This window comes from Streptomyces sp. NPDC006430 (assembly GCF_040612395.1).
Taxonomy (GTDB): Bacteria; Actinomycetota; Actinomycetes; order Streptomycetales; family Streptomycetaceae; genus Streptomyces.
The window spans coordinates 1-54450 of sequence record NZ_JBEXQA010000038.1 but is presented as its reverse complement, the minus strand read 5'-3'; the positions used below and the strand labels follow the sequence as shown (position 1 = coordinate 54450).

57 protein-coding genes are annotated in these 54450 nt (G+C 72.4%); 26 read left to right on the top strand and 31 right to left on the bottom strand.

Features of this window, described 5'->3' with window-relative positions:
• Window positions 1–104: 104 nt before the first annotated feature.
• From ABZZ20_RS32615 to ABZZ20_RS32605, 3 genes are read right to left on the bottom strand one after another with little or no spacing between them, the layout of a single operon-like run.
• On the bottom strand, window positions 105–770 hold the full coding sequence (locus ABZZ20_RS32615; protein WP_356875891.1) for a class I SAM-dependent methyltransferase: 666 nt from the start codon (window positions 768–770) through the stop codon (window positions 105–107).
• Window positions 767–1387, bottom strand: coding sequence for a TIGR04282 family arsenosugar biosynthesis glycosyltransferase (locus ABZZ20_RS32610; protein ID WP_356875889.1), 621 nt, complete (start codon window positions 1385–1387; stop codon window positions 767–769). The genes ABZZ20_RS32615 and ABZZ20_RS32610 overlap by 4 nt, the downstream gene beginning before the upstream one ends.
• Complete coding sequence (locus tag ABZZ20_RS32605; RefSeq protein WP_356875887.1) at window positions 1384–2100, bottom strand: glycosyltransferase family 2 protein; 717 nt, start codon at window positions 2098–2100, stop codon at window positions 1384–1386. The genes ABZZ20_RS32610 and ABZZ20_RS32605 overlap by 4 nt, the downstream gene beginning before the upstream one ends.
• A gap of 204 nt (window positions 2101–2304) precedes the next feature.
• Here ABZZ20_RS32605 and ABZZ20_RS32600 point away from each other — a divergent pair, with 204 nt between their 5' ends.
• Together ABZZ20_RS32600 and ABZZ20_RS32595 are read left to right on the top strand one after the other, a co-directional pair.
• Window positions 2305–3063, top strand: coding sequence for a response regulator transcription factor (locus ABZZ20_RS32600; protein WP_356875903.1), 759 nt, complete (start codon window positions 2305–2307; stop codon window positions 3061–3063).
• Entirely contained in the window at window positions 3056–4165 is a 1110-nt protein-coding gene (locus ABZZ20_RS32595) for a HAMP domain-containing sensor histidine kinase (RefSeq protein WP_356875885.1), read from the top strand. The genes ABZZ20_RS32600 and ABZZ20_RS32595 overlap by 8 nt, the downstream gene beginning before the upstream one ends.
• A 134-nt stretch (window positions 4166–4299) precedes the next feature.
• On the opposite strand, the gene ABZZ20_RS32590 is transcribed toward ABZZ20_RS32595, so the two are convergent.
• Complete coding sequence (locus tag ABZZ20_RS32590) at window positions 4300–5304, bottom strand: NAD-dependent epimerase/dehydratase family protein (RefSeq protein ID WP_356875883.1); 1005 nt, start codon at window positions 5302–5304, stop codon at window positions 4300–4302.
• Between the two features lie 201 nt (window positions 5305–5505).
• Between ABZZ20_RS32590 and ABZZ20_RS32585 the strand changes: the two genes are divergently transcribed.
• Together ABZZ20_RS32585 and ABZZ20_RS32580 are read left to right on the top strand one after the other, a co-directional pair.
• A complete protein-coding gene (locus tag ABZZ20_RS32585; protein ID WP_356875881.1) occupies window positions 5506–6774 on the top strand; it encodes a bifunctional GNAT family N-acetyltransferase/ATP-binding protein in 1269 nt (422 codons plus the stop codon).
• 216 nt (window positions 6775–6990) lie between these two features.
• The gene (locus ABZZ20_RS32580; protein ID WP_356875879.1) at window positions 6991–8226 is read left to right on the top strand and encodes a serine hydrolase domain-containing protein; all 1236 of its coding nucleotides are present in this window, start codon (window positions 6991–6993) and stop codon (window positions 8224–8226) included.
• A gap of 91 nt (window positions 8227–8317) precedes the next feature.
• Here ABZZ20_RS32580 and ABZZ20_RS32575 read toward each other — a convergent pair whose 3' ends face one another.
• From ABZZ20_RS32575 to ABZZ20_RS32545, 7 genes are all read right to left on the bottom strand, one after another.
• Window positions 8318–9451, bottom strand: a complete 1134-nt coding sequence (locus tag ABZZ20_RS32575) for a mechanosensitive ion channel family protein (RefSeq protein WP_356875877.1) — start codon at window positions 9449–9451, stop codon at window positions 8318–8320.
• 227 nt (window positions 9452–9678) lie between these two features.
• Window positions 9679–9837 (bottom strand): hypothetical protein, encoded by a 159-nt coding sequence (locus tag ABZZ20_RS32570; protein WP_356875875.1) that lies wholly within the window; start codon window positions 9835–9837, stop codon window positions 9679–9681.
• A gap of 322 nt (window positions 9838–10159) precedes the next feature.
• Window positions 10160–12970, bottom strand: a complete 2811-nt coding sequence (locus ABZZ20_RS32565) for an exo-beta-D-glucosaminidase (RefSeq protein ID WP_356875873.1) — start codon at window positions 12968–12970, stop codon at window positions 10160–10162.
• A gap of 249 nt (window positions 12971–13219) precedes the next feature.
• Window positions 13220–13750, bottom strand: a complete 531-nt coding sequence (locus ABZZ20_RS32560; protein WP_356875871.1) for a GNAT family N-acetyltransferase — start codon at window positions 13748–13750, stop codon at window positions 13220–13222.
• Window positions 13751–13768: 18 nt separating this feature from the next.
• The gene (locus tag ABZZ20_RS32555) at window positions 13769–14176 is read right to left on the bottom strand and encodes a DUF3224 domain-containing protein (protein ID WP_356875870.1); all 408 of its coding nucleotides are present in this window, start codon (window positions 14174–14176) and stop codon (window positions 13769–13771) included.
• Between the two features lie 77 nt (window positions 14177–14253).
• Window positions 14254–15078, bottom strand: coding sequence for a class I SAM-dependent methyltransferase (locus tag ABZZ20_RS32550; RefSeq protein WP_356875868.1), 825 nt, complete (start codon window positions 15076–15078; stop codon window positions 14254–14256).
• A 149-nt stretch (window positions 15079–15227) separates the two neighbouring features.
• Window positions 15228–16625 carry an NADP-dependent succinic semialdehyde dehydrogenase gene (locus ABZZ20_RS32545; RefSeq protein WP_356875866.1) on the bottom strand — a complete coding sequence of 466 codons (1398 nt, stop codon included), beginning with the start codon at window positions 16623–16625 and terminating at the stop codon, window positions 15228–15230.
• Between the two features lie 233 nt (window positions 16626–16858).
• On the opposite strand from ABZZ20_RS32545, the gene ABZZ20_RS32540 reads away from it, so the two are divergent.
• Window positions 16859–17134, top strand: a complete 276-nt coding sequence (locus tag ABZZ20_RS32540) for an isoamylase early set domain-containing protein (RefSeq protein WP_356875901.1) — start codon at window positions 16859–16861, stop codon at window positions 17132–17134.
• Between the two features lie 65 nt (window positions 17135–17199).
• Here ABZZ20_RS32540 and ABZZ20_RS32535 read toward each other — a convergent pair whose 3' ends face one another.
• Window positions 17200–17373: a CsbD family protein gene (locus tag ABZZ20_RS32535; RefSeq protein WP_356875864.1), complete on the bottom strand. Its 174-nt coding sequence runs from the start codon at window positions 17371–17373 to the stop codon at window positions 17200–17202.
• A 568-nt stretch (window positions 17374–17941) separates the two neighbouring features.
• On the opposite strand from ABZZ20_RS32535, the gene ABZZ20_RS32530 reads away from it, so the two are divergent.
• The 8 genes from ABZZ20_RS32530 to ABZZ20_RS32495 all read left to right on the top strand — a co-directional run bounded on the left by ABZZ20_RS32530 (window position 17942) and on the right by ABZZ20_RS32495 (window position 25246).
• Window positions 17942–18466, top strand: a complete 525-nt coding sequence (locus ABZZ20_RS32530; RefSeq protein WP_356875899.1) for a 2Fe-2S iron-sulfur cluster-binding protein — start codon at window positions 17942–17944, stop codon at window positions 18464–18466.
• Window positions 18463–19470, top strand: coding sequence for a xanthine dehydrogenase family protein subunit M (locus tag ABZZ20_RS32525; RefSeq protein WP_356875862.1), 1008 nt, complete (start codon window positions 18463–18465; stop codon window positions 19468–19470). The genes ABZZ20_RS32530 and ABZZ20_RS32525 overlap by 4 nt, the downstream gene beginning before the upstream one ends.
• 40 nt (window positions 19471–19510) lie before the next feature.
• Window positions 19511–21646, top strand: coding sequence for a xanthine dehydrogenase family protein molybdopterin-binding subunit (locus tag ABZZ20_RS32520; RefSeq protein ID WP_356875860.1), 2136 nt, complete (start codon window positions 19511–19513; stop codon window positions 21644–21646).
• A gap of 586 nt (window positions 21647–22232) precedes the next feature.
• Window positions 22233–22592 carry a hypothetical protein gene (locus ABZZ20_RS32515; protein ID WP_356875858.1) on the top strand — a complete coding sequence of 120 codons (360 nt, stop codon included), beginning with the start codon at window positions 22233–22235 and terminating at the stop codon, window positions 22590–22592.
• A gap of 100 nt (window positions 22593–22692) precedes the next feature.
• Complete coding sequence (locus tag ABZZ20_RS32510) at window positions 22693–23073, top strand: hypothetical protein (protein WP_356875856.1); 381 nt, start codon at window positions 22693–22695, stop codon at window positions 23071–23073.
• Window positions 23074–23128: 55 nt separating this feature from the next.
• Window positions 23129–24001 (top strand): hypothetical protein, encoded by an 873-nt coding sequence (locus ABZZ20_RS32505; protein ID WP_356875854.1) that lies wholly within the window; start codon window positions 23129–23131, stop codon window positions 23999–24001.
• A 507-nt stretch (window positions 24002–24508) separates the two neighbouring features.
• Window positions 24509–24952 carry a flavin reductase family protein gene (locus ABZZ20_RS32500; protein WP_356875897.1) on the top strand — a complete coding sequence of 148 codons (444 nt, stop codon included), beginning with the start codon at window positions 24509–24511 and terminating at the stop codon, window positions 24950–24952.
• A gap of 138 nt (window positions 24953–25090) precedes the next feature.
• On the top strand, window positions 25091–25246 hold the full coding sequence (locus ABZZ20_RS32495; protein ID WP_356875852.1) for a DUF6131 family protein: 156 nt from the start codon (window positions 25091–25093) through the stop codon (window positions 25244–25246).
• Window positions 25247–25490: 244 nt separating this feature from the next.
• On the opposite strand, the gene ABZZ20_RS32490 is transcribed toward ABZZ20_RS32495, so the two are convergent.
• The 5 genes from ABZZ20_RS32490 to ABZZ20_RS32470 form a co-directional block, all read right to left on the bottom strand.
• Window positions 25491–25703: a hypothetical protein gene (locus tag ABZZ20_RS32490; RefSeq protein WP_356875850.1), complete on the bottom strand. Its 213-nt coding sequence runs from the start codon at window positions 25701–25703 to the stop codon at window positions 25491–25493.
• A gap of 318 nt (window positions 25704–26021) precedes the next feature.
• Window positions 26022–27227: an aromatic acid exporter family protein gene (locus tag ABZZ20_RS32485; protein ID WP_356875848.1), complete on the bottom strand. Its 1206-nt coding sequence runs from the start codon at window positions 27225–27227 to the stop codon at window positions 26022–26024.
• Window positions 27228–27309: 82 nt separating this feature from the next.
• Window positions 27310–27624: a hypothetical protein gene (locus tag ABZZ20_RS32480; RefSeq protein WP_356875846.1), complete on the bottom strand. Its 315-nt coding sequence runs from the start codon at window positions 27622–27624 to the stop codon at window positions 27310–27312.
• 115 nt (window positions 27625–27739) lie between these two features.
• On the bottom strand, window positions 27740–28477 hold the full coding sequence (locus tag ABZZ20_RS32475; RefSeq protein ID WP_356875895.1) for a VOC family protein: 738 nt from the start codon (window positions 28475–28477) through the stop codon (window positions 27740–27742).
• Between the two features lie 172 nt (window positions 28478–28649).
• Window positions 28650–28853 carry a hypothetical protein gene (locus tag ABZZ20_RS32470; RefSeq protein WP_356875844.1) on the bottom strand — a complete coding sequence of 68 codons (204 nt, stop codon included), beginning with the start codon at window positions 28851–28853 and terminating at the stop codon, window positions 28650–28652.
• Between the two features lie 177 nt (window positions 28854–29030).
• Between ABZZ20_RS32470 and ABZZ20_RS32465 the strand changes: the two genes are divergently transcribed.
• Complete coding sequence (locus ABZZ20_RS32465) at window positions 29031–29234, top strand: type II toxin-antitoxin system VapB family antitoxin (RefSeq protein ID WP_356875842.1); 204 nt, start codon at window positions 29031–29033, stop codon at window positions 29232–29234.
• 52 nt (window positions 29235–29286) lie between these two features.
• On the opposite strand, the gene ABZZ20_RS32460 is transcribed toward ABZZ20_RS32465, so the two are convergent.
• Window positions 29287–30786, bottom strand: coding sequence for a cellulose binding domain-containing protein (locus ABZZ20_RS32460; protein ID WP_356875840.1), 1500 nt, complete (start codon window positions 30784–30786; stop codon window positions 29287–29289).
• A gap of 273 nt (window positions 30787–31059) precedes the next feature.
• Here ABZZ20_RS32460 and ABZZ20_RS32455 point away from each other — a divergent pair, with 273 nt between their 5' ends.
• Together ABZZ20_RS32455 and ABZZ20_RS32450 are read left to right on the top strand one after the other, a co-directional pair.
• On the top strand, window positions 31060–31626 hold the full coding sequence (locus tag ABZZ20_RS32455) for a DM13 domain-containing protein (protein ID WP_356875838.1): 567 nt from the start codon (window positions 31060–31062) through the stop codon (window positions 31624–31626).
• A 325-nt stretch (window positions 31627–31951) separates the two neighbouring features.
• A complete protein-coding gene (locus ABZZ20_RS32450; protein WP_356875836.1) occupies window positions 31952–32344 on the top strand; it encodes a hypothetical protein in 393 nt (130 codons plus the stop codon).
• Between the two features lie 25 nt (window positions 32345–32369).
• On the opposite strand, the gene ABZZ20_RS32445 is transcribed toward ABZZ20_RS32450, so the two are convergent.
• Window positions 32370–32900, bottom strand: a complete 531-nt coding sequence (locus ABZZ20_RS32445) for a DoxX family protein (protein ID WP_356875834.1) — start codon at window positions 32898–32900, stop codon at window positions 32370–32372.
• 151 nt (window positions 32901–33051) lie between these two features.
• Here ABZZ20_RS32445 and ABZZ20_RS32440 point away from each other — a divergent pair, with 151 nt between their 5' ends.
• Together ABZZ20_RS32440 and ABZZ20_RS32435 are read left to right on the top strand one after the other, a co-directional pair.
• A complete protein-coding gene (locus tag ABZZ20_RS32440; RefSeq protein ID WP_356875832.1) occupies window positions 33052–33498 on the top strand; it encodes a Rieske (2Fe-2S) protein in 447 nt (148 codons plus the stop codon).
• Between the two features lie 213 nt (window positions 33499–33711).
• Window positions 33712–33849 (top strand): hypothetical protein, encoded by a 138-nt coding sequence (locus ABZZ20_RS32435; protein ID WP_356875831.1) that lies wholly within the window; start codon window positions 33712–33714, stop codon window positions 33847–33849.
• A 70-nt stretch (window positions 33850–33919) separates the two neighbouring features.
• Here the strand turns inward: ABZZ20_RS32435 and ABZZ20_RS32430 are convergent, their stop codons facing one another.
• From ABZZ20_RS32430 to ABZZ20_RS32415, 4 genes are all read right to left on the bottom strand, one after another.
• Entirely contained in the window at window positions 33920–35125 is a 1206-nt protein-coding gene (locus tag ABZZ20_RS32430) for an MAB_1171c family putative transporter (RefSeq protein ID WP_356875829.1), read from the bottom strand.
• A 293-nt stretch (window positions 35126–35418) separates the two neighbouring features.
• Window positions 35419–36282, bottom strand: a complete 864-nt coding sequence (locus ABZZ20_RS32425) for a tyrosinase family protein (protein ID WP_356875827.1) — start codon at window positions 36280–36282, stop codon at window positions 35419–35421.
• Window positions 36279–36710, bottom strand: coding sequence for a tyrosinase family oxidase copper chaperone (locus ABZZ20_RS32420; RefSeq protein ID WP_356875825.1), 432 nt, complete (start codon window positions 36708–36710; stop codon window positions 36279–36281). The genes ABZZ20_RS32425 and ABZZ20_RS32420 overlap by 4 nt, the downstream gene beginning before the upstream one ends.
• 67 nt (window positions 36711–36777) lie before the next feature.
• Window positions 36778–37422 carry an ATP-binding protein gene (locus ABZZ20_RS32415; protein ID WP_356875823.1) on the bottom strand — a complete coding sequence of 215 codons (645 nt, stop codon included), beginning with the start codon at window positions 37420–37422 and terminating at the stop codon, window positions 36778–36780.
• Window positions 37423–37532: 110 nt separating this feature from the next.
• Here ABZZ20_RS32415 and ABZZ20_RS32410 point away from each other — a divergent pair, with 110 nt between their 5' ends.
• From ABZZ20_RS32410 to ABZZ20_RS32400, 3 genes are all read left to right on the top strand, one after another.
• Window positions 37533–38156 (top strand): DinB family protein, encoded by a 624-nt coding sequence (locus ABZZ20_RS32410; protein ID WP_356875821.1) that lies wholly within the window; start codon window positions 37533–37535, stop codon window positions 38154–38156.
• Window positions 38157–38259: 103 nt separating this feature from the next.
• Window positions 38260–39096 (top strand): hypothetical protein, encoded by an 837-nt coding sequence (locus ABZZ20_RS32405; protein WP_356875819.1) that lies wholly within the window; start codon window positions 38260–38262, stop codon window positions 39094–39096.
• Between the two features lie 112 nt (window positions 39097–39208).
• A complete protein-coding gene (locus ABZZ20_RS32400) occupies window positions 39209–40015 on the top strand; it encodes a BTAD domain-containing putative transcriptional regulator (protein WP_356875893.1) in 807 nt (268 codons plus the stop codon).
• Here ABZZ20_RS32400 and ABZZ20_RS32395 read toward each other — a convergent pair.
• Window positions 39997–40533 (bottom strand): hypothetical protein, encoded by a 537-nt coding sequence (locus ABZZ20_RS32395; RefSeq protein ID WP_356875817.1) that lies wholly within the window; start codon window positions 40531–40533, stop codon window positions 39997–39999. The genes ABZZ20_RS32400 and ABZZ20_RS32395 overlap by 19 nt on opposite strands.
• A gap of 351 nt (window positions 40534–40884) precedes the next feature.
• Between ABZZ20_RS32395 and ABZZ20_RS32390 the strand changes: the two genes are divergently transcribed.
• Complete coding sequence (locus ABZZ20_RS32390) at window positions 40885–41424, top strand: DUF4232 domain-containing protein (protein WP_356875815.1); 540 nt, start codon at window positions 40885–40887, stop codon at window positions 41422–41424.
• Between the two features lie 419 nt (window positions 41425–41843).
• Here ABZZ20_RS32390 and ABZZ20_RS32385 read toward each other — a convergent pair whose 3' ends face one another.
• The 3 genes from ABZZ20_RS32385 to ABZZ20_RS32375 form a co-directional block, all read right to left on the bottom strand.
• Window positions 41844–42314 (bottom strand): hypothetical protein, encoded by a 471-nt coding sequence (locus ABZZ20_RS32385; protein ID WP_356875813.1) that lies wholly within the window; start codon window positions 42312–42314, stop codon window positions 41844–41846.
• 314 nt (window positions 42315–42628) lie between these two features.
• Complete coding sequence (locus ABZZ20_RS32380) at window positions 42629–43327, bottom strand: sigma-70 family RNA polymerase sigma factor (RefSeq protein WP_356875811.1); 699 nt, start codon at window positions 43325–43327, stop codon at window positions 42629–42631.
• A 139-nt stretch (window positions 43328–43466) separates the two neighbouring features.
• On the bottom strand, window positions 43467–44306 hold the full coding sequence (locus ABZZ20_RS32375; protein WP_356875809.1) for a hypothetical protein: 840 nt from the start codon (window positions 44304–44306) through the stop codon (window positions 43467–43469).
• A 219-nt stretch (window positions 44307–44525) separates the two neighbouring features.
• Here ABZZ20_RS32375 and ABZZ20_RS32370 point away from each other — a divergent pair, with 219 nt between their 5' ends.
• Both ABZZ20_RS32370 and ABZZ20_RS32365 read left to right on the top strand, forming a co-directional pair.
• Window positions 44526–45767 carry an MFS transporter gene (locus ABZZ20_RS32370; RefSeq protein ID WP_356875807.1) on the top strand — a complete coding sequence of 414 codons (1242 nt, stop codon included), beginning with the start codon at window positions 44526–44528 and terminating at the stop codon, window positions 45765–45767.
• Complete coding sequence (locus tag ABZZ20_RS32365; RefSeq protein ID WP_356875805.1) at window positions 45764–46906, top strand: sugar ABC transporter permease; 1143 nt, start codon at window positions 45764–45766, stop codon at window positions 46904–46906. The genes ABZZ20_RS32370 and ABZZ20_RS32365 overlap by 4 nt, the downstream gene beginning before the upstream one ends.
• On the opposite strand, the gene ABZZ20_RS32360 is transcribed toward ABZZ20_RS32365, so the two are convergent.
• Window positions 46845–48053, bottom strand: a complete 1209-nt coding sequence (locus ABZZ20_RS32360; protein ID WP_356875803.1) for an acyl-CoA dehydrogenase family protein — start codon at window positions 48051–48053, stop codon at window positions 46845–46847. The two genes, ABZZ20_RS32365 and ABZZ20_RS32360, sit on opposite strands and share 62 nt — an antisense overlap.
• 143 nt (window positions 48054–48196) lie before the next feature.
• Between ABZZ20_RS32360 and ABZZ20_RS32355 the strand changes: the two genes are divergently transcribed.
• Both ABZZ20_RS32355 and ABZZ20_RS32350 read left to right on the top strand, forming a co-directional pair.
• Complete coding sequence (locus ABZZ20_RS32355) at window positions 48197–49996, top strand: CoA transferase (protein WP_356875801.1); 1800 nt, start codon at window positions 48197–48199, stop codon at window positions 49994–49996.
• Window positions 49993–51741: a class I adenylate-forming enzyme family protein gene (locus ABZZ20_RS32350; RefSeq protein ID WP_356875799.1), complete on the top strand. Its 1749-nt coding sequence runs from the start codon at window positions 49993–49995 to the stop codon at window positions 51739–51741. The genes ABZZ20_RS32355 and ABZZ20_RS32350 overlap by 4 nt, the downstream gene beginning before the upstream one ends.
• A 100-nt stretch (window positions 51742–51841) precedes the next feature.
• Here ABZZ20_RS32350 and ABZZ20_RS32345 read toward each other — a convergent pair whose 3' ends face one another.
• Genes ABZZ20_RS32345 through ABZZ20_RS32335 form a run of 3 tightly spaced genes read right to left on the bottom strand, consistent with a single transcriptional unit; the run spans window position 51842 to window position 54107 of the window.
• Complete coding sequence (locus ABZZ20_RS32345; protein ID WP_356875797.1) at window positions 51842–52654, bottom strand: zinc ABC transporter substrate-binding protein; 813 nt, start codon at window positions 52652–52654, stop codon at window positions 51842–51844.
• Window positions 52612–53475, bottom strand: a complete 864-nt coding sequence (locus tag ABZZ20_RS32340) for a metal ABC transporter permease (protein ID WP_356875795.1) — start codon at window positions 53473–53475, stop codon at window positions 52612–52614. The genes ABZZ20_RS32345 and ABZZ20_RS32340 overlap by 43 nt, the downstream gene beginning before the upstream one ends.
• Window positions 53472–54107, bottom strand: coding sequence for an ABC transporter ATP-binding protein (locus ABZZ20_RS32335; protein ID WP_356875793.1), 636 nt, complete (start codon window positions 54105–54107; stop codon window positions 53472–53474). Before ABZZ20_RS32335 ends, ABZZ20_RS32340 begins: the two co-directional genes overlap by 4 nt.
• Between the last annotated feature and the right edge of the window lie 343 nt (window positions 54108–54450).

The following is a 54450-nucleotide window of genomic DNA, read 5'->3' as shown; positions in this document are numbered from 1 at the left end:
GCCCCCTGCGTCCCGCGTGAGCCACCCCGTGTGTGTTCCCCTCCTGCGCTCCCCGACGCTCGTCCGCGGGGGCGATCCGCGTCAGCCGCTTCGCACGGGGCCGGTCAGCGTCGCAGCTGCACGAAGCTGCGGCCCGTGGCCCGCCATGTCACGGCGCGGGGCCAGCCCGCGCCCGCCGCTTCGGCGCGCAGGGCACGGGCACCGAGGCGCGCCCAAGGGAAGGGCACGCCGCGGCGGCCGTGCCCGTCGTCGACGTGGACCTCGACGCGTTCGTCGACGTCCGCGGCGGCGACCTCGACCAGCAGGGAACCGGCCGGGGCCGCGAGCCGGGCGGCACGGCGGAGCAGGGCGGCGGGGTCGCCGCCGATGCCGATGTTGCCGTCGATGAGCAGGACCGTGCCCCAACGACCTTCGCTCGGAAGCGGGTCGAAGACGGACCGGCACAGGGCACTTCCCCCCGAGCGCACCGTACGGGCCACTGCCTCCGGGGTGACGTCCACGCCCAGTGCTGGATGTCCGCGGGCGGCGAGAGCGGCGACAAGACGGCCCGGTCCGCACCCGATGTCCAGGACCGGGCCGCGGCAGCGGGCCAGGACCGTGGCATCGGCGGCGTCGGGCTCGGCACACCAGCGTTCCACCTCCAAGGGCAGCAGCCACCCGTCGCTGCGCCGCAGGTAGAGAGGGCCCTGGCCGGCGCGCAGTGCGTCGGCGTACGGATCGGCCCGCCAGGCCTGCGCGGGCTCCGCGAGCTGAGCGAGCTGCGCGGTCACCGTACGACCGCGCACAGCTCGGCGTGCAGGGCGGCGAATCGGGTCCTCGGTGCGCCGGCCGCGACCTCCCCCGCATCGGCGGGAGTGTCCACGTCGCGCAGCACGCAAAGGTCTCGTACGGTCCGCCCGGACGCGGTCAGCCGCCGTCGCTGCTCCGCCCCGGTGTGCGGCACGGACATGGGGACGCCGAGCAGCAGCGCCGGGTCGGGTTCGGCGAGCCCCAGAGCCCAGAACCCACCGTCCAGGGCGGGGCCGAACCAGGCGCTCGTACGGGTGAAGTCGAGTCCTCGGGCCAAGAGCTCCGGGGTGACCTGGGGGGTGTCCATGCCGATCAGCAGCGCGGGACCGTCGGACAGGGCGAACGCCGCGGCGAGTCGGGCGTCGAGCCCGCCCCCGCACTGCGGGACGACCTCGATGCCGTCCGGCAGCCAGGGCCCGGGCATCCCGTCGAGGACCAGGACGTGTCGCCGGGCCGGCGTGGCGACAACGGCCGCCAGGGTGTCCTGGAGGGCGGCGCGCGCCAGCTCGGCCGCCTGCTCGGGAGTGAAACGGGGCGTCAGGCGTGTCTTGACCCGGCCGGCGACCGGGGCCTTGGCGATGACGAGGACGGTGCTCACGCGCGGGCCTCCCCGGCCGGGACGGACGGCCTGCCGGGCGGCTCGGCCAGGACCCGGCGCATGTCCCGAACGGCCTGCCAGGTGCCCCGCCAGGTACCGGTGACCTTGGACTTCCCAGAGCGCGGCAGGTACGGGACGTCCGTCTCGGCCACCCGCCAGCCCGCGTCGGCGGCCCGTACGACCATCTGGAGCGGATATCCGCTGCGCCGGTCGGTCAGGTCCAGACCCAATAGCGCCTCGCGGCGCGCGACCCGCATCGGTCCGAGGTCGTGCAGGCGCAGCCCGGTGCGCCGGCGCAGCATTCCCGCCAGAGCCAGGTTGCCGGCGCGGGCGTGCGCGGGCCATGCGCCACGTCCCTGCGGGCGGCGCCGGCCGAGCAGCAGGTCGGCCCCGCCGGCCTCCACGCGTGCGGCCATCGGGGCGAGCAGGCCGGGGTCGAGGGAGGCGTCGCAGTCGCAGAAGCAGACGAGGTCCGCGCGAGCGGCCAGCAGCCCGGCGTGGCATGCCGCGCCGAACCCGCGCCGCGGCTCGTGCACCACGGTCGCACCCAGGCTGCGGGCGAGGTCGGCGGAGCCGTCGGTGGAGCCGTTGTCGACGACGATGGCCCGCCAGCCGAGCGGCACCCGCGACAGTACCCAGGGGAGCGCTTCCACCTCGTCGAGGCACGGCAGTACGAGGTCCGCCGGGGGCGGTGCGCAAGCAGAATCAGTCACGTCCACACCGTAGGAAGCGGGGGCGCACGAGAGGGGTTTTCACTCCTTACGAAACGCGGACGCCGTGCCGGATCATGGGAGGTCGAGTTACCCCTGGGCCCGGCCGGCTGTCAGGCTGGGGCCATGGCAGTCAACGATGTGGAGAGCACGGACGAGGGCCGGTGCGCCGTCGACACCGGCGGGCCGGGCACGCCCGGCGAGGTCATGGGCAACGTCCTGGTCGTGGACGACGACCCGACGGTCTCAGAGGTGGTGGCCGGCTACCTCGACCGCGCCGGCTTCGCCGTGCGCCGTGCCGCGGACGGACCGGCCGCGCTGCGCGCCGCCGAGGCGCACCGCCCCGACCTGGTGGTCCTCGACCTCATGCTGCCGGGCATGGACGGACTGGAGGTCTGCCGGCGACTTCGGGCGCGAGCGGGCGACGCCGCTCAGGGCGACACTCCTCCCGTCCCGGTCATCATGCTCACGGCTCGCGGCGACGAGGACGACCGGATCCTGGGCCTGGAAGTGGGCGCGGACGACTATGTGACCAAGCCCTTCAGCCCGCGGGAGCTCGTCCTGCGCGTCCAGTCGGTCCTGCGCCGGGCGGTCCGGGTGCCACCGGCGGGCGGTACCCGTCTCGTGGCGGCGGGCCTGACCTTGGACCCCGCGGCGCGCCGGGTCAGCAAGGAGGGCCGGGAGCTCGCCCTCACCCTGAGGGAGTTCGACCTCCTCCTCTACTTCCTGCGCCACCCCGGGCAGGTCTGCGACCGGGAGCGGCTGATGCGCGAGGTCTGGGGCTGGGACTTCGGTGACCTGTCCACCGTCACCGTCCACGTCCGCAGGCTCCGGGGAAAGATCGAGGACGATCCGGCGAGCCCGCGGCTGATCCAGACCGTATGGGGCGCCGGCTACCGCTTCGACGTCCGTCCCTCCCCGGCAGCAGCCGCACCGGACCCCGGAACGGCGGACGGACATGCGTGACCTGCTACTGATCGCCTTGTACGCCCTCCTGGGCGCGGCTGCCGCAGGCGCACTGGGAGCCGTGGCCCTGCGGATACTGCGGCGGCGCAGCATGGCCGTCTCCCTCACGGTCGTCGCCGCCGTCGCCGTGTCCGCGATGCTCGCCGGGACGCTCGCGGTGGCCTGGGCGATGTTCCTCTCCTCCCACGACCTGGCCGTGGTGACCACGGTCGTCGCCGTGGCCGCCGCCGTATCGCTGGCCACGGCCCTCCTACTGGGGCGGCAGGTCGTGACGCGCTGCCGAGAACTCGTAGGCGCTGCGCGCGAGTTCGGGGAGGCGGGCACCTTCACGGCGCCCTCGGTGCCCGCACCCGCCGAACTCACGGCGCTCAGCCGCGAACTGGCGCTGACCAGCGAGCGCCTGACCGCCTCCCGGGAGCGCGAACGGGCCCTGGAAACCTCCCGGCGCGAACTCGTGGCCTGGATCTCGCACGATCTGCGCACCCCGCTGGCCGGCCTGCGCGCCATGTCGGAAGCGCTTGAGGACGGCATGGCGGCCGACCCCGCTCGCTACCACCGACAGATGCGCACCGAGGTGGACCGCCTCAACTCCATGGTCGGCGACCTCTTCGAGCTCTCCCGCATCCACGCCGGCGCGCTCAGCCTCAGCCCCACCCGCATGTCCCTCTACGACCTGGTGGGCGACGCCCTGGCCGGAGCCGACGCACTCGCCCGCGAGCACGGTGTGCGGCTGGTCGGGGAGGGGGTCGCAGCGCTCCCCGTCGAGGTGGACGGCAAGGAGATGACCCGGGTGTTGTCGAACCTGCTGGTCAACGCGATCCGTCACACCCCGGCGGACGGCACGGTCGCGATCGCCGCCGAGCACCGCGCGGGCGCGGTGGTGTTGTCCGTCACCGACGCCTGCGGCGGCATTCCCGAGGAGGATCTGCCGCGCGTCTTCGACACCGGGTGGCGCGGCACTCCAGCCCGCACCCCTCCTTCCGGCGCGGGCCTGGGCCTGGCGATCGTGCGGGGCATCGTGGAGGCCCATGCGGGTCACGCGGACGTGCACAACGTCTCCGGCGGCTGCCGCTTCGAGCTGACCCTTCCGGCCCCTGCCTGAAGGGTCGCTCCGCACGACGTAACCGTTCGTCGAACCGTGCAGGACGGGGTTGGTGGGCGGCCGGCGCCGGCCGCCCCAACTCGTCACCCGTCCCGGAAGCCGGTCCACCCCACCCCACCGGGGAAGAACGACGCCTACGGGCCGTCCGCCCCGGACGCCAGCTCGGCCATCCCGGCGTCGAAGGGCACCGCCGCACGCCAGCCCAGCTCCCGGCGCAGCCGCGCCGAGTCCGCCGTGATGTGCCGGACGTCGCCCAGCCGGTACTCGCCGGTGACGACCGGGTCGGGGCCCGCGCACGCAGCGGCCAGGGCCTTGGCCATGTCGCCGACGGTCCGGGGCTCGCCGCTGCCGACGTTGTACGCGGTGAAGTGCGGGGCGGCCTCCGCGGCCGTCAGGGCCTCCAGGGCCACCGCGTTGGCCGTGGCCACGTCCCGCACGTGGACGAAGTCCCTGCGCTGGCCGCCGTCCTCGAAGACGCGCGGGGCCTCGCCCCGCGCGAGCGCCGAACGGAACAGTGCCGCGACCCCCGCGTACGGGGTGTCGCGGGGCATCCCCGGCCCGTAGACGTTGTGGTAGCGCAACGAGATCCCGCGCCCGCCGGTGGCCCGCACCCACGAGGCCGTCAGGTGTTCCTGGGCCAGCTTGGTGGTGGCGTAGACGTTCCGCGGATCCATCGGTGCGTCCTCCGAGACCAGACCGGGCGCCAGGTCGGCTCCGCAGTGCGGGCAGCGCGGCTCGAACCGACCCGCCAACAGATCGGCCTCGGCACGCGGGCCGGGCCGGACCTGGCCGTGGGCGCCGCACTCGTACCGCCCCTCGCCGTACACGACCATCGACCCGGCCAGGAGTAGCCTGCGCACCCCCGTCTCGGCCATCTGAGCCAGCAGCACCGCCGTACCGAGGTCGTTGGCCGACACGTAGCCGGGGGCGTCTGCGAAGTCCTTGCCCAAACCGACCTTGGCCGCCTGGTGGCAGACCGCATCGACCCCGGCCAGGGCCTCCCTCACCTGCGCGGGATCCCGTACGTCCCTCCCGTCCTCCGCCAAGTCGAAGACCACCGGGTCATGCCCGCGGCCGGCCAGTTCGTCGACGATGTGCGAGCCGATGAAGCCCGCTCCTCCAGTCACAAGTACGCGCATGATCCGACGCTAAGCCGCACCCGCCCCGGCGGGGCGCACACGGGGCCGCACGTCACGGATCCGTAAGGACGGCCTGCGACGGCCTGCGACGGCTTTCGACCCCTCGACAGCTTCCGACGGCCGGCGGTGGGATCCGCTGGATTCGTGGCCCCGCGGGAGTGCGCCGATGATGGGAGGAGGACCGAGCATCCGGAGCTGCACATGGCCGACTGGCACGTCAGGGATTATTCGGTGGACGACCTCGAAGCCCTCTTGCGCGTCGAAGCGGAGAGCGGTACGTCCGAGGAGCCCCCCATGTTCCGGCTCTCCGACGCGGTGTCCGCCCTCCAGTCCGGCGCCCCGGCCGTGGTCGCCGTCGTGGACGAGGTGATGGTGGGGGCCGCGGTGAGCCGGGTGGAAGGCGACAGGGCGTGGATCCTACGGATCTGCATGCTGCCGTCCTGGCGGGCGCAAGGGCTGGGAAGCGCCCTGCTCACGGCACTGGAACGGCGACTGTTCGACGACGGTGTCCGTACGGTGTGCGCCGTCCTGCCCGGGGACGAGACCGGCGCCGCCGCTCTGCACAACCGCGGCTTCGAAACCCGGTCCGGCCTGGTCTTCTTCGAGAAGCACGCATCGGTGACGCCGCAGGAGGTCAGTCTGCTGTCGACGATCGGGGCGGAGGTGCCGCCGAGGGGGCTGTGGAGCCGGGTCGCCGGCATGGAGCAGGAGAAACGATTCATCGAGCGCCGTTTGGTGCTCCCCCTCTCCCATCCCCAGCTGGCCGCGCAGCACGGGGTGGAGCTACCCCGCGCGGTCATGCTGTTCGGCCCGCCGGGGACCGGGAAGAGCACCTTCGCGCACGCCGTCGCCGGCCGCCTCGGATGGCCCTTCCTGGAACTGTTCCCGGCCCGCCTCGCCGCGGAGTACGGCCTCGCGACCGGGCTGAGCCGCCGCTTCGACGAGATATCCCGGCTCGATCACATCCTGGTCTTCATCGACGAGGTCGAGGAGGTCGCCGGCGAGCGCAGCGGAGCCGACGCGACCGCTGTCGGCGTCGTCAACGAACTGCTCAAAGCGATCGTCCGGTTCCGTGCGCGCGAAGGCAGACTGCTCGTCTGTGCCACGAACAACGTGACCACACTGGATTCGGCTTTCCTGCGGCACGGGCGCTTCGATTACGTCGTCCCCCTCGGCCCACCCGACGGCGTGGCCAGAGCCGCCCTGTGGGAGAGCTACCTGGCGCGATCGGGGGCCGAGGCCGACGTGGCCGCCCTCGCCTCCGCGAGCGAGGGCTTCACGCCCGCGGACATCGCCCACGCGGCACGGACCGTCTCCCAGGCCATGTTCGAGCGTTCGTACGACACGGGCACCCGGGTGGATCCCACGACGGCCGATTACTTGGAGGCGATCCGCTCCACGCACGCCACGGTCAGCACGGCCATGGCCGAGGAGTTCGAGCAGCAGATCGAGATGTTCGCACGTCTCTAGGCCTGTCGAACGACCCGTCTCCGGACCGGCGAGTTGGCGGGCGCCGGCCCCTGGTGACAGTGAGCCACGTGGTCACGTGGGCGTGTCTCGGACCTGCCGCTGGCGAGCTCGTGCGGAACCGGGAGGTGACCCGGACGGCCCACCTCGCGACCGGGGTGGCGCAGACCTAGGCTTGTTCTGTTGCCGGGGGCCTTCGGACGGCAGGAGAACACGCCCGTGAAGACAACCCACATCCGGCTGTGCCGGGCCTGCGCGGCCGTTGCCGCCGTAGGCGTGCTGATGGTTTCGACGCTCGCGGGACCGGCGTACGGGGCGACTGTTGCGGCGCCGTCCACGCCCGCCTCCACCGTCCCCTCCCCGGACACCGACACGGGCTTCGTTCAGCTCACGCCGACCGTCGCCGCGCAACTGGACGCGGCGGTGCTCCAGGTCATGCGCAAGACGCAGGTGCCGGGCGTGACCGTGGGGCTGTGGGCCCCCGGCAAGGGGAGTTACGCGCGGACCTTCGGGGTGGCGGACAAGGCGACCGGTGCGCCGATGGCGACCGGGCTCCACGTGCGCATCGGCAGCGAGACCAAGACGTTCACGGTCACTGCCCTCCTCCAGCTGGTCGACCAGGGAAAGGCCGCACTGGACGACCCCATCGACAGGTGGGTCACGGGTGTTCCGAACGGAGACCGCATCACCCTGCGCCAACTGGCGGGCATGCGCAGCGGGCTCTTCAACTACAGCTTGGACGAGGACTTCGACAAGAAGTTCCAAGCGGATCCGGAACAGTCCTTCACCCCGCAGCAGTTGCTGGACTACGCCTTCAAGCATCCCGTGCTGTTCCCGCCGGGTGCACAGTTCGACTACAGCAACACCAACTTGATCCTGCTCGGCCTGGTGGTGGAGAAAGTCACCGGCCGGCCCCTCCACGAGGTCATCACGCAGGACGTCCTGGGACCGGCCGGGCTGCGCCGCACCCTCTTCCCCACGGGATCGGACATGCCGGATCCGTACGCGCACGGCTACACCAACCAGACGGCCTCGGGCAAGATCGAGGACGCGACCGACTGGAACCCCTCCTGGGCCTGGGCCGCCGGAGCGATGATCTCCGACATGCAGGACCTGCGTAGTTGGGCCCGCACCCTCGCCACCGGCGGGCTGTTGACCTCCGCGACCCAGGCCGAGCGACTGAAGACCACCCCGATGGACATTCCGGGTGCCGGCTACGGGCTCGGCATCTTCGACGTCCAGGGCTGGATCGGCCACAACGGCTCGATCCCCGGGTACGAGGTCCTGCCCGTGTACCTGCCGCAGGCGCAGGCCACCATGGTCATCGTCCTCAACACCGACGTCCGGTACGAGGGCCAGGAACCCAGTACGCTCTTCGGCCAGGCAGTGACCAGCATCGTGAGCCCCGATCACGTGTACCCCGGCCACGAGCCGCTCGTGCCCAGCACCGGCTGACGGCCGCAAGGGCGGACGCCGTCGTCAAGTCGATGCCGCTGACCGGGTGACCGTGTCAGCGGCATCGCGGTGAACGTGCCCGGCCGGCAGGTCAGCCCGTGCTCGCGGGCGATCGCTGCTCTGTAGCGGCCACGGGCGAACCTTCGCGCTGGTGCGGGACCGCGGGGGACGGGGACGGGGGCGGGAACGTCTGGAGCTCGTCCCGGTGGAGGGCCACCGTCCGGGTCGGGGCGGGGATCGAGATGCCCTCGGCCCGGAACCGCTGGTGCAGGCGCTTGATGAACTCGTGCTTGATCCGGTACTGGTCGCTGAACTCGCCGACCCCCAGGATCACCGTGAAGTTGATCCGGGAGTCCGCGAACGTGTGGAAGCGTACGGCTCCTTCGTGGTCGGGGACGGCGCCGTTGATGTCGGCCATCACGCTGTCGACCACGTCGAGCGTCACCCGCTCGACGTGTTCCAGGTCGCTTTCGTAGCCCACGCCCACCTGCACGAGGATCGACAACTGCTGCTCGGGCTGCGTGTAGTTGGTCATGTTCGTCCGCGCGAGACGCCCGTTGGGGATGATCACCAGATTGTTCGACAGGTTGCGGACCACGGTGTTGCGCCAGTTGATGTCGACGACGTACCCCTCCTCGTTGCTGCTGAGGCGGATGTAGTCACCGGGCTGCACCGTCTTGGAGGCGAGGATGTGCACGCCCGCGAAGAGGTTGGCGAGGGTGTCCTGCAGCGCCAGCGCCACGGCCAGACCGCCGACCCCGAGGGCGGTGACCAGCGGAGCGATGGACACGCCCACGGTTTCGAGCGCGACGAGAACACCCATCGCGAGCACCACGATCCGCGTGATGTTGACGAAGATGGTCGCTGACCCGGCCACGCCGGTCCGTGACCCCGCGACCGACTGGACGAGACCCGCGATCACCCGGGCCGCGCTGAAGGTGGCGATGAGGATCAACAGGGCCGTCAGGGATTGGTTCACGAATCCCGAGACCCGCGCCGTCAGGGGCAGGGCCGAGGCGGCCACCGCGACGCCGGCGATGACGGCCGCCCCCGGTGCGAGGGTGCGCAGTGCGTCGACGATGATGTCGTCCCCGCTCCACCGCGTCCGCTCGGCGTGTCGCCCCAGCCACCGCAGTAGGGCGCGTACGAGCAGCCCGGCCAGGGCGCCGGCGGCCAGGGCGATGCCGGCCACCAACCAGTCGTGCAGGACGAGGTCCCGGTTCAACGGACGCCCCCCGTTCCGCGCCGGACCGGGGGAGCGGCGACGGGCGCAGCGGGCCGTCGTATGAGGTGTGTCGTCACCTTGTCACCTGTCAGTTTGTCGTGCATCGAGCCTCGTTCGGGCGCGTGTGCGCATTCCGGAACGGGCTGCCATCCTGCCCCATGGGGCAGGAGTGCGCCGCAGGCGGGGGCACGGTTCGGCGCACGGTGCTCACCCCCTGCCCACCGGAGCTACCAGCCCGTCCGCGCCCCCGGAGGTACGGGGAGGGACTGCGTGTTGATCACGTCGCCCGACTGCAGGGCTCCCGTTCCTGACAGGTCCACGTGGACGCAGAGTCCGTAGGAGCGGTCGGGGTCGAGATCGGACACGTCCACGCTCACCATGCGCATGTCGACGTCTGCCCGTGACCGTTCACCTCGATGCAGGGGGTGGGGTGCTGCCGGGTGGGGCACTGTCCCGAAGACGTCGTGCGGCCCGGATCCCCCGGTCGACCGGACGCCGGCTTTGCGGGGGGAGTGGCGCCGGCCGACCGGACGCGGACACGCCGGCGCCCGTATCCGCTGCGTCGGCCGCGAGGCCGCGCACCAAACAAGTCGAGCGTGACCAGTGTCCGGTGGCGGACTCCGGCTCGGGACGGGGAGCGCAGCGTCTGGGCCGTCCAGCGGAACGGGTTCACTGGTCTGACCGCACCGCCCTGGGCCAACGGGCTCATCAGCGTCCGGCGGCCGAGACGGTGGTCGTCGGCGTGTTCCAGCCGGAGATCCTGATCCGGGGTGCGGCCCCGTGCAGATCGGCGGTGCGGTAGGTCGCGGTCACGGTCGCCGACTCGCCGGGCCAGAGGCTGAGTTGGTTGTCGGACCACTGGACGGGCAGCACCGGGGTGTCCCGGGCGTCGACCAGGTGGAGGTCGGTGAGGAGCGCAGGCGTGTTCCCGGTTCCCGTGTTCCGTACGGTGACGGTGGTCGTGCTGGTCGTGCCGGTCGTGCTGGTCGAGCCCGACGGGGTGCTGCCGCTCGCGGCCGTCGACGCGGTGGCGGACACGGAGGCCGCTGCCATGGACCGTAGGCCGGTGAGGTCCGCGTAGGCGGTGGTGGGGGTGTGGTACCAGTCGGTGGACCCGTAGTCGAGGACGTCGCGCCGGGTGGAGAGCCAGTACACGTTCCGGCTCACCTCGCGGCCGGTGGCGTCGGTCAGGACCAGTCGCGCGAGATGCGTGGCCGACAGCCCGTCCACCGAGGACGGGAGGGTCAACACGGTGGCCTTCGCGCCGTCCCCGCCGACGCCGATCCCGCTCACGGTCCGCTCGTACTTCTGCGTCCCGTCCGTGTTGAAGAGGGACACCCGTGCCGTCAGCCCGGACACCGCCGCGGGGCGGCGGTTGACGACCACCACCGTGCGGTCGTCGTAGGAGTACTGGACGTGCAGCGGCTCGTTCGCCTTCTTCGCACCGAAGTAGGCTCCCCCCTGGTCCAGGTGACGGTCCACCAGCTGCCAGTGAAGCGAGGTCCAGCCGCTGTTGAACATCCAATAGACGACTCCCGTCGACGGCTTGGAGACATCAGTGGCGTTGCGCGCGTACGCCTCGAACTGCGCCCGGACGTTCTCGTACTGGGCGAGCTGCGCCTTGGCGACGTAGTCCTCCAGGCTGCGCGCGGCCCCGTACCGGGCGGTCAGCGCATCGTCGTACAGCTTGAGCGTGGCATAGGTGCGGGAGGGCGAGCGGTGGTACTGGGGTGCGCTCGGGTCCTTCCAGAGGGCGGTCAGCTCGGCCGGGGACATCATGCGCCGCAACGTGTCGAGGGTGGGGACGTCAGGGCCCGCGCTGGTCTCGGAGTTGAAGCCGGTGGCTCCTCCCTCCCGTTTGTCGTACCAGTAGCCGGGCGGGACCCAGTCGTAGGGGCCGGTCATCCGCATCCCCGAACGGCCGGTGAGGGGTGCCGAGGCGGCGGAGGCGGCGGGGACCACCGGGGTGGGCCAGTCAGCGGCCTTCAGCGCCTCGACGTAGCCCCGCTCGATCTCCGCGTTCGGTGCGAAATCGCTGCCGATGAGGAAGGAGATGACACTGGGGTGATTCCGCAGCCGGGCTGCCTCGGCGGCCATGGAGGCCTTCGCGACGGGGTAGTCCGCCGCGGTCCAGGTCTCTCCCGCCTCGCTGCCGTTGACCTGCCCCTCCCACTTGCCGCAGCACTGCCAGCCCGGCAGGGTGAGGATCCCGTACCGGTCGGCGAGGTCGAAGAACTCGTCCGGCTCCAGATGCCCTTCCAGGCGCAGGGTGTTGAGGCCGAGGTCACGCGCGTACTTCAGCCGGTCCTCGGTGTAGGTCAGGTCCCAGCGCAGCAGCTGGTCGGGGGACCAGCCGGCGCCTCGGATCAGCAGCGGCCGGCCGTTGACCGCGTAGCGGCGGGCGCCGTCGGCGTTGAGGGGGGCCTCCACGGTGCGGATGCCGAAAGCGTGGCGGGAACGGTCGGACACGGCGCCGGACACCGCCACCGTCAGGTCGAGTTCGTACCGGTCCTGCGCGCCCATCCCGGCAGGCCACCACACGTGCGGCGCGTCGAGGTGCAGCTGAGGGGCGTCGGCCGGGGTGAAGGCCACCGTCTTCGTCTCGTGGGCGCGCAGGGTGACGTCCTGACGGAAGGCGGCCGTGCCGTGTGGGCCGTCGGCGGCGGGAGCGGCGGGAGCGCCCACGGCGCCGAGGGCGTCGATGGTGCCGGCCACGGTGGCGGTGACGTCTTCGGCCGACTCGTTGCGCACCTTCGCCTTGACGGTCAGGTCGGCAGAGGTCAGGGACGGCAGCGACAGCCCGGTCAACACGTGCGCGTCGCGCAGGGCCACCGCGCCGCCACGGCGCACGAGCACGTCGCGCACGATGCCCATGTTTTCGTCCGGGGGCGGCTGGAGCCAGTCGAGCCATCCCGCGGTGAGGTTCTTGCGGGGGTTGTTGGGCTGGATCCGGAAGGCGACGGCATTGGCGCCGGGGCGCACCAGGTCCGTGACGTCGAGCTCGTGGTGGGTGTAAGCGCCCGCCACGGCGGATGCGGCGGCGATCTGCTTGCCGTTGACGAACACGTCCGCTGCGGAGACCACCCCGCTGAAGTCCAGGTACGTGCGCGAGGAGGTGTCGTCCACGGTGAACTCGGAGCGGTACCACCACGGAACCGCGAAGGCGGCGGCCGGGATGCGCTGCTGGTTGGTGGAGTAGAAGGGGTCGGGGTGTTCGCCGTTCGCGACCAGCGCCGCGAGCACGGTGGAGCGGGCACCGGCCGGGTGCCAGCCCGTCGTGGCGTAGCCGGGGGAGGAGACGAGCGCCACGGAGTCGGCGACCTCGGCCGTCGACCGGATGGCGTATCCGGACAGGGCGGTGGTACTTCCCGGCGCCGCCGGCACGGCCACCGCCGCCCGTACGTGTGTTGCACGAGGGGAGGGAGTCGCGGCAGGGGCGCCCACGACGAGCGCGCCCAGCAGGCCGAACACGGCCAGGGCCGCTGTTTCCCACCGGACACGCACAGGAAAGGGGAACACGGTGGTCTCCGGGGAGGCTGGCCGGGAATCCGCGTGACACGCGCTGGAGGAGCGTCCCTCAACCTATCCGAAGAGACGGGCCGGATCGGTGAGCGCGTGACACGAGTCCTGCCCGGCCCGACGCGCCCCGAAGGCCTCTCCCGGGCCCGCGGGGCGATCCCGCCCCGCGGGGGCAGCGCCGTGCGGCGCCAGGCCGGCCCGGCTCGCGGGGCAGACGTGGCAGCGGGGGTACGCGGTGGCCGGCGACCGTCACTGCGGATCGCTCTGCGCCCTGCGCCTTCCCGACGGCTCGGTCCACCGCACGGCGTAGTACTTCACTCGGTGGTCCTCCTCCACCAATGTCATCCCGGCCGCTTCCATCACCCGCTGCGAGGCGACGTTGCCGCGGTCCGCGTCCCCCCGCACCTCGATGACCCCCTGTGAACGGGCGAAGCCGAGCAGGGCGCGCAGCGCCTCCGAGGCGTATCCGTGGCCCTGCGCGGCCGGCACGAGCCCGTATCCGATGGTGACCGCCCCGTCCGGGTCCGGCGGCCCGTGGAAACCCAGGCCTCCGATGGTCACACCGTCCTCCCGGCGGCGGATCTCGTACGCCCCGAAGGGCTGCGGGTCACCTTGTACCGCGCACGTGTCGAGATGGCGCTGCGCGCCGGCGATGTCGGCCCCCGTCGGGTAACCGCGGGCCCAGCGGGAGTCTTCCCCCGGCTCACCCCGTGCCAGGGAGGCCGCCTCCTGGACGCTGAGAGGATGCAGGACGAGCCGCGCGGTGACGAGATCGTGCATGACCCGCTCTTCCACCCCCTACGCGCCGAGTTCGTAGTCGAACCAGATCCGGTGGGTGCCGTCGGCGTCGACCGCGACACCACCGGTCCCGGTGATCCCGGCCAGCGCACCCGTTCCGCTGGTGGGGACGATCACGAAGAACTCGCTCTCCCGGTCCTCGCCCAGGGTCGTCGCGGAGTGCGCGAAGTTGAAGGTGCCCGCCCGGCCCCGGAGCTCCCCTTCGAAGGACTCCATGGCGACGTACGTGCCCGTACCCCTGGATTGGTCGAACGCGGCGGTGAACAGCGTGGTGGAACGCCCCGTCACCTCGCCCGCGTACTGCTTCTCCATCGTGGCGACCCCGACGGACACCGCGGTCTCGATCCCGGGGCCGGACACCGGAGCCGGGGTGAAGCCGGCCACTTCGAATGTTCCTGATGCGCGCATGTTCGGATCGTACGTGCCGCCACTGACACGGCCGCCCGCACGAGGGTTCCCGTGGTCGCCGCTTCGGGGAGGCGCCGTCAGGGTGACGGATGTGCCAGGGCGGACGTGATCACGAGCGGCGGCTCGGCGCGCTCCGCGGCCCACGCGTACCGCTGCACGAGTGCCGGGTCGGCGCGGACGAGGGCCTCGTCCACGGTCGGCCGGTGCTGTACGACGTCACGGAAGCCGGTGCGCTCCAACAGGGACGGCAACAGGTCCACGGGCCAGGCGTAGTTGTGCACTTCCTGCCAGGAACCGTCGATGCGCCGCAGCCGCAGTGGCATCTCCTCGCCCGGCCCGTACACGGCACCGGCGGTGCCCACTCGCGAGGAGGCGTACTCGATGCCCGTACAGGCGGGGTCGGTGGTCAGCAGCACCAGTGGGCCCCCGGGGCGCAGCAGGCGGTGGATCTCGGCCAACACGGCGAGGACGGCCTCCTCGGTCGGCAGCGAGGCCAGGACGTGATTGCACATCACGGCGTCCGCGCACCCGTCCGGCAGTCCGGTCACCCGGCCGTCCATGACCAGGTGGAACTCCGCCACCTCCGTAGCCGTGCTGCGGGCGAGCGCCAGCATCTCCGCCGACGCGTCCACCCCCAGCACCCGGACACCCAGCGTGCGGGCCGCCTGGTCGGCCACCTGGCCGGGCCCGCAGCCGTAGTCGACGAGGACCCCGCCCTCACCGACCCGGCGGGACAGGGCCTCGAACACGAACGGATAGCCGAGCAGCCAGTCGGTCGCCGCCTCCACTGCCGCGAAGGCCTGCGCCCCGGCCGCCCCGGACCAGGCGCCGCCCCCTCCTTCCCCGGCGCGTCCCGACGATCCGGCCTGCTCTTGCGTGCGTCCCTCTGACCCGTTGTCCACAGCTCCCCACTATCGGCCCGTCGGCCCGGCCGGATGCAGCGGCGCGCCCGTCAGCGGCAGTGACAGCGGCACCCGCACCGTGACGGACGTGTGGCCGGGTACTCCGGACGTCCTGCACCGGACCGGCCGCAAGCGGCGCGAAGGTCCTGTCAGCTGTCGGCCGCCCGCCAGACGGTGGTGACGTTGCAGAACTCCCGAATGCCGTGCCCGGACAGTTCCCGGCCGTAGCCCGAGCGCTTGACGCCGCCGAAGGGCAGGGCCGGGTGCGAGGCCGTCATGCCGTTGACGTAGATCCCGCCGGCCTGCACGTCGCGGACGAACCGTTCGACGTCCTCGTCTCTGCGGGTCCACACGTTCGAACTGAGGCCGAAGGGCGTGTGGTTGGCGCGCTCCACGGCTTCGTCGAGGTCCGCGACCCGGTAGAGCGTTGCCACGGGCCCGAAGGTCTCTTCCTGGTCGATGCGCATCTGCGCCGTGATGCCGGCGAGCACGGTGGGCTCGTAGTACCAGCCGCGCTCCTGCCCCGGGGGGCGTCGCCCGCCGCACAGGACGCCCGCCCCGCGGTGCACGGCGTCGTCGACCAGCTCTTCCAGGTCGGCCCGTCCCCTTTCGGTGGCCAGCGGCCCGACGTCGGTCGACTCCTGCATCGGGTCGCCCACGCGGAGCGACGCCATACCGGTGGTGAAGCGTTCCGCGAACTCCTCGTACACGTCGGTGTGCACGATGAACCGCTTGGCGGCGATGCAGGACTGGCCGTTGTTCTGCACCCGCGCGGTGACGGCGGTCTTGGCCGCGGCCGCGATGTCGGCCGAGGGCATCACGACGTACGGGTCACTGCCCCCCAGCTCCAGGACCGTCTTCTTGACCTCGTCCCCCGTGGCCGAGGCGACCGCCCGTCCGGCGGGCTCGCTGCCCGTCAGGGTGGCCGCCGCCACCCGGGCATCGCGCAGGACGGCCTCGACCGCACCGGACTCGATGAGGAGGGTTTGGAAGCAGCCGGCCGGAAAGCCGGCCCGTCGGAACAGTCCGCCCAGGTAGAGGGCGGTTTGCGGGACGTTCGAGGCGTGTTTGAGCAGGCCGACGTTGCCGGCCATCAGCGCGGGCGCGGCGAAACGTACGACCTGCCAGAGGGGAAAGTTCCACGGCATCACGGCGAGGACCGCACCGAGCGGTCGGTAGTGGACGCGGACGGTGCCGGCCCCGCTGTCGCGGACGTCGGCGTCCGCGGGGTGCTCGTCGGTGAGCAACGCCTCGGCGTGGGCGGCGTACCAGCGCATGGCCTTCACGCATTTGGCCGCCTCGGCCCGGGCCGCCGCCAACGGCTTGCCCATCTCCTGCGTCATGGTCCGGGCGATGTCCTCCGTCTCCGCTTCCAGGAGCGCCGCGGCGCTCGTCAGGAGGGCGGCCCGTTCGGCGAAGCCCGTCGTGCGGTACGAGGCGAAGGTGCGCGCAGCGTCGGTGAGGCTCCGCTCGATCTCGTCGGGGGTCATCGGGTCGAAGGTGCGTACCGTTTCACCCGTCGCGGGGTTCACCGTGGCAATCGGCATCGTCGGTTCCTCCTGGTCGCGGTCGCCGCCTCCTCGACCCTGCCCCGGTGAACACGGCCCCGCAAACGCGGCACCGTCGGCCGCGGCGTCCCGCGCGGTCCCGGCGCATCCGGGTCTGAAGGCTGAACGAGTGGTGTGGCGGCCGGGTTGACGGGCGCGCAACTCCGGAAGGGACACGATGGACCGGCCCGATGCCCGTCGTGCTCGTCCATGTCTTCGTGGGAGGACTGTTCATGCTGGAACGCAAGCTGCGCAAGGACCGTACCGAGGTGACGTTCGTCCTGCCCGGTGACCAGCCGCCCGGCCCGGTCAGCGTCGTCGGTGACTTCAACGACTGGAAGCCCGGTACGCACACGCTGACTCCGCGCGCCGACGGATCGCGCGCCGTCACCGTCAAGCTGCCGACCAAGCAGGTGCACTCCTTCCGCTACCTGGCGGCCGGCGACTACTGGTTCGACGAAGCGGCAGCCGACGACCACGACGGAACCAACAGCCGCCTGCACACCTAGGTCGAACAGGAGCGCCTCCCGGCACCGCGAGGTGCTCGGGAGGCGGGACGTCACGACCCGGGTGGTCAGTCCTTGAAGGTGTCCTTGATCTTCTCCTTGGCCTGACGGGCGTCGCCCTTGGCCTGCTCGGCGCGGCCCTCGGCGGTCAGCCGTTCGTTGCCGACGGCCCTGCCGGTCGTCTCCTTGAGCTTGCCCTTGACCTGCTCGCCCTTGGCCTTGGCCTTCTGTTCGCCAGACATCGCGATCTCCGTAGGGAGGGAACTGCGGACGTCCAGGCGTCTGTCCCGTCAGGGCCGCCGTAAACGTACCGATCCCGCACACCGCTTCGACTCCCGCCGCCGAGGAGGCCCGCCCGCGCGTCCGCTGCACCGCCCGAGCCGTACCGGAACCCGTCCCCGTCCCACGTGCCCTGCGGTGCGTGACTGCCGCGGCCCTGACCCTGGCCAACCGGAACGCCAGTCCAGGGGCTCCCGCTCCGCCGGCGGCGATCAGCCGGTCGGCCGGCCGTCCGCCCGCGGACCTGCGGGCGGAAGGAGCCTGCCGGTCGCCCGTGCGGATGCCGGAGCGCTCGGGATGAAGCAGGCTGGACATCCGGCGGGGCCTGCCGTCCCGCACCGGATGCGGAGGGAGCCAGCCGTGGCACGCGGAACCGACCCGTGGGGCGACGCCGATGCCGGAGCCGACGGTGGAGCTGGAGCTGGAGCTGGAGCTGGAGCTGGAGCTGGAGCTGGAAGCGGTGCCGGAGCCGGACCGGAAGCCGACTTCGAGGTCGGCCCCCCGGCCGCGCCCGTCGCCTCCCGCGTCACGCTGCGCGTCAACGGCACGGAGCACGTCCTGAGCCTGGACCACCGTGTCACCCTCCTCGACGCCCTACGCGAACACCTGGAGCTGACGGGGTCGAAGAAGGGCTGCGACCACGGCCAGTGCGGCGCCTGCACCGTGCTCGTCGACGGGCGGCGGGCCAACAGCTGCCTGCTCCTCGCCGTCGCCCAGGACGGTGCGGACATCACTACCGTGGAGGGGCTCGCCGACACCGCGGGCAGTGGACTGCACCCGCTCCAAGAGGCCTTCCTCGCGCAGGACGCGTACCAGTGCGGGTTCTGCACCCCCGGTCAGCTCTGCTCCGCCATCGGGGCCGTCCAGGAGGCGGCTGCCGGGCATCCCTCCCATGCCACCGCCGCGCACGCACTGGCCTGCGACGGTCCCGTCCCGCTGACGGCCGAGGAAGTGCGGGAACGGCTCAGCGGCAACCTGTGTCGCTGCGGTGCCTACCCCGCGATCGTCGCGGCCGTCCTCGCGACCGCGACCGCCCACGAGGACGTGACCGAGTGAAACCCTTCGCCTACGTACGGGCCGCAGGCCTCCACGAGGCGGTGACCGCCCACGCGGGCCGCCCGGGCTCCCGCTACCTGGGAGGCGGCACGAACCTCGTGGACCTCATGAAACTCGGCGTCGAAAGTCCGACGACGCTCGTGGACCTCTCCCGCCTGCCGTTGGACGAGGTCGAAGAGCTGCCCGGAGGAGGGCTGCGCATCGGAGCCACCGTCCGGGGCAGCGACGTGGCCGCGCACCCCCTCGTACGGGCCCGCTACCCGGTGCTCTCCCAGGCGCTGCTCGCCGGCGCGTCTGGGCAGCTCCGCAACGTCGCCACCACCGGCGGCAACCTCGTGCAGCGCACCCGCTGCCCCGCCTTCCAGGACGTGTCCAAGCCCTGCAACAAGCGCGCACCCGGCACGGGCTGCGGCGCCCGCGACGGCGTGCACCGGGACCACGCGGTACTCGGTTACTCCGCGCACTGCATCGCCACCCACCCCTCGGACATGGCCGTCGCACTGGCGGCGCTCGACGCCGACGTCGAGCTGTACGGGTTCCAGGGCGCCCGGACGGTGGCGGTCACCGAGTTCCACCGACTGCCCGGGGACCATCCCGAGCGGGACACCGTCATCCGCCCCGAGGAGATCGTCACCGCGGTCCTGCTGCCCCCGGTCGATCCCGGGGCCGCCTCCCTCTACCGCAAAGCCCGCGACCGGGCCTCGTACGCCTTCGCGCTGGCCTCGGTGGCCGCGGTCCTCGCCCTCGAAGACGGGGTCGTACGGCACGTCTCCCTCGCCTTCGGCGGCCTCGCCCACCGGCCGTGGCGGGCCACGCGGGCCGAGGAGCGGCTCACGGGCGCCCGCCCCACCCCGGATGCCGTACGGCAGGCCGTCGAGGCGGAGCTGAGCCGGGCCCGGCCACTGCGCGACAACGCCTTCAAGGTCCCCCTCGCCCACAACCTCGCCTGCGACGTGCTGGGCACGCTCGCCCGCGGTGCAGAAGGAGGCACACGTACCCCCTGACCGCCAGCAGACGAGCACCGACCCGAATGAGGAAGCGCGCATGGGCCCCCACACCGCACTCGGCACCCCCTCCGTCCGTACCGAGGGCAGGGAGAAGGTCACCGGTGCCGCCCGCTACGCCACCGACCGCACCCCGCCCGGCTGCGCCTACGCCTGGCCGGTGCCCGCCACGGTGGCCCGCGGACGCGTCACCGGCGTGGAGGCGGGCGTCGCCCTGTCCCGGCCCGGTGTGTACGCGGTCCTGACCCCCTACAACGCGCCACGCCTCGGCCCGGCGGACGACCCCACCCTGCGGCTGCTGCAAGACCTGCACGTCCCCCATCGCGGCTGGTACGTGGCACTGGCCCTCGCCGACACGCTGGAAGGCGCGCGGCTCGCCGCCCGCGAGGTGCGGGTCTCGTACGCGGCCGAGCCGCACGACGTCGTCGTCGCCACCGACCATCCCGGGCTCTACCAGCCCGAGCTGGCCAACGGCGGACACCCCGCCCACCGTGAACAGGGTGACGCGGACGAGGCGTTCGCCGCCGCGGCGGTACGGGTCGACTGCCGCTACACCGTGCCGCCGCTGCACAACCACCCCATGGAACCGCATGCGGCCACCGCCGTATGGGACGCCGAGCGCGGCCATTTGACGGTGCACGACTCCAGCCAGGGCGCGGGACCGGTCCGGACCGCGCTGGCCTCGCTGTTCGAACTGTCGGAGGAGCAGATCACCGTCGTCTCCGAACACGTGGGCGGCGGCTTCGGCTGCAAGGGCACGCCCCGCCCCCACGTGGTACTGGCCGCCATGGCGGCGCGCCACACGGGACGTCCCGTCAAACTCGCCCTGCCGCGAAGGCACCTGCCCACGACCGTCGGTCACCGGGCGCCCACCCTGCACCGGGTGCGGCTGGGGGCCCGCCCCGACGGCACCCTCACCTCGCTGTCGCACGAGGTCACCACCCACACCTCCCGGGTGCTGGAGTTCGTCGAGCAGGCAGCCGTCCCCGGTCGCGTCATGTACGCCGCCCCGGCCAGCCGCACCACCCACCGGGTCGTTCCGCTGGACGTGCCGACACCGTCCTGGATGCGCGCCCCGGGAGAGGCCCCCGGCATGTACGCCCTGGAATCCGCCATGGACGAACTGGCCGACGCCCTCGGCATGGACCCCGTCGAACTGCGCATCCGCAACGAGCCCGCGGCCGAACCCGACAGCGGCCGACCCTTCAGTAGCCGGCACCTCGTGGAATGCCTGCGGGACGGCGCCGCCCGGTTCGGCTGGGCCGAGCGCCGTACGCCGCGCCGGGACGGGCCGCTCCTCGGCGGAACCGGCGTGGCCGCCGCCACCTATCCCGTGTTCGTCGCCCCCTCCACGGCCCGGGCCCACGCCCGCCCCGACGGCAGCCACCTCGTCGAGATCAACGCCACCGACATCGGGACCGGCGCACGCACCGTCCTGGGGCAGGTGGCCGCCGACGCCCTCGGGGTCCCGCCCGCCGCCGTGGAGGTGGTCATCGGCCACACCGACCTGCCCCGCGCCTCCCTCGCCGGCGGCTCCTGCGGCACGGCCTCGTGGGGCTGGGCGGTCCACGACGCCTGCACCGCCCTGGCCACCCTCCTGTCACGCCACCACGGCCCGCTGCCGCCCGAGGGGCTGTCCGCCTCCGCGGACACCACCCCGTCGGCGAAGCAGAAGTCCCCGTACGCGCGCCACGCGTTCGGTGCGCACTTCGCCGACGTCGAGGTCGACACGGTCACCGGCGAGGTACGGGTGCGCCGTCTCCTCGGCGTCTTCGCGGCCGGCCGCATCCTGAACCCGCTGACCGCACGGTCCCAGTTCACCGGGGCCATGGTGATGGGCCTCGGCATGGCATTGACCGAGTACAGCACCGTGGATCCGGCCTTCGGTGACTTCGCCGAAACCGACCTGGCCGGTTACCACGTGCCCGTACAGGCCGACGTGCCCGCCATCGAGGCGTACTGGATCGACGAACACGACAAGCACCTCAACCCGATGGGAAGCAAGGGCATCGGTGAGATCGGCATCGTCGGGACGGCGGCGGCGATCGGCAACGCGTTCTGCCATGCGACCGGACGGCGCCTGCGCGACCTCCCGCTCACACCGGACCGGGTGCTGCGCGTGCTCAGCGAGCCCGCCGCACCGGCCGGGGCACCTCGCGACGCGGGGCACCGGTAAGGGCGGGAACGCCGGGACGGGCGGGAGGGACGGTGCGGGAAGGCAGTGGGAATACGACGGTGCCGGTGACGGCTGTCGACGGGTGCGGACCGCGCCCCGCCCCCTCAAGCGCGAGGAGCCGGTCGTGGTCCAACTCTCCCCGCCCGGTGCGAAACCGCCCCGGGGCGTCGGGCGTCGGGCGTCGTGCACTGCTGCTGGGCACGGCCCTCTGGTGCGCCGCCGGTGCGGCGGGCTGCGGGCGCACGACGCCGCAGCCCACATTCAGCCCGCCCGCTTCCGAGCCGCGCGAGCCTTCGGGCCCCGCCTCCGCCGCGCCCGCCACGCGTCCCGTACGCAGCCCTGGGCTCCCTCCCGCGCCCGCATGGCAGCCGGGACCGGGCGAGATCCAGCCGGCGGCCAAACGGGCCGCCGTACGCGTGGTCGAGGCGCTCGGGACCTGGCCGGCGGGCCGGGGCGGCTCGCGCAACGCCGCCCGGCGCGTCGCGGCCCTGGGCATCGCAGAGCCCCGCGCCAGCAGGATTGCCGCCGAAGCGGGGCCGCTGACCCCCTCGGCGGACCAAGCGGTCCTCCGGGTGATCGACGCCCAGTGGACGTCCGCAGCGGCGCCGTGCACGAGAGCGTGTTGCGCGCCATGCTCCGGCTCGCAGACACCTACCGCATGTCGGTCAGCGTCGTCCGGTCGGGACACCCCCTGAACGTGTTCGGCACCGGCCGACGGAGCGACCACCCCGCCGGCAGGGCCTTCGACATCTGGCGGATCGACGGTCATCCCGTCGTCGACCCGGCCACCCCGCGCAGCCTGATCACCGCGTTCATGCGATCGGCCGCAGCTGCGGGCTCGTACAACATCGGAGGCCCGGTCCACCTATCGGGCGGCGCCACGGCGAACCGGTTCTTCTCCGACGACACGCATCACGACCACGTGCACATCGGCTTCTCCACCTGACGCTGCGCCACGGCCCGCCGCGGCCCCCGGCAGAGAGGTCGGGACCGGCACGGGCCGTACCGGCTCCGCGCCCGGGCGGATGCTTGTAGCATCCTTGCCCATGTCGAAGCCTGACGACCTGCTCGTTGCCATCGCTGCCGCGGTGGAGTCGCAGCAGACCAACCAGATGTCGCTGACCGTCCTGGTCCAGGGCGCGGTGATCACCGGCCGCCTCGCTCCCGAAAGCGCATGGCGCCGACGGGTGGCCGAGGTCCTGGCGGATTCGGACCGGCTCGGTCCGTTCGCGAGCCTCTTCATGGACGCCGAACAAACGGGGGCCTCACCCCGCAGCGCCCCGCAGACCCCTTCCTACCTGCACTTCCACGTAGCCAGGATCCTCCAGGGCACCGTGGGCATCCCCGAGACCGGCGGGATGTACCGAATCGCGATCAAGGACGTCAGCGCCTGGACGATGGGCGACTTCAGCTACTCCGAGCCCTGACGGGCGGGACCCGGGCGGGGTCGCCCCGGCCGCCACGGCAGCTCATGGTGGAGTGGTGGACATCGACGAGGTGACCCGGGAGCTGTACGGGCTGCGGCCGGACGAGTTCACCGCAGCCCGTGACGAGCGCGCAGCCCTGGCCCGCGCATCGGTCGACCCGGCCGCCGCGAAGGCGATCAAGGCACTGCGCAGACCGGCCCTGGCGGCCTGGTGCTCGAACCTACTGGTCCGGCACAGACCGACCGAGACCGCGGAACTTCTGCGTCTGGGCCGGGCCCTGCGCGACGCTCAGCGCACCCTTGTGGCGGACCGGCTGCGGGAGCTGTCCCACCATCAGCACGTCGTGATCTCGGCCATGGCCAGGGATGCCCGCGGGCTGGCCGGTGAGTCCGGGCATCCCGTCTCGGAAGCCGTCCAGCACGAGGTCGAACAGATCCTGCACGCCGTGCTGGCCGATCCCGCGACGGCCGAGGAATGGGCCGGAGGGCGGATGGTGAAGGTTCCGGTGGTCCCTGCCGGGTTCGGAGTCGAGCCGGCCCCCGGCAGCAGGCCCCTGTCGGCCCGACCGGCCCGCGCCGCACCCGCGAAGACGCCCCGCTCCGCGGCGGGGCACCGCGGAGAGCTCGACCGCGCCCGTGCCACGGCCGACGCGGCCCGGGAGGAGGCACGCAGGAGTCAGGGCGTACTGCGCCGGGCCGCGGCGGAGCTCCAGCACGAGCAGGACCGCCTTCGGCGGGCCGAGGCGCGCGTCACCGACCTCAGGAATCACCTCGACCGGGCGGAAGCCGACCTGCGGCGGGCGCGCTCGGCGTGGGAAACGGCCTTCGACCGGAAGGGAGAGTCCGACGTGGCTGCACGAGGAGCACAGGAGGCCGCCGATGCGGCGGAGGCGGCGCTCGACTTCCTGGAGAGCCACGCCCCCGGATGAGTGGGGCGGCCTGGCCGGGGTAGTCCCACCGTGGGTGGAACCTCCGACGAAATTCGAACATGCGTACGCGTGGGTGGATCGAGGTGCGCGATGCAGCAGGACAGGAAGATCGGCCGCGGTGCCGCCGTTGAGAACCAGATGCATCGTGGTGGCATCGCCGACGAGCACGGCCGCGAGCCGGGAGCCCCCTCCCGCGTCGGCACGGGTTCGCCCGGGCCGCAGGCCCCACATCTGCGGGACGTCGAGGCGGAGGCATCCGACGACGGCCGGACCGCTGAGGGTCGGCCCTCCCCTGGGGGAGCAGGCGGTTGACCGGCGGGCCGATCAGCGCGAGCGCGCCGCGCTCCGTGACCGGAGGAGGGTATTGGTGAACCGATCCTCAAGCACGGCCGTGGCGGGTGCGCCCCGTCGAGGCGGGACGCGCGCCGCCGCTCCGCCGGAAGACCGGGAGGTGCGCTCGTGACGAAGACGCGATTGGATCCGTTCACCGACGTACTCGACGGCCCGATGTACGTCGTCACCGTGGAGGCCGCGGGCGAGCGGGCGGGCTGCTTGGTGGGATTCGCCTCGCAGTGCTCGATCCGTCCGCCGCGCTTCATGGTGTGGCTGTCCAAGCTCAACCACACGTTCGACGTCGCCCGCAGTGCCTCGCACCTCGCCGTGCACGTGCTCGGCCGCGACCAGCGGGCGCTGGCGGAGCTGTTCGGCGGTGAGACGGGTGAACGCGTGGATAAGTTCGCACAGGTCGCCTGGCGGCACAGCAGCGACGGCAGTCCCGTGCTCACCGGTGCGTGCGCCTGGTTCGTGGGCGGCATCGAGGGTCAGGTCCAGGGCGGCGATCACGTGGGCTTCCTCCTGGCGCCGACCGAACAGTCCCCGCCGCTCGACTGCAGGCCCGCTCTGCTGCGCTACAGCGACGTCAAGGACCTCGAACCCGGTCACCCGGCCTGATGCGGAGGCGGACGCAAGCGCGCACGCGTTCGCGGCGGTCCCTCCATTTGGTAGCTCCGAGCAGGCATGAAATGCGACACGGATGGTAGACGCAGGACGTCCTGGTGCACGAGAGCGCCGGGGCACTTGGAGGTATTCGTGATTATCCTCGGAGTGATCCTGCTGATCATCGGATTCGTCTTCGGAATATCCATTCTGTGGACGATAGGTCTGATCCTCGTCATCGTGGGCCTGATCCTTTGGGTGCTCGGTGCCCTCGGGCACGCGGTGGGAGGCCGTAGGCATTACTGGTGACGGTGCTCGGTGTGCCAGCAGGCCCGCCGCCCGTCGACCGAACTGCTCCCCGTCGGTTTCGTCCTCGTTCCCCGTACAGGTGCCCCTCCTTCGGCCGGCTCTGCCGGCCGAAGGAGGGGCACGCGGGCGACGTCCGCCTTGTGCGGCCCGCCCGGCCCGCCCGACCCCATCGCGTGTCGAGCCGTCAGAGGCAGTGCCCGCGGCCCGTTCGCACTGCCCGGCGTCCGGGGCCGATCCGCTCGACTCAGGTCCGGGTGCGGGTCTCGTCGACCACGGGCAAGGCCGCAGCCCGGCGCCGCTTGAGGACGCTGGCGTACACGGCGAGCCCCAAGAGGCCCGTCATCATCATGATCACCCCGACCACGTCGAGATTCACCGACTCCATCTCCCAGTCGCTCGCGAAGGTGAGGATGGCCCCCACCACGATCAGCGCGATGCAACCACCTATGCCTGCCATGGGAGTCGCCTCCAAATCCGGGTTGTATGAACGCGCGGGTACCCGCGGTGCCGCGCACCAAACAGGCCGCGCCGCTGGGCCATTGGGATGAGCGGCGGCATGCCGCCGGCACCGGACGGCGTTTTCCGAGGCACTGTCGATCACGGGCCGCGCCGAGATCGGCCGGCCGTGGTACGTGCCACGCGACGGGAGAAGCGGGTGCGGCATCGGAACGCGCAGACGGTGATGGTCGCAGCCGCCCCGGGGGATCGGGCTGTTGCTGCAGGCGACCCTTGTGGCGGCGGCGGAACCGGCGGCGCAGCCGGGCCGGGACCCGCCCTACCGGTCGTCGGACGAGCGGATGCGCCACAGCCGCTGGAGTTTCGGGTACCGGATGTGCTGGAGGCGCGCATGGCGGTCCAGTTCCTCCACGAGCCGCTCCGAGCGCTTCTCCACCCCCAGTTCGTCCAGGACCCGGTCGGCCTCCGCGAGCAGCGCTCCGTAGAGCTGCCACGATCCGGGCCGTGAGCGCGCCTCCTCCTGCAGAAGGAGTGCGGCCCGCTCGCGGCTGACCCACGCTGCGGCCAGCTCCTGCGTCAGCCGTTCCTCCGCCTCCTCCGCGCTCGCCGAGATCTGGGCGGTGATCAGTACGGCGAAACTCTCGACCGCGATCGCCATGTGACCGAACAGCTCCCGCAGCGCCGTTGCGACGTCGTCCGGAAAGAGCGAGCCGTCCGTCCGGGTCCTGGCCAGGTCGGTCAGCGTGCGGCAGCAGACCCGCAGGACCACGGCGCAGATCTCCAGCGTGTCCAGCCCGGTACGCAGGACCAGCCGGAAGAGGAGTCCTTCCTTCACTCGGGGGTTGAGACGCAGGCTGTCCTCGGCCTGTCGCAGGGCCGAGTCCACCTGAGCGATGTCGTTGTCCAGACGCCGGGCCTCGTGCAGCCGCGCCGCCGCCTTCTCCACGGGGGTGTGCTCCGCCAGCTCCTGGCCGAGGTGATCCATCAGGTCGCGCATGCGACCGGCCAACGAGGTGATCGCCTCGCTCGCGGGCGCCACCCACACGGGAGGTGCGAGGAAGACGTTGAACAGGAGGCCCACGACCGCGCCGATCAACGTTTCCAGTACGCGGTCCCAGGCCGTCGCCGCCACCTGGGTCACCCCGAGCACGAGCATCGCGCTGATCGCCACCTCGGGCACGAACTCGTCGACCCGCACGAGGTGGCCGACGACGAGCGAGGTGAGAATGACCAGGCCCAGGCTCCACCACGTGAGGCCGACGAGCGCACTGAAACCGATCGCGACCAGGACGCCCGCGACGACCGAATTGACGCGGCGGATCGCGGTGGTGAGCGTGGTGTAGAGGGTCACCTGCACGACGAGCAGCGCCGTGAGGGGCGCCGTCAGGGGTGCCGGTTCACTGCTCAACCAGAGGGCGACGACGTAGGACACCACCGCGGCTGCCGTCGATCGGAACATCTGTACGGCGACGGGCTCCCGACGGCGGCGGACGAGGGATCGTACGGTAACGATGACTTCCGGCATACGTGCCAGCCTTCCCCGGCTCAGCTGCACCACGCGTCACATGGGTGGATGCGCCACCTCAGGCCGTCACCACCGAGCCCTACTAGTCGGACTCGCTGGCGAGTTCCAGGGCGAGGGCCTGCAGGATCTCCTCGGTCGACGTCTCCGGCTCCGTCGCGTCATGGGCGTCCGCAACGGCCTCGAAGGCCAGCACGAAGCCGGTGATCAGGGCGCTCCAGGGGCCGGACAGCTGGTCCAGCAGCGCACGCCCGATCTCGGCCGGTTCGGCCCCCGCGGGCACGAGGAACTCCGACGGCGTCACCTCGCCGAGCAGCGCGGACACGTAGTCCGCGTCCACTCCGCTCCGCAGGCCCGTCAGCACCGCGATGGCCTTGAGCTTGATCTCGTTCTCGGTCACCCGGCGAGACTAGGGGAGACAGGCGCCGGGGACGGCGGGCATGCCGTGCAACGGGCCGTGCGTCGCACGAGGAGACCACTGTCGGCGGGCCGCGGCGCACGCCCAGGAGGGCCCGTCAACGGAGCGTGGTCCGGCTCGTGACGATGGTGAAGAGGGCGCCGTCGGGGTCGCTCAGACTGATCGAGCGGTCCGTGGTGGAGGTGCGGACGGGTGAGGTGGTCCAGCCGCCGAGGCGGGTGGCGGTCTCCACGGCGGCTTCCAGGTCGGGCACGCCGAAGTGGACGTGCCAGCGTGGTCGGACCTGCGGGTCCGGGGCCTCCTCCACGGCTCCGCCGCTGATCCGGGCGACGGTTTTGTGTCCGCGGCGGATGACGACGTGGCCGTGCTCGTAGGAGACGTCGCAGCACTTGGGGCGCTCGCAGGCCCAGTCGAGGACCTCTCCGTAGAACACCGCAGCGGCGAACGCGTCACGGGTATGCAATTCGAGCCACACGGCGGCGCCGCCGGGCCGGGCCGTCCAATCGGGAATCACCTCGCCCTGCCAGAACCCGAAGACCGCCCCGTCGGGGTCGGCCGCGAGCGCGGCGCGCCCGGTCCCGAAGGCCAGCGGGCCCACTGCCATCGTGGCGCCGCGCTCGCGCACCCGGGAGGCGGTGACATCCGCGTCGTCCACGGCGAAGTACGGCGTCCACGCCACCGGGATGCCCAGGCGCTGGGCCAACGCACCGATGCCGGCGACCGGGATTCCCTCGCGCATCGCGACGGAGAATCCCTCCCCGAGGCGGGTCGGGCGGAACGTCCAGCCCAGCACCGCACCGTAGAAGGCCTGCGCAGAGTCGAGATCGCGGGCCATCAGGCTGACCCAGCAGGGCGCGCCGAACACTTCGTGGCTTGACGTCGACACTGTCACCGATCTCCCTCGTCTCATACCCGGTGAGCTTCCGACCGGAGCGCCTCGCCGGCGCCGGCGAGGCGCCGGAGCGGTGTCGGTCTCCGGCCGGACCGCCGTGTGCGTGGCCGGGCTCTTACGCGCGCAGGGTGCCGTCCGGGACGTTCTCCTGTATGAGGCGCTGGAATTCGGTGATGCAGGGCAGGCAGTGCTGTTCGGTGTCCGTGGTGTGAGACGGCTGGAGGGGCAGCCCGCAGAGCGTCTCGGGACGGTCGTGGGCGACGACGTGCCACACGAGGCCCGTTCCGGTAGCGGCAGTACCGACGTGCATTTCGTACATGGCGTTCTCCGTACGGATGGGTGGACAGCATGTGTGTCAACGCAATCAGCACGGGCGGGCCGGTGCTCGTCGGGCGGGGCCGTCCGGGTGACGGGCACGCGGGGTTCCGATGGCTCGAACGCCGTGTGTGCCGAGGCCCGGACGGCTAGAGTCGGGGCCCGACGAGGGGGTGTGTTCGTGGCCAAGGTCAACATCGGTCTTGATGCCGAACTGGTGGTGGAAGTGATGGTTCTGGCCGGGATCGGATCCCCCCAGGACGCCGTCGAGGCGGTGGTGCGCGACTACATCGCGCGCGGCCACCGCACCGAGGCGCGCACCGAGCTCAAGGACCAGATGCTCCGCGAGGTGAACGCCAGACCTCAGGATCCTCAAGGGGCCTAGCTGTATTGCCCCGGAAGGGTTCACCGGCCCGCAAACCCTTCCGGCCACAGCACTAGCCGCGGGCGGCGAAGGCCTTCGTGAAGGCCAGCGGTTCCTGGACGATGGACGAGCACGTCGCGTCGGCGACGTTCTTCGCGCCTCCCGGGCACTGCCGGTCACGGGCGCCGGACCACATCGCGAGCCAGCCGAGTCCCTTGGAGCGGGCGAAGTCGACGAGCTGCGTGGCGTCGTCCACCTTGAAGACCTCGCTGGCCACGTCGTTGACACCGATCATCGGCGTCACGGCCACGGTCTTCCACGCAGCCGCGTCGGTCAGACCCAGGACGCCCTTGATCTGTGCCTGCGTCGCGGTGGCCGCCTGGATCGCGTAGCCACCCATGTCGCCGCTGTACGCGGGACCGTAGTCCATCGCCATGATGTTGACGGCGGAGACGGCCACTCCGTTCTGCCGGGCGTTGGCGATCAGATCGACGCCGGGCTGGGTGAGCCCCTCGGGCATCACCGGGAGGGTGAACGAGACGTCGAGCCCGGGATGGGACTTCTGCAGTTGTGCGATGGCCTGCGCGCGACGGGTGTTCGCCGCGGCGTCGGGCAGGGCGGCGCCCTCGATGTCGAAGTCCACCTTGGTCAGCCCGTACGTGTCCACGACCTTGCCGTACGCGGCGGCGAGGGATGTGGGGGAGGTGCACACCAGGCCCAGCTCGGAGCCGGCCGCCCCACCGAACGACACCCGGACGTCGCCGCCCTTGGCCCGCAGGGCGGTGATCTGCGAGGCGACCCGGTCCGATTCGAGGGTCGTGACACCGCCCCAGAGCGGAGAGCAGCCGCCGCCGGAGGTGATGAAGGCGAGGTTGAACTCCTTCACCCCGGTCTTGGCCGCGGTGTCCAGGAGGTCGAAGGTCGGGTAGAGCGAGGTGTCCACGTACGGGGCGAACCCGGCGGGCGCGGTGGTGCCACCGCCCGGGGGACGGGTGGGCGTCGGCTGCGCGGTGGCCGTGGCGGTGGGCGCGGTCGTCGGCTTGGCGGTGGGTGAGGCGGAAGCCGTCGGCGCAGAGGTGGGCGGGGTGGTGGGCGGTGTGCTGGGCCGGCCGCTGGGCTGGGGCGTGGAACCCGTGGCTGGGGAGCACTTCGCCTTGTTGATGAGACAGCCGGTCGGGCTTCCTGCGGTCCCGCTCGTGGTGGTGACGAATCCGACGGTGACCGAGGCGCCGGCTGAGAGTCCGGCCGTGTCCCACCGAGGCGGCTTTACCGTCACGTGCTGCCCGTTGACGGTGTGTTCACCGTTCCAGAGGGAAGAGACGGTCGTACCGGCGGGCAGGTCGAACTCCAGGGTCCAGTCCTTGAGCGTCCCGCCGCTGTGGTTGGTGATGACGTACTGACCGGTGTAGCCGGTGCTCCAGCTGCTCGCCTTGGTGAAGGCCGCGCCGACGGAGGCCGCCTGGGCCGTACCCGTGAGGGCGAGGGCGGTGCCCCCGACGGCGGCGGCGACGGCCAGCGCCGCAGCCGCCTTCACCTTGACGCTCGTCGTACGACGGTGGGAAGTGCCAGCCATGAGGACCTGCCTCTGTGCGGGGATGAGGATCGAGCAGCACGCTAGCGACCGGAAAACGGACAAACGTGCGCTTCGGGCGTCATCCGCGAGATCTTGAGGCTGGCTTAAGGAACGGATCGGGGAGGGTTAATGGCCAATGGTGCGGCCGAGGGTGAGCTCGCGCGCATGACGGGCCGGCCGTCGACGTAAGACTTTCGTCATCCGAGCGCTCTGGTGTGCGGTCGCCCCGTCCGCATTGAATGCAGGAGAACGAACCGACGAAGAGGGGCTGCCATGACGAGGACGGGAATGCGTCGGCGTGGCCGGCGGCTGCTGACCGGAGTACTGATCTCGGCGACGTTGGTGCTGGGCGCAGGGCTGTACTGGTTCCAGCCGTGGAAGCTCTGGCAGGACGACACCGTCAACGAGGCACTGCCGACCGTCTCCACCGCCCCGGTGCCCCGTCCCTCAGCGACGGCACCCGCCGCGCCCGCCTCCCCGTCAGGGCCGCAGGTCCTGGCCCAAGGAGCGCTGATCAGCCACGAACACAGCACCACGGGCACGGTAAAGCTCATCCGGCTGCCCGACGGCTCCCGTACGCTCCGGCTGGAGGACCTGGACACCAGCAGCGGCCCCGACCTGCGCCTGTGGTTGACCGATGCGCCGGTCAAGGAAGGCAAGGACGGCTGGTTCGTCTTCGACGACGGCGCGCACGTCAGCCTGGGCAAGTTGAAGGGGAACAAGGGCGACCAGAACTACGAGGTCCCGGCGGACGTGAACCTCTCCGACTACACGAGCGTCACCATCTGGTGCGACCGCTTCAACGTGTCCTTCGGTGCGGCGGCCCTGCGCACCACCTGATCGCCGTCCGACTGCCGAATCCGCCAACTCCGCCGACTTCGCCCATTTCAACGAGGGTTGCGGGGTTCCGGGTGCCCCGCCCCCGCCCGGTGAAGGCCGAGGAAGTCCTCCCCCGGCCCCTACGGGTGCCCCGGGAGCCGCAGCGTCCCGGCGCGGTCGGCCGCCGGCGACCGGCACAGGAGGAAGGGCCTTTCGGAGAGCCCGCTCGTGCGCGTAGCGTGGCTGCATGACTACGACGCCGGCTGAAGCGGGCGGGCCGAAGGCACCGCCGTCCCACTGGCCGAGGACGCCCTCGCCGCACACTCCGGACCGTGCACGGCCGCGCATGCAGATCCGTAACCGGCAGACCGCGGGCCTGACGTTCCGCGCGGACCAGTGGGCCGCCAAGAAGGCAGCCGCCCAGGCGACGGCCACGGTCCGGCTCTGGGGGTACGCGCACCTCGACGAACCGGACCTCGATGCGGCCGTACGGCGACTCGTCGAGGCCGCGGTCGCCGATGGCGGCAGGAGGATCAGCGTCCACCTTGCCGACCAGGACCACCGCGTCCTCGTCGTCGTCCTCAGTCACGTCACCGGTCCCGCACCCGACGACGCCGTCCTCACCGAACTCGCCGCCCTGCGCACCGTCGTCAGCTGCGGTAGCGACGCAGCAACGGACGGGCGCCGGGTATGGGCCCTGCTCGACGCCGAGCCCCGCCGCACCCCACCTCCGCAGTGAACGCCGCCTCGAGGCAATCAGACTCCTAGGACCGGACGGCGGTGGCCGGAATCCGGTGGGCTCTCGCCCGCACCGGCGCGGATCCGCGCCGCCGGCGGTGCAGCAGCGCGTCGAGGGACAGGACGGGGGCGCCGGCGAGGATGAGCGGGGTCCAGGCCATCAGGTAGGCAAGGTCGTTGCCGTAGTAGTACGGAGCGGTCGGCCAGCTGACGGTCAGCCACAGGCTGAGCGAGATCAGGGCGCCGCCGAGGGCCGCGACCCGGGTCAGCAGGCCCGCCATGGCGCCGAGCCCGACGGCCAGCTCGCCGAGGGCCATCGCGGTGCCGAAGGCCACCGGGTCGTGCGAGGAGAGTTCGATCAGCCCGGGCAGTGCGGCGGAGTCCCGTACGGCCTCCATCTGTTGCCCGATCGAACCGTCTCCGGTGGCGGATAGGAACGCCGCGTCGGTCAGCTTGTCCAGCCCGGCGTAGAGGAAGGTGATGCCGAGGAAGAGGCGCAGCGGCAGGAGGGCGTATTCGGCCGCTCGGGTCCGCAGGTTTGAGGATGTCGTGGTCACGTCTTGCACACGGCGGAACCCCGGCGGCGGTTCGGCCGAAAAATCGCGGATGCAGGTGGTGAACCGACCGGAGGCGCCCGTCGTGTGTGTGCTGAGACCGGAGAGACAAGGGATGCTCCGGTCCACTACCGGGACCAGAAGGAGATACGGCATGGGCGACACCACGCGCCGGCGCACGGTTCTCGCGGCGGGCGCCGCCACGCTGGCGGGCACCGTCCTGAGCGGCTGCGGCAGCGATGGCTATGACGACGCGGCGGCTGGCAAGGAGCAGAACACGACCCCGGCCGCGGGCGATGGCGGTGGCGGTGGCGGGCAGGCGCTCGCCCAGACCTCGGAGATCCCGGTCGGCGGCGGCAAGGTGTTCAAGGACCAGAAGGTGGTGGTCACGCAGCCGGCAGCAGGCGAGTTCAAGGCCTTCTCGGCGACCTGCACGCACCAGGGCTGCTCGGTCGCGACGGTGACGGGCGGGAACATCGTCTGCCCCTGTCACCAGAGCCTGTTCAAGATCGCTGACGGCTCGGTCGCCGGAGGCCCTGCCCCCCGTCCGCTGGCGGCGGCGAAGATTGCGGTGGAGGGCGGCAAGATCTCCCTCGCCTGAACCGATCCGCCGCGAGGGAACGCGGGCTGCTGCCGCCCCGCCGTCGTCCTGGCCCGGTCGGGCCGGATGGCGCGGCGCCGGGGCGGCGGGGCTCCCGCGTCCGCCCTGCCGGGCCCGTAGCGTGTTCCCCCCAACGGCACGCGCGGCAGTCGGCCGGGGCCGGCACCGGGTCCCCGTCCCGTCGCGTTCCCATCGGACGCCGTCGTCGAATCGGTGGACGAAGGCGTCGTGGCGCTCCGGCTGGCCTCGGACGTCCTCCTCGTCGACTGGGGCGGCGCCGAGGTTCCGGTGCCCGGAGAACGGATCCGGTTCGCCGTACGGCTGGCCGAGTTGTACCCGTACGCGCTCTAGCCGTCGGGGAACCGAAGGCCGTGGCCGGCTACACGACGGGGCGAGGGGACGAGGGCGGAAGGGTGCGCCGTCACGGTGCGCTGCTCTCCGGTTCGGCGGTCTGCCGGAAGGAGCGGACCGTAGCCGACTTGGCCAGCGCCCGGGACATCCGGACCAGACCCAGCGGGCTGTTCGGTGAGGTCAGGACGGGGCCCGTGTCCCGTGGGACGGTCGGTTGCGCGGTACTTCGAGCGCGGCGGCCCCACAGGACGACCGCGCTCGCCAGGGCAGCTGCGTCGGCCACGGCTGCGGCCTCGGCGGCCGGACGCCCCGCTGCCAGTTCCTCCCGCAGGGCCCTTTCCCGCAGATCGGCCCGCACGTAGGGGCTGACCGTGAGGATTCCGTCGTGGATGTCCGACTCACGCTGGGTCAACCGGATCTCGATGGACGTCCAGGGCCCGCCGGCCAGGTCGATGCTGTGCTGCATCGCCTCCTGCAGTTCCTGGAACAGGGGGCGCAGCCGGTGGTACCGGCGCCACATCCGCCACTGGTTCGTGATGTGCTGGGAGACGAGCGGCAGGATGAATCCGGTCGCGATCAGGACCGCGGACACGGAGGCGAGGACCGGCGCGACCTCGGTGCTCAGCACGTCCCGGTCGCGGCCCGCCCAGCGGGACCCGATCGCGGTGAACTTGGCGATGTCGTAGCAGAGGTTGAGCACGTATCCGAAGGCGATGAGCCCCAGCCCGGAGCGGAGGGCGCCGTCGACCTCGCGGGCCCATCTCCAGCACAGGAGCGTCATGGTGACGGCTGCCGTGGTGTGGGCCGTGAGGTAGAGGAGGATCATCTCCCTGATGTACGGCGTGGACACGTAGTAGGTGTCCAGGTCGCGCAGGCGCTCGACGGGGGCGTCGCCGAGAGCGAAGAGCACGTTGATGGCCGCGATCACGGCGCAGGTGACCACGGTGCACAGGCGGGACCACCGGCGCGAGCGCCCGGCGTCCGCAGGGCCGCTGCTCCAGCGGACGATGAGCACGATGTTGGCCCCGGAGAAGGCCGTAAGTAGCGAGAAGACGACCGCTGCGGCGGCGTTCGGGACTCCCGTGAGCCTGTTGATCGTGATGACGGTGGGGATCGCGGTGGCGCCGAACACCGCGGTCGCCAGCACGAGGAGGACGCAGACGGACCGCAGGAGTTCGTCGCGCGGATTGCGCCAGAGGGCGGGGAGCTTGAGGCCCGCAGCCACGAGCAGCAGGGCTCCGGGCAGGTAGAAACCCCATCCGTTCGAGTCGTTCACGCGTAGCCCTGCTGCCGGGCGGAGGGGATGGGCGCGGGTGCGTCTACGGGGCGTTCTGACGTCCGAACCCGTCGGTCGGCTCGGGGGTTGCTCATGTGTCGGTGTACCTCGGGAAGGGTGGGGGAGAGGGGGAGTTGGCGGGGGCGGGGGCGGGGGCGGGGGCGAGGCGTGACGGGAGCCCTGTCGTCGAAGGGCTCCGCGCGCCGGCCCCGGGCCGGGTCGGCGCGCTGCTTAGGGCGGCAGCCCGGGGGTGACGGCCCCCGCTACGGCCCGTTCGGTCGCCCCGAACTGCGCTACCGCGGGCTGGCGGTGACCGGAGCGGGTACGGCCGGTTCGGTGTCGAAGGTGTAGAACTTCCGGTGGTCCAGCATGTCGGCCGGGGTCACGTTGTTCCACGGCCGCATCGTGTCGTGCAGGTCCACGACGTCCGGAGTACCCGCGCCGGGAAGGTAGGGGGACTGCGGGTGGCGGGCCTGCCACTCGGCCCACAGCTTGTCCACGAAGGCGTGGTGCATCCAGAACACCGGGTCGTTGGGGGAGGCTGCGGTGGCCATGTGGCCGCCGATCCACACGTGCACCCGGTTGTGGAGGTTGGCGCCGCGCCAGCCCTCCAGGTTGTTGCGGAAGCCGTTCGAGGAACTGTTCCAGGGAGCCGTGTCGTACACCGGCATGGCGAGCACGGCGTCCACCTCGGCCTTGGTCGGCAGCTCGGCCGCACTGCCCGCACCGAGGGCGCGCCGCAAGTACGGGCGCCGGTCCACCCCCACGGTGATGGCCCACTTGCCTGTCGCGTAGGCGAACGGGCCGTCGAGGACCTGCCCGTCGCGGGCCCGGCCGGTGCCGCCGAGGAAGTCGGCGGCCCAGAGGGAGGAGCGGGAGGTGCGGTCCGTCGTCCAGTCCCAGTAGGGGAGCGAGACCTTCGGATCCACCTTCTGCAGCGCGGCTTCGAAGTCCAGGAGGAAGCGGCGGTGCCAGGGCAGGAACGAGGGCGCCCGGTGTCCCACCCGGTCACCGAAGTCCGAGTCGCCCATGAGGAAGGCGTTGTGGGCGTTGACGTACCGGTCGTAGGTGCCGTTGCGCTTCAGTTCGAGCAGGGCGTTGGTGAACGCCCGCTTCTCCTCGGGCGTCAGCGCGGCCTGGTTCTTGCGGACGGTCATGCCGTGCCTCCCTTGGGGTCGAGCGGAGCGAGGACGGCGCCCTGGAGGTCGCGGACGGCGGCGCGAGCAGCCGAGATGGGGTCAGGAAACGTCTCGTAGTGGTTGACGACGCTGAGCCAGCTGTTGTCGGCGTTGCGCATCAGGTGGAGCTCGGTGCCGTCTATTCGCACGGTGGGCAGTCCGGGTAGGTGATGGCCGCCGTGCTCGCCCGGGGCGCCGAGCGTGATTTGGATGCGGCGGCCCTGGTACACCTCGTCAACGGTGCCGATGGGTCTGGAGGCTTCCGGCGAAGACGCGTTGGGCGCGTGTGGGTCGTTGCCGGCCGGCGCGGAGGTGGTGGAGGCGTGGATGACTGCGGCGGTCAGTCCGACGGCGGTGAGTGCGCCGGCAGCGGTACCCAGGGCTTGCCGGCGAGTGATCTTCTTCATGGCTTGAAGAGTTATCAGAAGGGCGCGAACGCTCGCTCAGCGCCCTGGACTTCAACGACCTGCGGGATCAGCGGATCCGGTGGTCGTCGGCCTCGGCCTCGTCCACGACTTCGACGGAGAGGTGGGGCCACGCCGTGACGAACGGGGCCAGTTCGGCGGACGTCCATGCGGCTCCCGCGCGCAGGGGCTCGGCGGGGCGGAAACGGACGACGGTTCCGGTGGTGCCCTCGTCGGCGATCGGGGTCAGATCCGTGACGGGAACGCCGTGCTCGTACCGCTGGACCCAGGCCCCGCCCGCGCGCCGGTTGGTGTGGACGAGCCATTCGCTGAGCGCCGCCACGACGGACATGCCCCGGCGCGGGAGACCGTCGGGCAGCCGTTGCACGTCGGGGTGGTCGAAGAACCGGAGGTCCTTCGACGCCATGACCGGCTTCTTCACGGTCCGGCCGTGCGCGTCGATGCGGGTGTCGGTGCCCCGTCCTTCGTCTGCGACGGACACCGACCCATCGGCGTGGAGGGTAACGGTGCAGTGCCCGGCGTCGGTGGACTCCGCCTCGTCGGCCGCATAGGCGATGACTTCGAGGATCAGGTGGCGTACACCACCGGGAGCGAACGTCGCCGGGTCGTTCCGGATGTGCGCGAGGTGGTCGACGTCCACGGTGTTCGACCAGTCGTGCGTCGTGTTGCGCCAAGGAGTCGTTGATCTGTCCATGGCAGAAGTATGCCGATCGAGCAGGCGCTCGGGACGTTGACCGTGGCAGGCTGGCAGGCTGGCAGCTCCACCTACCCGACGCATCGGCCCGTTCACACAGGAGAGTTTCCGTGACCCCACCTCGACTGGTCCCCTTGCTGCAGCAGTTCGACTTCGCCCGTGAGCGTCTCACCGGCCGCATGACGGGGCCCGTCATGGACAGCGGCGACGGAACGGACACCGCGGTCGGTCCCATGACCGACGAGGAGTACGCCTGGGAACCGGTGGCCGACTGCTGGTCCGTCCGTCGGCGTGCGGACGGACCGGGCCCGCGGGCGACGCTCCTGGCCGGCAGCGCCACCGGCGCGTGGGGCCGCGATGCGGCTTCCTACCCGCACCCCTGGCCGCCGCCGTTCACCACGATCGCGTGGCGCCTGAGCCACCTCAGCGAGATGCTGACCCTGCGTGCCGACCACACGGCCGGCAGCCGTGCTCTGACCCGGGACGACTATCCCGTCGAGGGGGACGTCGCCGGCGCGGTCGCGGCCTTCGACGCCGGCGCCGCTGCCTGGCGGAAGGCGCTGTTGAGCGTTGACGACACCGCTCTGGACGCCGTGGGGTACTGCACCTACCCTCACGGCAGCGATCCGGAGGAGCCCTTCATCGACATCGTGTGGTGGGTCAACCAGGAGTTGCTGCACCACGGGGCCGAGATCGCCCTGATCCGCGACCTGTACCGCGCACGTCGGCTCTGACGTCCCGTGCCCCCGCGGGTGTTGCGGACCCGACCGTCATGCCCACGCGTGCGCGTCCGGTCCGCTCCGAAGGGCCCCGACCGTATGGGATAGTTTTCCTGACATGAGCACACCCCCGCCGTACGGATCGGTCCACCCCTTCGGCGGACAGCAGAGCCCGCCACCCCAGACGTACGGGCCGCCCGCCCCGTCGGCGGGCCCGCAGCAGGGATGGGGCGGCACCCAGCAGGGATGGGGCGCACCGCCGTCCGCGCCCGGACCGTACGGGTATGGCCATCCGGTCCCGCCCCGGCGGGACCGCAGCGGCCTGGTCGCAGGCATCGTCATCGGGTCGCTGGTCGTCCTGGGCGGGCTCGGCTTCTCCCTCAAAGCGGTGCTGGGAGGTGCCTCCGGGAGCTCGTTCCCCCCGGCCGAGCACATGCTGACGGTCCCGCCGAAGCTGCTGGACGGTCAGTACACGCTGACGGCCGACGGCTCGCAGGACATGAAGGAGGAGATGGCCAGCGAGCCCATCAGGCGGGACCCGAGCATCCGGAACCCCCGGTTCGCGGTCGGCCAGTACGCGGGCCCGGCCAGCAAGGGCGGCGGGCTGTCCCTCTCGGGAATGTACGGGCAGTTCAAGGACCCCGAGTCGGTCCGGGATTCGATCCTGCGAGGTGCCCGTACGTCGGAGGGAGCCACCGAGGCAGGGCCGCCCAAGGTCATCAAGCCGGCCGGTTCCGATGTCGCCGTCAGCTGCCAGGTTCTGGTTCTGGTTCTGACCGAGGAGGGCGCCAAGTCCACCATCCCCGTGTGCGCTTGGGGTGACGGGAACACGGCCGCCTTCGTCGGGTGGGTCGCGCCGGACGGAGCCGATCAGGAGCCCGGCTCGGTCGACCTGGACAAGATCGCCCGACTCACGCTCGACGTACGGAAGGAAACCCGCCGTCCGCTGGGCTGACGCCGGTCGCCAGCAGGACGGGCCCCGGGGTTCCCCGTAGCCTGGAACCGACGACCCCGGCGGCTCGGCCCGCCACCGGGCCCACTGCGCCGCCGACCACCCTGAGGGTGTGATGGACCGTAGCCGTTCGTTCCAGGGGGACGTCGACGCCGCGCGCGCCGCGGATGCCGCACCCGTCGGCGCGCGCGAGCCCTCGCGGTCCGCCGTGCGCCTGGCGCTCCTCGGAGGCTTCTCGCTGGCGGGCCACGACGGACCACTGACCGTTCCGCCCGCATCGGAGCGGGTGCTGGCCTTCGTGGCGCTCTCCTGCCGCGGCGCCGTCCCGCGCACTCTGGTCGCCGGAACCCTCTGGCCCGACGCACCCCAGCGCTGCGCCAACGCGAACCTCCGGTCCGCGCTGTCCCGCCTGCGGAACACCGGCCGGGAGGCGCTGGACGTGAACATGTCCACCCTCAGCCTGGCGCACCACGTCACCGTCGACTTCGACCGTGCCCGGTCGCTGGCCCACCTCATCCTCGGTCCGGGCCCTTCGGCTCCGGACCGAGGATTCGGGGTCACGACCGTCCTGGAGCTCTCCGCGGACCTCCTGCCCGGCTGGTACGAGGACTGGGCACTGCTGGAGGCCGAGGGCTGGCGCCAATTGCGCTCCTCCGCCCTGGAACGGCTGTCGGCGGACTTCGTCGCAGCGCGGCGCTTCGCGGAAGCGGTCACCGCCGCGCATGCCGCCGTACGTGCCGACCCGCTGCGGGAGAGCAGCCAGGCATCACTGATCCGCGCCCATCTCGCCGAGGGCAACGCCGTCGAAGCGCTGCTCGATTTCCAACGCTACGAGCAGCGGCTTCACAGGGCGACGGGACTGCTCCCCACTCCCGCGCTGCACCAGCTCCTGACCGGTCTCGATCACCGGGAGTTCAGGTAGATCTGTGGCGACCAGTCCGAGCACACGGAGCGCTCGCCGCCACCCTCGCGGGGTGCGTTGAAGCAAGCCTTGACCTTGAAGTTCCAGTCGCCGTGGGAGGCGTTGGTGAACGTCCAGACCCGATGCTGGCCGATCGTGAGCTGTGTCGTCTTCCAGCCGAGTTCGCCGGGCGTCGTGTACTTCATGACGTAGTGCGTGTAGTGCAGGAAGCCGGTCCCGGAGTAGCCGCCGTAGAACACCCTGACCTTGCTCGGGCAACTGTCGTAGCGGGCGCCCAGGTAAGGACTGTTGCCCCACTGGTACCGCGGAGGGATGCCTCCGGTGTTGTTTCCTCCGCCGGGCGGGAATCCGTCGCGAGGGGGGCGCGAGACGCACAGTGATGCCGGAGTCGCCTCCGGTTGCGTCGCGAGGTCACTCGGTACGGCCGCGCGCGCTGCGGGGGCCCACAACAGGCCTGCTCCGATCAGGACGACCGTACACGTCGTCGCCAACGGGCGTCGTCGGCTGATGGCGGACATCGTGCTCTCCCTTCTCGCGGGAGCGAGGAATTGCCGGGCGCGTCAAGTCTGACGGCCCGGGCATCACCACGGCGTGACGCCACTGCGACGTCGCAGCAGACATAGCGCGCCGACGGTGCGGGTCGGTGGGACGCTGGGAAGAGGTGAGCCCGAGGAGAGGCCCGCCGTCCGCCCGCCCGGCACCTTCGGGTCCGGCGCCTGCGTGCCACCCGAGGACGGTGGGGGCCGGCTGTTTCCCGGTGTTCCGCTGAGGACCGGTGGGCGGCAGGTCGTCCCGCGGTCGTACCGGCCGCGGAGCGTGTGACGGCCACGGGCTCCGGGCCCTGTCGTAGAACCCGTGGAGGACGACCCATGACATGTGCAACGAGACGTGGCGCGATCAAGGCCTGGTCCGTGGCCCTCGTGGCCGGAGGCCTCCTGGTAGGCATCAGTTCCGGGGCGGCGGCGGAGGACGTGGCACGGCGGGCTCCGGTTGCCCCGTGCACGAGCACCCAAATCGTTGCGAACGGCGCACAGCGACAGGGGGCACAGGTCCTGATCACTGTGACCAACCGGGGCCCGAAGCCCTGCGTACTCAAGGGATTCCCCACCGTGGCCATCGCGGGTCTGGGCTCGCCGGACAGGAACAAGCCGCTGCGTGCCGTGGGCCAGGGACAGGCGCGGTCGGTGCCGTTGGCAGTCGGCGGCCGGGCGGTGGCGCAGCTCACGTTCACGCCGGTTCTCGGCGAGGCGGACGGTTACTGCGCTTCGGGCGCCGAGCCATCCGTCGCGCCGTCGATCGTGGTGGGCGTGGCGGGCGGCAGGCACCAGCTGGCGCCGGACGACGGCGGAGACTTCGCACTCTGCGGCAACGGCGTCCGTGTCACCGCCTTCCGGGCCACCGGTTCCTGACGGGGCAGGAGGCGTCCGGCCGCCCGCGACCGTCCCGCTGGGCCGGGGACGACGGCGCGCGGTCGGCCGGACGGGTCCTACCGCGCGCTGCCCACGGTCTGCGCGGGCGCAGGCGGTGTCAGCGGTCTTCGTCGAGGGCGTTGAGGACCACACCGATCAGGACGTTGACCAGGACGAAACGCGGCACGGTGGAATCCGAGACGCCCGCCGCCCAGAGATCGCCCGATCGAGGAAATCTCCCGGGAACCCCGTGCCGGGCGCCGTCAGCGGGAGAGGCAGATGCGTGGACACGCAGACGCGCGGAGGAGCGAACGTCACCGACGTCGTGGGACGGCCTGGCCCGCAGACCGCATGCCACAGGCCCGGTGCTGCATGCCGGTCGGCCCGCGAGTGGCGGGGGCTCCGTGGCAGGGGTGGGCTCAGTAGCGCAGGGCGGTCCCGGTCTGGGCCGTGACGTCCCCGGAAAGGGCGCGGTTGCTGCGGGCGGTTCCCTGGCCCGTCGCGCCGGGGGCGACGTCGGAGACGGTCACGACGACCGTGTCGAGGAGGTTGCCGCCGGTGTCACGGAAGTTGACCTGCACGGCGAAGGACTTCTTGTCCTGGGCGGTATTGGAGACGGTCATCGGCACGATGCCGTGTCCGTCGCCGTCCTTGGACGGCGTTCCGAGCCGGACGTCGCTCTTCACGTCCACCCCGCCCTTCACACCATCGAGCTTCTTCTTGGCCTCGGCGACCGCAGCGTTCAGGTCGGTGCCGATCGACTGCACGGCAGAGGCCGCCTTCGACGCGACGTCGGACGGCGTGCTGTTGTCGGAGCACCCGGTGGCGCCTGCGGCGAGCGCTGCCAGCAGCGCGAACACGGACACGGGGCGCGTCCACTCACGGGTCATGCGGGCCTCCACGGGGCTCCGATGGCCGGCGCACGGCACGGGATGCGTACGCGCGCCGGCGGACAGGCAGGCTGTCGACGGATGGTCAGCATCCACATGATGCAGCCCGGAGCCCGAGCCGGCCGGCCGCCGCCCCGACGATGCGGCGCACCCATCCGATCGCAGCAGCGCAGGTGCCACCCCCTCCCGGTCGCGGAGGCGGCGCCCGCCGGACGGGCCCCTCCCGCGGAGCCGCTCCCCGTGCCCCGGGGGCCGGTCCGGGAGGGGCGGAAGCCGGACGTGCGTCGCCCCTCCCGAGCGGCACGGTCGAAGGATCAGGCGGGCGACGCCAGCGGTGCCGTCCCCCGCCTCCCCCGACTACCTCTCCGGTGTCCCTTCGGGGCCGCCTGCTCCGTATCGGCCGGGGCCCGTTCGGGGTCCGTGAGGAGCGCGACGAGGGCGCTGCGGGCGCGGGCGACGCGGGAGCGGACGGTGCCCACGGGACAGCCGATGGCAGAGGCGGCATCGGCGTACGGCAGGCCCAGCAGCTGGGTGAGGACGAAGGCGTCCCGTCGCTCGGCCGGTACGGCGGCCAGGAGTTCCGCCAGGGCTATGCCGTCCTCGAAGCCGGGGACTCCGTACGGCTGCGCCTGCTCGGCGGCGGTCTGCCAGTCACAGCGGTCCGACAGGCGGGGGCGGGCGGCGGCGTGGCGCAGGCTGTCCACCACGGTGCGGCGTGCGATGGACAGGAGCCAGGTGCGGGCGGAGGACCGGCCCTCGAATCGGGGGAGGGCGGCGAGGGCGCGCAGGAACACGTCCTGGGTGAGGTCGTCCGCCGCCTGGGGGTCAGCGCTGAGGTAGGCCACGTAGCGCCAGACGTCCCGGTGCAGGGCGCGTACGAAGCGGTCGGTGACGGCCGGGTCGCCGTCGCGTGCATCGAGGGCCAATCGGGTCACGGACGCGTCGGAGTCCGGAGTGTGCCTGGCGGGCCGTCCACCGGAAGGACGGTGTCGGGTGGGCAGGGCAGGAGTCATCGCCACAAGGTCCTTAAGGGCAGTGTCCGGCGCCGCGCACGGCGGAGCCGGTGAAAGGGGTACGGCCTTGCCGGGTGGCACGACCGATGCCCGAGGCGCGCGGCGTGGAGCCGTCAGCGCGGACTCGGGGAACCAGCTGTCACAGGTGGACAGCGGTTCCCGCGGGCGGACCCCGTGAGGTGATGGCGTGGACGAGCAGGAGCTGACGCAGCACGTGGCCCCGGCGCGCGCGGCACATCGGCGCGGGCGGCCGGTGCGGTGTCGCGGTCGGACCGAAGAGCAGGCGCAGCGGAGCACGGAGCCATCCGGCGAGGGCGCGCAGGACGCGGAACGCGGCCCGTTCCCCGTACGCGAGCCACAGGCCGCACAACACGGCGGCCAGCAGGTGGGCCGCCAGCATTCCGGCCGGTGACATGCCGCCCATGTCGTGACCGTCGACCGCCGCGGCCGTGCCGGTCACCCCGGATGCGGTACCGGCCGCGCCGTGCAACGCGTGCATGGCGTGTCCGGCATGGTGGACGTACGAGCCCGCCTCCGGCACCGCGTCCACCGCGGTGCCCGACACCGGAACGGACCCGAGCCCGCCCGGAGCGGCTTCGTCGACGACGCGCACGGCTCGCAGGGCCCCGTGGCCCGAGCGGGCGGCCGAACCGCCAGCCGCGCACGTCAGGTACTCGGCCCACTGGCGGGCGAACGGGGTTCCGGCCGGTAGGGACGGATGCAGAACCGACTGGGCCAGGGAGAATCCCGCGTGGAGCACCGCCTGGACGGCGACGGTGGCCACAGTGACGGCGAGCAGCCCGCGTTCGCGTCCTGCGAGGGCCCAGCCCACGGTGGCCGTGCCCGCCAAAGCGGCCGACAGGGCCCACCACGGCGCGGACACCTCCGACATGAGGAGGTGGCCGGTGGCCGAGAGCAGCACGCAGACGGCTGCGAACATCGCAGCCCGTGCGGCTCGGGGGAAGGGGCCTGGTGTCATGGCGGGTTCATCCTCGCACCGGCCTTCCCGGCTGTGCAGAGGGGTGCGCACTCCCTGACAAGTTCTCGGGTCCGGCCGCGGCGCGCTGGTGTGCCCGGTGCGTCCGCTCCTCCGATGTGGTGCAGCGCACAGAGGGGAGCGGGAACCGCCCCGCCGCGTCGCCCGACTGTCTGCCGAGTCGATCGGTGTGCAACACCCCGGAACAGAACGGAGACTTCTGTGGCAGCAGAGGGCAGGGCGCCGGTGACGGCGGTAGCGGCCGTGGCGGCGTCAGCGTCACCCGCGCACGACCGGGCCGCGGGCCGACGGCTGACCGCACTGCTCACCTGCGCCATGGCGTTCTCGATGCTGCAGTTGTTCCTCCTCGGCGCACTGGGACCGCGCCTCGTGGTGGAACTGGACGTCTCACCCGCGGTCTTGGGGCTGACGACCACGATCGGGTTCGGTACGGCCGCCGTGCTGTCACCAGTGGGCGGTCGGATCGTGGACCGGATCGGCCCCCGGCGCTCGTTGGCGGCCCTGCTCCTGCTCTCCGCCGTTGCGCTCGCCCTGATCGGCGCCGCGCCCGGCACCGGTCCGCTGCTGGCCGCGGTCGCGCTGGGAGGCGTACCCCAGGCATTGGCCAACCCCGCCACCAACAAGTCCGTTCTGGTGGCCGTCCCGACGGACCGACGAGCGGCCGTGACCGGGTTCAAACAGTCCGGGGTGCAGTGGGGCGCCTTCGCAGCCGGGCTCCCGCTCGCCGTCCTGGCGGGCGGCCTCGGTTGGCGCGGTGCGGTCTGGACGGCCTCCGCAGCGGCCCTGCTCGCCGCACTGTGGGCACTGCGCGCCCTGCCGGCCGACCCGGCCCCGCCCTCGCCGCCCGCCCGGACGTCGTTCCTCCCCCATGGGATGGTGGCCTGGCTCGCGCTCTTCTCGCTCTTCCTGGGGGCCGGCATCGCCTGTGTGAACACCTACCTGGCCCTGTACGGGGTGCAGCGCCTGGGCATGGGGCCGACCCCGGCCGGCGCGCTCGTCGCCGTCCTCGGGATCGCGGGGATCGCCGGGCGGGTGGGATGGTCGAAAGCGGCCCGCCCCGGGCGAGCCGAATGGATGCCGGGGGCGCTCGCCTGCGGAGCCCTCGGAGCGGCGGCCCTGCTGGTCGCCGCGCTGCGGGCGGCTCCGCTGGTGTGGGCCGGCGCCGTGGCGATCGGGGTGTTCGCGGTGGCCGGCAACGCCGTCTCGATGGTGCTCGTCGTGCAGCGGGCCGCGCCCGGCCGGGCCGGGCAGGACTCGGCGCTCGTCGCGGCGGGATTCTTCACCGGATTCGCCCTCGGCCCACCCCTGTTCGGGCCGTTCGCGCAAAGCGGCCGTTACGGGTCCGGCTGGACGCTGGTGGCGGCGGAGTTCGCGGCTGCCGCCGCCGTCGCCCTGTTGTGGGCCGTACGGGACCGCCGTACACGCCCGAGGCGGACGGCGTGAACCCCACGGACTGGGTCGATCACGCGCTGGCCGCGGTCATGGACCGGGTGACGACGACCGAGGCGGCGGTCGGCGACCGCTTCCCCCTGTACGCCGAACCCGGCGACGGGCGCTGGACGACGACCGGCCGCGGATCATGGACCGGAGGGTTCTGGACCGGGCTGCTGTGGCTGCGGGCCCGCTACACCGGGGACGATGGCCACCGGCGGGCCGCAGCCGCCTGGACGGCCCGCCTCGCCCCCTGGGCGGTGGCCGACACCGCCACCCGCGGGCTGATCTTCTGGTACGGTACCGCGCCGGCCGGGGACGACCCCGCAGCTGCCGCCTTGCGGGCGACGGCGGCCGAGGCCTGCCTCGCGGCGTACGACCCGGCGCTCGGGATCGTCCCCTGGGGAGCGGCGTTGGGCGGGCCGCGCCTGCTGGCGCGTGCGGACGCCGTACCGGGCATGACCCCCCTGCTGGCCTGCGCCGGAACGGAGGGGGCTGCCGCGGCGGCGGCCCATCTGCACCGCCACCTCGACCTCTGCCTCGGTGGGGAGGGCCGAGCGCGGCGCCGACGGCCGGTGCCCGCCTGGCACTTCGACGCGGAAGCGGGCTGGCAGCCCCGTGCCGAACCCGCCGCGGGCTGGAGCCGCGGGGAGGCGTGGCTGCTCCTGGCGGTCGCCGAGGCACTGCTCCGACCGTACGACGCCACGCACCGGCCGGACCGGCTGCGGACGGCGGCCCAACAGCTGTTGTCCGACGGGGGACTCCTGAACGGGCCGCTGGTGCCGGCCGCCCAGCGGTCCGGGCGGCTGACGCCCCTGGACACCTCGGCCGCCGCGATCACCGCCGTCGCCCTACTGAAACTCTCCTGTGTGCCCGGGCCCTTGGCGCCGGCGTGCTCGTACCGGGCGGTGGCGGTCCTGCGCCGGCTGGCCGACGCCCATCTGACCGGCGCGGGCTCCGGCCGTCCGGCCGGAATGCTGCTGGACGGCTGTTACGACGCCGACCGGGGCCCGGCGGTTCGGCACGAACTCATCTGGGGGGACTACTTCCTGGCCCTCGGGCTGGCCGCTCTGGACGGGCTCGTCGACATCACCCGCGTGGAGCCGGCCCGGGGCCGTAGCGGCGCAGGACGCGCCGGGCCACGGCGGTGACGTGCAGTTCGTCGGGTCCGTCGAGGATGCGGGCGGCGCGCCCGGTGCGGAACAGCGCGGGTAGCGGAGTGTCCGGGCCCAACCCGGCCGCGCCGTGGACCTGGATGGCCGAGTCGGTGACCTGCTGGAGCATCCGGGCGGCCGCGACCTTGGCGAGCCCCACTTCGGTCCGGGCGTCCTGCCCCGCGGCGATCAGGTCCACGGCCTCGTGGACCAGGGGACGGGTGGTGCGGAGCGCGAGCAGAGCGTCGAAGACGTGCTGCTGCACCAGCTGGTGGTCCGCCAACGGCCCACCGGAGCCCCTTCGGGTGGCGGCGCGTTCGCACATGAGGTCGAAGGCCCGCTGCGCCTGGCCGAGCCAGCGAAGACACCGGAGGGTACGTCCGAGGGCCAGCCGTTCGGCCGCGATCGCGAGGGCGCCCCCGGGCTCGCCCAGCAGATGGTCGGCAGGTACCCGGACGCGGTCGAGCTCCATCTCGAACTGTCCCGGCGCACCGAGTACCGGGAGCTCGCGCACGATGCGGAAGCCGGGGGAGCCGGTGGGCACGAGCAGCAGGGAGAGCCCCGCGCGGTCCCCGACCTCCCCTCCGGTGCGGGCCATGACGGTCACGAGATCGGCGACGGCGGCGCCGGAGGTGAACCACTTGCGGCCGGTGATCCGCCAACCGCCGTCCGCCGTCCGCTCGGCCCGGGTGGAGGTCAGGAACGGATCGGTGCCGGGAACATCAGGTTCGGTCATGGCATAGCAGGTACGGACTTCCCCTGCGACCAATGGTTCGAGGTACTCCTCGCGCACCCGCGAACCGCCGTGGCGGGCCAGCATGGTGACGTCGAGCAGCGGGGCCGAGCCCAGGGCGGCGGGGCCGTGGTCGCTGGCGCCCTCGACCTCCGCCAGGCGCGCGTAGTCACCGAAGGACAGGCCACCACCACCCAGTTCCGCGGGGAGCGGCAACGCCCAGAGTCCTTCGTCGCGGGCCGCCGCGCGCAATTCGCTCAGGACGGCCGCCGCCGTCGGGCCGCCCGCGTCGAGCACCGGCTCGTACCCGATCACCCGGCCGCGGACGAACCGATCGACCCGCCGAGTCAACTCGGCCACCGGCGAACCGGGTTGTCCCCACCGCTCGTGCGTGCTGCCCGCATCGGTCACTGCATTCCTCCTCTTCCCCGGGAACCCCCGGGAACGGCTGTCCGACTGTCTGTCCGTGGAACTGGTCGGGTGCGGACGCTCCCGGGTTCCCGCGCACGTACGACCTGGGCGACGGCCACCGCCGCCGCCGGGAGAGGAGAGGCATGGCGTCACCAGCAACCACGCAGACGGTCCGGCCGCTCGACACAATGCGCTTCGACACCGCGGGGCCCCCGCAGATCACGAGCGTCATCGCCGACCACCTGCGGATGCTCGGAGCACGGACGGACCGTCCCGAGCAGGACGGTCCGGCTGGTCCGGCTGGTCCGTCCCGACCGGCGGGCCACATCACGCTCGCGGGCGGGGGCTTCGATCCCGCTCACGCCACCACCGGCTGGGGTGCTGCCCGGACCGGCTTCGTCGACGAGGCCACGGTGCAGGCCGCCACCGGCATCATGGCCGTCCACGGCCGCCGCAACGGCAACCCGAGCGGCCTGGCCGCCGACTACGCCGCCACCGCCACCGCCGTGCTCACCGTCCAAGGGCTGCTCGCGAACCTGGTCGGCCAGGCCCGCGGGGGTACCGCTTCCCCCGTCGCCACCAGCGCGGACCGGGCCGGACTGTTGGCGGTGTCCCAGTACCTGGCGGCAGCAGGAGCCGACGAGGACGAGGCCGCAGAACTCGCCCCCGGCGGACCTCCCTTCACCTCCGCCGAAGGGACCCTCTTCGAACTGGAGACCTTGGACCCCGGTTCCTGGGCACGGTTCTGGCGCGCCCTGGACGCCCCCGCCGACGCCACCCGGGCCGGCTGGCGGCCCTTCCAGTTCCGGTACGCCACCGCCTGCGCGCCCCTCCCCGAAGTCCTCCACACGGTGACTCGGGCCCACCCCATGGAGCGGATCCGGCAGGCCGCCGCCCTCTCCGGGGCCCAGGTGTGCGCACTGCACACCCTGGCCGCCCGGGCGGCCGAACACGACGGCGCCGCCCCTTGGTCCCTGACTCCGCTCGGCTCGGCACCGCCGACCGGTGGGTCGGCCTCCGCCCCCGGGCGGCCCCTGGCCGGGCTGACGGTGCTGGAGGCCGGACGTCGCATCCAGGCCCCGCTCGCCGCCCACCTGCTCGGACTGCTGGGCGCCGAGATCATCCGGATCGAGCCGCCGGGCGGGGACCCGTTGCGCGGGATGCCGCCCGCCTGTTCGGGGATCTCCGCCCGCTGGCTCGCGCTCAACCGGGGCAAGCGGTCCGTCGAGATCGACATCAAGGCGGAGGCCGGCCGGCGCGAGCTGCGGGACAGGGCCGTGGCGGCCGACGTCTTCCTCCACAACTGGGCCCCGGGCAAGGCCGCCGAACTCGGGCTCGACGCGCACGACCTGGCGACCGCGAACCCCGCGCTGGTCTACGCGTACACCAGCGGCTGGGCCGACCGCCTCGCCAACGCCCCCATGGGCACGGACTTCATGGTCCAGGCCCGCACCGGGGTCGGTGAAGCCGTCCACCCGCAGGGCACGGTGCCCGCCCCCTCCCTGATGACCCTCCTCGACGTCCTCGGCGGCCTGCTCGGCGCCGAAGCGGTCCTCGCCGGTCTGCTGCTGCGCGAGCGCGCGGGCCACGGCGTACGGGTGGACTCCTCCCTCCTCGGAGCGGCCGACACGTTGACCGCCCCGGCACTGCGACGGGCCGCCCGGGGCGAGGAGCCGCGCCGCCCCGCCGGATTCCGCCACCCACGGCCCACCGCCGACGGGTGGATCGCCCCCGCCGACGCCTGCGCCGCCGCGGCAGTCGCGTACGACCTGCGCGACCTGCGCACCGCAGAAGCCCTGGAGCAGCTGCGCAGCCACGGCCTGACCGCGACCGCGGTCACCACCGACCTGTCCGACCTGCACCACGACCCGCGTTTCGCCGACTCGATCAGCCGCGACGCACACGGCGCCCCCGTCGTCCCCGACCCCTGGAGCTTCGCATGACCACCAACAGGCCGGTACTGCAGGACCTGCTGCCCGCCGAACTCCGCCGCTCCTGGGTGGTCGACGGCACCTGCCCCGACCTCGACCTCTACAGCCTCTTCAGGGCCCGCCAGATCGCCGACCTGCACCGCACGGCCGTCATCGACGCCAAGGGCGCACTCTGTTACACCGCACTGGACCGCAAGGTCCGGGGCCTGGCCGCCGGCCTCAGGAACCTCGGCATCCGCGAGGGCGACGTGGTCGGCGTCCAGCTCCCCGACCACCGCAACGCCGTCATCACCGACCTCGCGCTCGCCGCCCTCGGAGCCATCGCGCTCCCCTTCCCCCTCGGCCGGGGAACCCTGGAGGCCGAGTCCCTGCTGCGCCGCGCCGGAGCCACCGCCGTGATCGCCGCCACCGAGCACCGGGACACCCGCCCCGCCGCCGACCTGCGCACCCTCGCCCGGTCCCTGCCGGCCCTGCGCCACGTCATCGCCGCGGGGCCCGGCGCCGCCCCCGAAGGCACCGTCGCGTTCTTGGACGTGCTGCGCGCGGACCCGGCAGGCTTCGTCCCGGCCCGCCCCGACCCCGACAGCGCGGCCCGCATCCTGGTCTCGTCGGGCTCGGAGGCGGAGCCGAAGATGGTCGCGTACTCGCACAACGCCCTCGCCGGCGGACGCGGGAACTTCCTCGCCTCCCTCCTCCCCGACCCAACCCCGCCGCGCTGCCTGTTCCTGGTCCCGCTGGCCTCCGCCTTCGGCTCCAACGGCACCGCGGTCACCTTGGCCCGGCACGGCGGCACCCTCGTCCTGCTCGACCGGTTCACACCCGAGGGCGCCCTCGCTGCGATCCGCGCGTACGAGCCGACCCACGTCCTCGGTGTGCCCACCATGGTCCGGATGATGCTCGACCGGCTCGACGCCACCGGTGAGGAACTGCCCGCACCCACCGCCCTCGTCCTGGGCGGCGCCCCGCTCGACGAGACCACCGCCGTCGGCGCGGCGGCAGCGTTCGGCTGCCCCGTCGTCAACCTGTACGGCTCTGCCGACGGGGTCAACTGCCACACCGGACTGGAGAACCGGACCCCGCCCACCGACGGGTTGGGCCTCGTGGCCGGCACGCCCGATCCCCGGGTCGCCGAGATCCGCATCACCGGCACCGATACCGGCGAACCGCTGCCGGACGGCGGCATCGGGGAGATCGTGGCGCGCGGGCCGATGACCCCGCTCTGCTACGTCGGCGCCCCCGAACTCGATGCCCGCTACCGCACCGCCGACGGCTGGGTACGCACCGGGGACCTCGGCTTCCTCGACGCCAGTGGCGTCCTCCACGTCGTGGGGCGGCTCAAGGACATCGTCATCCGGGGTGGCGCCAACATCAGCCCCGCCGAAGTGGAACGCGCACTTACCTCGCATCCCCAGGTCCGGGACGTGGTGTGCGTCGGCGTCCCCGACGAGCTGATGGGGGAGCGGCTGGCCGCCTGCGTGGTGCCCCGCAACCCCGATGCCCCTGCGCCCGGACCGCTGACGCCCGGACCGCTGACGCTCGGAGCACTGACGCCCGGACCGCTGACACTCGCATCGCTGACCGACCACCTGAACGCTCGCGGGCTGGAGCGGCGCAAGCACCCCGAACACCTGCTGCTCGTGGCCGAGCTCCCCCTCACTCCGGCCGGCAAGCCCGATCGGGTGGCCCTGCGCGAGCGCCTGATCGTGCACGGACGGGCCACCGCAGGGCCCGCCGGGCCCCTCGCGCAGGCGGGGTAGCCCCGGACGGCGGGAACGGCCAAGGGGGCGGTCCGGACGGGCCGCCCCCTTCGCCGGGTGCGCAGGAGGTGGGCGCCCCGGCGAAGGGGGCGCCCACGGCTCAGGGGGCGCCCATACCCTTCTTCAGCTCGGCAGCGGCGTTGCGGTACACCCCCAGCAGGTCGAGGTCCTCACCCGGGTAGTTGACGATCTCCACCTGCTTGGCGCCGGAGTCGGGCAGCACCGGGCCCGTCGACATATGGGCGTTGTCCAGGACCAGAGCGGGCTTCTTCCGGGACAGTTCGGCCAGTTGGGCCGGCGTCACGGCCTCGGGCCCGTACGTGCCGACCGCGGTGGCACCGGCGAGCTTCGCCGACCACGCGGTGAAGACCTGCGAGACGACGGCCGGGCTCTGCCCGCCGGGCCAGGCGCCCTTCAGCTCCCCGTTGAGCTTGGCGTACTCGGCATCGAAGCCGGATTTCCACTTCGCCGCAGCGTCCTCGGTGCCGAACAGCTTGGCCAGCCGGGTCACCTCGGCCCCGACCTTGTCGGCGTCGTTGTCCAGGTTGACCTCGACCAGCCCGGCCTTGGAGCCCGCCGCCTCCTTGATCTTCGCGGCGTACGGTTCGAAGGGCGCGTACAGCACGAAGTCGGCCTTCGCCACGGCCGCCAGGTCGGAGGGCTTCGGGTCGTAGTCGGGCGCGTGGTGTACGGACGGGGGCACGATGACCTTGACGTCCCGGGCCCCCGCCGCCTTCGCGAAGGCGCCCTCCCAGGTGGTGGTGACGACCACGACCGGTTTGCCGTCGTGCGCGTGCGGGACCTCCGCGCGACCGGAAGCAGCGGTGTTGCTGCCGTTGCCGCAACCGGTCACCAGGGCCAGTGCCGTGCTCAGTGCGAGGAGTGCAGGGATGCGGACGCAGGTGCGCGCCATGAGCTGATTCTCCGTTCGGGAACGAGATGCACAGCGAGGACGACTGCCCCCGCCGTCAGGACGAGGACCGGCCCGGGAGGCCAGTCGAGCCAGAGGGCCAGCAGGAAGCCCGTCAGGTTCACGCCGACACCGATGCCGACCGCGAACAGGGCGATGGACTTCAGCGAGGTCCCGAGTCGGCGTGCGGCCAGTGCGGGCAGCAGGGTGAGGGCGTCGACGAGCAGCGCGCCGGTCAGCTTGATCGCTCCGGCGACCGCCACCGCGACGAGTACGAGCAGCACAAGGGTGAGGGCGCGTACGGGCACGCCCGAACACTCGGCGAGCTCCCGGTCGTACAGCAGCAGGGCCAGGTCGCGCCGCTTCCACCAGAACAGACCCGGTACGGCGACGGCGAGCAGGCCCAGCACGATCAGATCGGCGGTCCCGACGGACAGGATCGATCCCCACAGCAGGGCGAACGCCCCGGAGGCGTTGACGCCCGACACGGCGAGCACCAGCAGCGCGGCGGCGATGGCCAGGCTCATGAGCAGCCCCATCGCCCCGGACAGCCCGTCCGGAGTGCGGGCCAGCGGAGCGACCCCGGCGCCGGCCAGCGCACAGGCCACCAGCGCGCACAGCATCGGGTCGAGCCCGGTCAGCAGCCCGACGGCGATCCCGAGCAGCGCGACGTGCATCATCGCGAACCGCACCGGCATGATGTCCAGCCCGACGATGACGACGCCGACCACCGGCAGCCCGATCGCAGCCAGCAGCAGTGCGCACCCCGCCCGCTGCACCGGCAGCAGCTGGATGAGCTCACCCAGGTCGGCGGCCAGGTTCACAAGACCTCCCGCAGCCGGCCGGCAGCCATCTCCAGCACCCGGTCGCACCGCTCGGCCAGGGCCCGGTCGTGGGTCACCACGACCAGCGTCACCGGGAGGGCGGCCAGTACGTCGGCCGCCTCCGCCTGCCCGTCGAAGTCGAGGGCCGCGGTGGGTTCGTCGGCCAGCAGCACCTGTGCCCCGGCCGCCACGCAGCCCAGCGCCCGCGCGAGGTACATCCTCTGCAACTGGCCGCCCGACAGCGTGTGCAGCGCCCGCTCCCTCAGGTCCGCCACGCCCAGCCGCTCGGCGGCCTCGGCGGCCTCGACCGGAGCGGCGCTGCTCGCCAGCAACTCGCCACCCAGCAGGGGGAAGCGGCCTGCCGCCGGTTTTTGCGGAATCCAGGCGCAGGCCCGCCGCCGCCAGGCCCACTCGGCCGGCGAAGCGGTCCCCCGACCCCCGACCAGGATCGACCCCTGCACCTGCCGGTGCAGCCCCAGCACCGCGCGCAGCAGGGTCGTCTTCCCGGAACCGTTGGTCCCGGTCAACGCCACCCGCTCACCTGCGGCGATCTCCAGGTTGACCTCCGCGACGGCCTCCACCCGGCCGTGGAGGCAGGCGACCCCCCGCATGCGCACATCCAGCCCGCCCATCCGCTGCCCCTCTGCCTCGTGCGTGACGCGCGGGCGCACGGGAACGGCCGCCCACGCCCCAGTAGTCGGGCGCCGGGCCCTGCGGGTTCCCGGTCGTGCGGGGTGTGTTCGGCAACGGGCATGACGGGGCCCGTAACGAGGCCCGTGACGACGGCCCGTGACGGGTGGTCCTCAGGCCTCGGCCCGGTCCGCGGGCGTCAGAAGCATGCCGGTGGCGTGATGTACGTGCCGATGGTGTCGTGCGCGCGCCCGGCGCCCCCCCGCCCCCCCCCCCCCCACGCAACACCCACCGCGAAAGAAGAAGAGAGTAATATAATTAAGACCCAACCCACCGCAAGTAATA

Coding starts and splice junctions, on each gene's coding strand:
- ABZZ20_RS32600 (WP_356875903.1), top strand. CDS start 2,305: ATGGGCAACGTCCTGGTCGTGGACGACGACCCGACGGTCTCAGAGGTG.
- ABZZ20_RS32595 (WP_356875885.1), top strand. CDS start 3,056: ATGCGTGACCTGCTACTGATCGCCTTGTACGCCCTCCTGGGCGCGGCT.
- ABZZ20_RS32590 (WP_356875883.1), bottom strand. CDS start 5,304: ATGCGCGTACTTGTGACTGGAGGAGCGGGCTTCATCGGCTCGCACATC.
- ABZZ20_RS32585 (WP_356875881.1), top strand. CDS start 5,506: ATGGCCGACTGGCACGTCAGGGATTATTCGGTGGACGACCTCGAAGCC.
- ABZZ20_RS32570 (WP_356875875.1), bottom strand. CDS start 9,837: ATGCGCATGGTGAGCGTGGACGTGTCCGATCTCGACCCCGACCGCTCC.
- ABZZ20_RS32560 (WP_356875871.1), bottom strand. CDS start 13,750: ATGCACGATCTCGTCACCGCGCGGCTCGTCCTGCATCCTCTCAGCGTC.
- ABZZ20_RS32555 (WP_356875870.1), bottom strand. CDS start 14,176: ATGCGCGCATCAGGAACATTCGAAGTGGCCGGCTTCACCCCGGCTCCG.
- ABZZ20_RS32545 (WP_356875866.1), bottom strand. CDS start 16,625: ATGCCGATTGCCACGGTGAACCCCGCGACGGGTGAAACGGTACGCACC.
- ABZZ20_RS32540 (WP_356875901.1), top strand. CDS start 16,859: ATGCTGGAACGCAAGCTGCGCAAGGACCGTACCGAGGTGACGTTCGTC.
- ABZZ20_RS32535 (WP_356875864.1), bottom strand. CDS start 17,373: ATGTCTGGCGAACAGAAGGCCAAGGCCAAGGGCGAGCAGGTCAAGGGC.
- ABZZ20_RS32520 (WP_356875860.1), top strand. CDS start 19,511: ATGGGCCCCCACACCGCACTCGGCACCCCCTCCGTCCGTACCGAGGGC.
- ABZZ20_RS32510 (WP_356875856.1), top strand. CDS start 22,693: ATGTCGAAGCCTGACGACCTGCTCGTTGCCATCGCTGCCGCGGTGGAG.
- ABZZ20_RS32500 (WP_356875897.1), top strand. CDS start 24,509: ATGTACGTCGTCACCGTGGAGGCCGCGGGCGAGCGGGCGGGCTGCTTG.
- ABZZ20_RS32490 (WP_356875850.1), bottom strand. CDS start 25,703: ATGGCAGGCATAGGTGGTTGCATCGCGCTGATCGTGGTGGGGGCCATC.
- ABZZ20_RS32485 (WP_356875848.1), bottom strand. CDS start 27,227: ATGCCGGAAGTCATCGTTACCGTACGATCCCTCGTCCGCCGCCGTCGG.
- ABZZ20_RS32475 (WP_356875895.1), bottom strand. CDS start 28,477: ATGGCCCGCGATCTCGACTCTGCGCAGGCCTTCTACGGTGCGGTGCTG.
- ABZZ20_RS32470 (WP_356875844.1), bottom strand. CDS start 28,853: ATGTACGAAATGCACGTCGGTACTGCCGCTACCGGAACGGGCCTCGTG.
- ABZZ20_RS32460 (WP_356875840.1), bottom strand. CDS start 30,786: ATGGCTGGCACTTCCCACCGTCGTACGACGAGCGTCAAGGTGAAGGCG.
- ABZZ20_RS32455 (WP_356875838.1), top strand. CDS start 31,060: ATGACGAGGACGGGAATGCGTCGGCGTGGCCGGCGGCTGCTGACCGGA.
- ABZZ20_RS32450 (WP_356875836.1), top strand. CDS start 31,952: ATGCAGATCCGTAACCGGCAGACCGCGGGCCTGACGTTCCGCGCGGAC.
- ABZZ20_RS32440 (WP_356875832.1), top strand. CDS start 33,052: ATGGGCGACACCACGCGCCGGCGCACGGTTCTCGCGGCGGGCGCCGCC.
- ABZZ20_RS32425 (WP_356875827.1), bottom strand. CDS start 36,282: ATGACCGTCCGCAAGAACCAGGCCGCGCTGACGCCCGAGGAGAAGCGG.
- ABZZ20_RS32420 (WP_356875825.1), bottom strand. CDS start 36,710: ATGAAGAAGATCACTCGCCGGCAAGCCCTGGGTACCGCTGCCGGCGCA.
- ABZZ20_RS32415 (WP_356875823.1), bottom strand. CDS start 37,422: ATGGACAGATCAACGACTCCTTGGCGCAACACGACGCACGACTGGTCG.
- ABZZ20_RS32405 (WP_356875819.1), top strand. CDS start 38,260: ATGAGCACACCCCCGCCGTACGGATCGGTCCACCCCTTCGGCGGACAG.
- ABZZ20_RS32400 (WP_356875893.1), top strand. CDS start 39,209: ATGGACCGTAGCCGTTCGTTCCAGGGGGACGTCGACGCCGCGCGCGCC.
- ABZZ20_RS32395 (WP_356875817.1), bottom strand. CDS start 40,533: ATGTCCGCCATCAGCCGACGACGCCCGTTGGCGACGACGTGTACGGTC.
- ABZZ20_RS32390 (WP_356875815.1), top strand. CDS start 40,885: ATGACATGTGCAACGAGACGTGGCGCGATCAAGGCCTGGTCCGTGGCC.
- ABZZ20_RS32385 (WP_356875813.1), bottom strand. CDS start 42,314: ATGACCCGTGAGTGGACGCGCCCCGTGTCCGTGTTCGCGCTGCTGGCA.
- ABZZ20_RS32380 (WP_356875811.1), bottom strand. CDS start 43,327: ATGACTCCTGCCCTGCCCACCCGACACCGTCCTTCCGGTGGACGGCCC.
- ABZZ20_RS32375 (WP_356875809.1), bottom strand. CDS start 44,306: ATGACACCAGGCCCCTTCCCCCGAGCCGCACGGGCTGCGATGTTCGCA.
- ABZZ20_RS32355 (WP_356875801.1), top strand. CDS start 48,197: ATGGCGTCACCAGCAACCACGCAGACGGTCCGGCCGCTCGACACAATG.
- ABZZ20_RS32350 (WP_356875799.1), top strand. CDS start 49,993: ATGACCACCAACAGGCCGGTACTGCAGGACCTGCTGCCCGCCGAACTC.
- ABZZ20_RS32345 (WP_356875797.1), bottom strand. CDS start 52,654: ATGGCGCGCACCTGCGTCCGCATCCCTGCACTCCTCGCACTGAGCACG.
- ABZZ20_RS32335 (WP_356875793.1), bottom strand. CDS start 54,107: ATGGGCGGGCTGGATGTGCGCATGCGGGGGGTCGCCTGCCTCCACGGC.